Origin of the sequence: Erwinia sp. 9145, assembly GCF_000745075.1 — a bacterium.
Taxonomy (GTDB): domain Bacteria; phylum Pseudomonadota; class Gammaproteobacteria; order Enterobacterales; family Enterobacteriaceae; genus Erwinia; species Erwinia oleae.
Map to the genome: position 1 here is coordinate 1602786 of NZ_JQNE01000001.1, position 57671 is coordinate 1660456.

General features: G+C 54.4%; 51 protein-coding genes and 5 pseudogenes (1 of these 56 only partly in view). 28 read left to right on the forward strand and 28 right to left on the reverse strand.

All coding sequences use genetic code 11. The features are described 5' to 3' along the window. Window positions 1-89: 89 nt before the first annotated feature. Both FA91_RS21340 and FA91_RS20450 read right to left on the reverse strand, forming a co-directional pair. Window positions 90-284 carry a hypothetical protein gene (locus tag FA91_RS21340; protein WP_231566757.1) on the reverse strand — a complete coding sequence of 65 codons (195 nt, stop codon included), beginning with the start codon at window positions 282-284 and terminating at the stop codon, window positions 90-92. 229 nt (window positions 285-513) lie between these two features. After that, window positions 514-669, reverse strand: a complete 156-nt coding sequence (locus FA91_RS20450) for a hypothetical protein (RefSeq protein WP_231566799.1) — start codon at window positions 667-669, stop codon at window positions 514-516. Between the two features lie 27 nt (window positions 670-696). On the opposite strand from FA91_RS20450, the pseudogene FA91_RS07885 reads away from it, so the two are divergent. Next, window positions 697-955: pseudogene (locus tag FA91_RS07885) on the forward strand (IS91 family transposase); the annotation flags it as partial. 154 nt (window positions 956-1109) lie between these two features. On the opposite strand, the gene FA91_RS07890 reads toward FA91_RS07885, so the two are convergent. Then, window positions 1110-1715: a TetR/AcrR family transcriptional regulator gene (locus tag FA91_RS07890; protein ID WP_034914299.1), complete on the reverse strand. Its 606-nt coding sequence runs from the start codon at window positions 1713-1715 to the stop codon at window positions 1110-1112. A 144-nt stretch (window positions 1716-1859) separates the two neighbouring features. On the opposite strand from FA91_RS07890, the gene FA91_RS07895 reads away from it, so the two are divergent. Further along, entirely contained in the window at window positions 1860-2267 is a 408-nt protein-coding gene (locus FA91_RS07895) for a RidA family protein (protein WP_034914301.1), read from the forward strand. A gap of 278 nt (window positions 2268-2545) precedes the next feature. Here the strand turns inward: FA91_RS07895 and FA91_RS20775 are convergent, their stop codons facing one another. The 6 genes and pseudogenes from FA91_RS20775 to FA91_RS20470 form a co-directional block, all read right to left on the reverse strand. Further along, complete coding sequence (locus tag FA91_RS20775; protein ID WP_051937097.1) at window positions 2546-3196, reverse strand: hypothetical protein; 651 nt, start codon at window positions 3194-3196, stop codon at window positions 2546-2548. 533 nt (window positions 3197-3729) lie between these two features. Continuing rightward, window positions 3730-3936: pseudogene (locus FA91_RS20460) on the reverse strand (resolvase); the annotation flags it as partial. 91 nt (window positions 3937-4027) lie between these two features. Further along, the gene (locus FA91_RS07910) at window positions 4028-5005 is read right to left on the reverse strand and encodes a glycoside hydrolase family 6 protein (protein ID WP_231566758.1); all 978 of its coding nucleotides are present in this window, start codon (window positions 5003-5005) and stop codon (window positions 4028-4030) included. Between the two features lie 303 nt (window positions 5006-5308). Beyond that, a complete protein-coding gene (locus tag FA91_RS07915; RefSeq protein WP_156103063.1) occupies window positions 5309-5881 on the reverse strand; it encodes a hypothetical protein in 573 nt (190 codons plus the stop codon). A 335-nt stretch (window positions 5882-6216) separates the two neighbouring features. Then, a pseudogene (locus tag FA91_RS21345) lies at window positions 6217-6318 on the reverse strand (hypothetical protein); the annotation flags it as partial. Continuing rightward, window positions 6309-6434, reverse strand: a pseudogene (locus tag FA91_RS20470) (transposase); the annotation flags it as partial. The pseudogenes FA91_RS21345 and FA91_RS20470, both read right to left, overlap by 10 nt. A 485-nt stretch (window positions 6435-6919) precedes the next feature. Here FA91_RS20470 and FA91_RS21350 point away from each other — a divergent pair. Then, window positions 6920-9160, forward strand: a complete 2241-nt coding sequence (locus tag FA91_RS21350) for an immunoglobulin domain-containing protein (RefSeq protein ID WP_051937098.1) — start codon at window positions 6920-6922, stop codon at window positions 9158-9160. Between the two features lie 487 nt (window positions 9161-9647). Here FA91_RS21350 and FA91_RS07935 read toward each other — a convergent pair whose 3' ends face one another. Further along, a complete protein-coding gene (locus FA91_RS07935) occupies window positions 9648-10673 on the reverse strand; it encodes an NAD(P)-dependent alcohol dehydrogenase (protein WP_034914312.1) in 1026 nt (341 codons plus the stop codon). A gap of 106 nt (window positions 10674-10779) precedes the next feature. Between FA91_RS07935 and FA91_RS07940 the strand changes: the two genes are divergently transcribed. The 4 genes from FA91_RS07940 to FA91_RS07955 all read left to right on the forward strand — a co-directional run bounded on the left by FA91_RS07940 (window position 10780) and on the right by FA91_RS07955 (window position 18124). Further along, a complete protein-coding gene (locus FA91_RS07940) occupies window positions 10780-11694 on the forward strand; it encodes a LysR family transcriptional regulator (protein WP_034914315.1) in 915 nt (304 codons plus the stop codon). A gap of 593 nt (window positions 11695-12287) precedes the next feature. Continuing rightward, on the forward strand, window positions 12288-14597 hold the full coding sequence (locus FA91_RS07945; RefSeq protein ID WP_034914317.1) for a TerB N-terminal domain-containing protein: 2310 nt from the start codon (window positions 12288-12290) through the stop codon (window positions 14595-14597). Between the two features lie 3 nt (window positions 14598-14600). Next, window positions 14601-15917 carry an ATP-binding protein gene (locus FA91_RS07950; RefSeq protein WP_034914320.1) on the forward strand — a complete coding sequence of 439 codons (1317 nt, stop codon included), beginning with the start codon at window positions 14601-14603 and terminating at the stop codon, window positions 15915-15917. Then, window positions 15914-18124: a DEAD/DEAH box helicase gene (locus tag FA91_RS07955; protein WP_034914323.1), complete on the forward strand. Its 2211-nt coding sequence runs from the start codon at window positions 15914-15916 to the stop codon at window positions 18122-18124. Before FA91_RS07950 ends, FA91_RS07955 begins: the two co-directional genes overlap by 4 nt. Before the next feature lie 354 nt (window positions 18125-18478). Here the strand turns inward: FA91_RS07955 and FA91_RS07965 are convergent. Continuing rightward, a pseudogene (locus FA91_RS07965) lies at window positions 18479-19653 on the reverse strand (tyrosine-type recombinase/integrase). A gap of 195 nt (window positions 19654-19848) precedes the next feature. Next, complete coding sequence (gene ychF, locus FA91_RS07970; protein ID WP_034914326.1) at window positions 19849-20940, reverse strand: redox-regulated ATPase YchF; 1092 nt, start codon at window positions 20938-20940, stop codon at window positions 19849-19851. A 327-nt stretch (window positions 20941-21267) separates the two neighbouring features. On the opposite strand from ychF, the gene FA91_RS07975 reads away from it, so the two are divergent. Continuing rightward, window positions 21268-22749 carry a SulP family inorganic anion transporter gene (locus FA91_RS07975; protein ID WP_034914328.1) on the forward strand — a complete coding sequence of 494 codons (1482 nt, stop codon included), beginning with the start codon at window positions 21268-21270 and terminating at the stop codon, window positions 22747-22749. A 132-nt stretch (window positions 22750-22881) separates the two neighbouring features. After that, entirely contained in the window at window positions 22882-23427 is a 546-nt protein-coding gene (locus FA91_RS07980) for an EAL domain-containing protein (RefSeq protein ID WP_156103064.1), read from the forward strand. Window positions 23428-23435: 8 nt separating this feature from the next. Here the strand turns inward: FA91_RS07980 and pth are convergent, their stop codons facing one another. Further along, window positions 23436-24020, reverse strand: a complete 585-nt coding sequence (gene pth / locus FA91_RS07985) for an aminoacyl-tRNA hydrolase (protein ID WP_034914330.1) — start codon at window positions 24018-24020, stop codon at window positions 23436-23438. A 276-nt stretch (window positions 24021-24296) separates the two neighbouring features. Between pth and ychH the strand changes: the two genes are divergently transcribed. Continuing rightward, entirely contained in the window at window positions 24297-24572 is a 276-nt protein-coding gene (gene ychH, locus FA91_RS07990) for a stress-induced protein YchH (protein ID WP_034919116.1), read from the forward strand. Window positions 24573-24626: 54 nt separating this feature from the next. Here the strand turns inward: ychH and prs are convergent, their stop codons facing one another. The 3 genes from prs to lolB all read right to left on the reverse strand — a co-directional run bounded on the left by prs (window position 24627) and on the right by lolB (window position 27207). After that, window positions 24627-25574, reverse strand: a complete 948-nt coding sequence (gene prs / locus FA91_RS07995; protein ID WP_124232585.1) for a ribose-phosphate diphosphokinase — start codon at window positions 25572-25574, stop codon at window positions 24627-24629. A 131-nt stretch (window positions 25575-25705) separates the two neighbouring features. After that, a complete protein-coding gene (gene ispE, locus FA91_RS08000) occupies window positions 25706-26587 on the reverse strand; it encodes a 4-(cytidine 5'-diphospho)-2-C-methyl-D-erythritol kinase (RefSeq protein ID WP_034914333.1) in 882 nt (293 codons plus the stop codon). Then, a complete protein-coding gene (gene lolB / locus FA91_RS08005; protein ID WP_034914335.1) occupies window positions 26584-27207 on the reverse strand; it encodes a lipoprotein insertase outer membrane protein LolB in 624 nt (207 codons plus the stop codon). Before lolB ends, ispE begins: the two co-directional genes overlap by 4 nt. Before the next feature lie 227 nt (window positions 27208-27434). Here lolB and hemA point away from each other — a divergent pair, with 227 nt between their 5' ends. From hemA to kdsA, 6 genes are read left to right on the forward strand one after another with little or no spacing between them, the layout of a single operon-like run. Then, window positions 27435-28691 carry a glutamyl-tRNA reductase gene (hemA, locus tag FA91_RS08010; RefSeq protein ID WP_034914338.1) on the forward strand — a complete coding sequence of 419 codons (1257 nt, stop codon included), beginning with the start codon at window positions 27435-27437 and terminating at the stop codon, window positions 28689-28691. A 32-nt stretch (window positions 28692-28723) separates the two neighbouring features. Next, the gene (gene prfA, locus FA91_RS08015) at window positions 28724-29806 is read left to right on the forward strand and encodes a peptide chain release factor 1 (protein WP_034914341.1); all 1083 of its coding nucleotides are present in this window, start codon (window positions 28724-28726) and stop codon (window positions 29804-29806) included. Continuing rightward, window positions 29806-30648 carry a peptide chain release factor N(5)-glutamine methyltransferase gene (gene prmC, locus FA91_RS08020; RefSeq protein ID WP_034914342.1) on the forward strand — a complete coding sequence of 281 codons (843 nt, stop codon included), beginning with the start codon at window positions 29806-29808 and terminating at the stop codon, window positions 30646-30648. The genes prfA and prmC overlap by 1 nt, the downstream gene beginning before the upstream one ends. A 2-nt stretch (window positions 30649-30650) precedes the next feature. After that, window positions 30651-31049, forward strand: a complete 399-nt coding sequence (locus tag FA91_RS08025; RefSeq protein WP_034914344.1) for a SirB2 family protein — start codon at window positions 30651-30653, stop codon at window positions 31047-31049. Further along, window positions 31046-31855, forward strand: coding sequence for an invasion regulator SirB1 (gene sirB1 / locus FA91_RS08030; protein ID WP_034914347.1), 810 nt, complete (start codon window positions 31046-31048; stop codon window positions 31853-31855). Before FA91_RS08025 ends, sirB1 begins: the two co-directional genes overlap by 4 nt. Before the next feature lie 49 nt (window positions 31856-31904). Continuing rightward, window positions 31905-32759 carry a 3-deoxy-8-phosphooctulonate synthase gene (gene kdsA / locus FA91_RS08035; RefSeq protein WP_034914350.1) on the forward strand — a complete coding sequence of 285 codons (855 nt, stop codon included), beginning with the start codon at window positions 31905-31907 and terminating at the stop codon, window positions 32757-32759. Window positions 32760-32819: 60 nt separating this feature from the next. On the opposite strand, the gene chaA is transcribed toward kdsA, so the two are convergent. Further along, window positions 32820-33908 carry a sodium-potassium/proton antiporter ChaA gene (gene chaA / locus FA91_RS08040; RefSeq protein ID WP_034914353.1) on the reverse strand — a complete coding sequence of 363 codons (1089 nt, stop codon included), beginning with the start codon at window positions 33906-33908 and terminating at the stop codon, window positions 32820-32822. Window positions 33909-34290: 382 nt separating this feature from the next. Here chaA and chaB point away from each other — a divergent pair, with 382 nt between their 5' ends. Both chaB and FA91_RS08050 read left to right on the forward strand, forming a co-directional pair. Further along, on the forward strand, window positions 34291-34518 hold the full coding sequence (chaB, locus tag FA91_RS08045) for a putative cation transport regulator ChaB (RefSeq protein WP_034914354.1): 228 nt from the start codon (window positions 34291-34293) through the stop codon (window positions 34516-34518). Window positions 34519-34791: 273 nt separating this feature from the next. Beyond that, window positions 34792-35469: a gamma-glutamylcyclotransferase gene (locus tag FA91_RS08050; protein ID WP_034914357.1), complete on the forward strand. Its 678-nt coding sequence runs from the start codon at window positions 34792-34794 to the stop codon at window positions 35467-35469. A gap of 14 nt (window positions 35470-35483) precedes the next feature. On the opposite strand, the gene FA91_RS08055 is transcribed toward FA91_RS08050, so the two are convergent. The 9 genes from FA91_RS08055 to FA91_RS08095 form a co-directional block, all read right to left on the reverse strand. Continuing rightward, the gene (locus FA91_RS08055) at window positions 35484-36905 is read right to left on the reverse strand and encodes a serine/threonine-protein kinase (protein ID WP_034914359.1); all 1422 of its coding nucleotides are present in this window, start codon (window positions 36903-36905) and stop codon (window positions 35484-35486) included. A gap of 24 nt (window positions 36906-36929) precedes the next feature. Continuing rightward, window positions 36930-37880, reverse strand: a complete 951-nt coding sequence (locus FA91_RS08060) for a hypothetical protein (RefSeq protein ID WP_034914362.1) — start codon at window positions 37878-37880, stop codon at window positions 36930-36932. A 14-nt stretch (window positions 37881-37894) separates the two neighbouring features. After that, entirely contained in the window at window positions 37895-38671 is a 777-nt protein-coding gene (locus FA91_RS08065; protein WP_034914364.1) for a PP2C family serine/threonine-protein phosphatase, read from the reverse strand. Then, the gene (tagH, locus tag FA91_RS08070; protein ID WP_034914366.1) at window positions 38668-39819 is read right to left on the reverse strand and encodes a type VI secretion system-associated FHA domain protein TagH; all 1152 of its coding nucleotides are present in this window, start codon (window positions 39817-39819) and stop codon (window positions 38668-38670) included. The genes FA91_RS08065 and tagH overlap by 4 nt, the downstream gene beginning before the upstream one ends. A gap of 44 nt (window positions 39820-39863) precedes the next feature. Continuing rightward, entirely contained in the window at window positions 39864-40562 is a 699-nt protein-coding gene (gene tagF, locus FA91_RS08075) for a type VI secretion system-associated protein TagF (protein ID WP_034914369.1), read from the reverse strand. A gap of 47 nt (window positions 40563-40609) precedes the next feature. Then, a complete protein-coding gene (gene tssM / locus FA91_RS08080) occupies window positions 40610-42673 on the reverse strand; it encodes a type VI secretion system membrane subunit TssM (RefSeq protein ID WP_051937103.1) in 2064 nt (687 codons plus the stop codon). Next, window positions 42673-43893 (reverse strand): type IVB secretion system protein IcmH/DotU, encoded by a 1221-nt coding sequence (gene icmH, locus FA91_RS08085; protein ID WP_034914370.1) that lies wholly within the window; start codon window positions 43891-43893, stop codon window positions 42673-42675. The genes tssM and icmH overlap by 1 nt, the downstream gene beginning before the upstream one ends. A 102-nt stretch (window positions 43894-43995) precedes the next feature. After that, on the reverse strand, window positions 43996-44487 hold the full coding sequence (locus FA91_RS08090; RefSeq protein ID WP_156103065.1) for an SH3 domain-containing protein: 492 nt from the start codon (window positions 44485-44487) through the stop codon (window positions 43996-43998). Window positions 44488-44879: 392 nt separating this feature from the next. Further along, window positions 44880-45674 carry a DeoR/GlpR family DNA-binding transcription regulator gene (locus FA91_RS08095; protein WP_034914373.1) on the reverse strand — a complete coding sequence of 265 codons (795 nt, stop codon included), beginning with the start codon at window positions 45672-45674 and terminating at the stop codon, window positions 44880-44882. A gap of 358 nt (window positions 45675-46032) precedes the next feature. On the opposite strand from FA91_RS08095, the gene FA91_RS08100 reads away from it, so the two are divergent. The 9 genes from FA91_RS08100 to FA91_RS08140 are packed head-to-tail and all read left to right on the forward strand — an operon-like array spanning window position 46033 to window position 55179. Continuing rightward, complete coding sequence (locus FA91_RS08100; RefSeq protein ID WP_034919120.1) at window positions 46033-46842, forward strand: transketolase; 810 nt, start codon at window positions 46033-46035, stop codon at window positions 46840-46842. Then, the gene (locus FA91_RS08105; RefSeq protein ID WP_034914375.1) at window positions 46839-47756 is read left to right on the forward strand and encodes a transketolase C-terminal domain-containing protein; all 918 of its coding nucleotides are present in this window, start codon (window positions 46839-46841) and stop codon (window positions 47754-47756) included. The genes FA91_RS08100 and FA91_RS08105 overlap by 4 nt, the downstream gene beginning before the upstream one ends. Window positions 47757-47766: 10 nt before the next feature. Continuing rightward, window positions 47767-48564 (forward strand): GolD/DthD family dehydrogenase, encoded by a 798-nt coding sequence (locus FA91_RS08110; protein ID WP_034914378.1) that lies wholly within the window; start codon window positions 47767-47769, stop codon window positions 48562-48564. Window positions 48565-48610: 46 nt separating this feature from the next. Then, a complete protein-coding gene (locus tag FA91_RS08115; RefSeq protein ID WP_034914380.1) occupies window positions 48611-49546 on the forward strand; it encodes a D-ribose ABC transporter substrate-binding protein in 936 nt (311 codons plus the stop codon). Between the two features lie 44 nt (window positions 49547-49590). Beyond that, a complete protein-coding gene (locus FA91_RS08120; protein ID WP_034914381.1) occupies window positions 49591-50202 on the forward strand; it encodes a DUF2291 domain-containing protein in 612 nt (203 codons plus the stop codon). Window positions 50203-50214: 12 nt separating this feature from the next. Continuing rightward, entirely contained in the window at window positions 50215-51762 is a 1548-nt protein-coding gene (locus FA91_RS08125; RefSeq protein ID WP_231566759.1) for a sugar ABC transporter ATP-binding protein, read from the forward strand. 35 nt (window positions 51763-51797) lie between these two features. Beyond that, window positions 51798-52865 carry an ABC transporter permease gene (locus FA91_RS08130; protein WP_034914384.1) on the forward strand — a complete coding sequence of 356 codons (1068 nt, stop codon included), beginning with the start codon at window positions 51798-51800 and terminating at the stop codon, window positions 52863-52865. Next, complete coding sequence (locus tag FA91_RS08135; RefSeq protein ID WP_034914386.1) at window positions 52858-54360, forward strand: FGGY-family carbohydrate kinase; 1503 nt, start codon at window positions 52858-52860, stop codon at window positions 54358-54360. Before FA91_RS08130 ends, FA91_RS08135 begins: the two co-directional genes overlap by 8 nt. A gap of 21 nt (window positions 54361-54381) precedes the next feature. Then, the gene (locus FA91_RS08140) at window positions 54382-55179 is read left to right on the forward strand and encodes a glucose 1-dehydrogenase (protein WP_034914388.1); all 798 of its coding nucleotides are present in this window, start codon (window positions 54382-54384) and stop codon (window positions 55177-55179) included. Here the strand turns inward: FA91_RS08140 and FA91_RS08145 are convergent. Beyond that, window positions 55176-55718: a YbhB/YbcL family Raf kinase inhibitor-like protein gene (locus FA91_RS08145; protein WP_034914390.1), complete on the reverse strand. Its 543-nt coding sequence runs from the start codon at window positions 55716-55718 to the stop codon at window positions 55176-55178. The genes FA91_RS08140 and FA91_RS08145 overlap by 4 nt on opposite strands. A 213-nt stretch (window positions 55719-55931) precedes the next feature. On the opposite strand from FA91_RS08145, the gene FA91_RS08150 reads away from it, so the two are divergent. Then, a complete protein-coding gene (locus tag FA91_RS08150; RefSeq protein ID WP_051937105.1) occupies window positions 55932-57335 on the forward strand; it encodes a YchO/YchP family invasin in 1404 nt (467 codons plus the stop codon). Between the two features lie 97 nt (window positions 57336-57432). Here the strand turns inward: FA91_RS08150 and FA91_RS08155 are convergent, their stop codons facing one another. Continuing rightward, a protein-coding gene (locus FA91_RS08155) for a porin (RefSeq protein WP_034914394.1) crosses the window boundary here: on the reverse strand, window positions 57433-57671 show its 3' end. 841 nt of this gene lie beyond the right edge of the window; only the last 239 of its 1080 coding nucleotides appear in the window; the start codon falls outside the window, past its right edge; it ends in the stop codon at window positions 57433-57435.

Consider the following 57671-nt stretch of genomic DNA (forward strand, 5'->3'; position numbering starts at 1 on the left):
AGTGCGGATTTGCGGAAATTTACGCGCCAGCCATTTCACCAGTGAGATGCCATCCAGCCCTGAAACCGGGCTCTGTGAGCGGCGGGTATTCAGGGCAAAACCGAAAAAAGAATATTCACCGTGTTATGAGAGAGCAGGTTAACCAGCCCGGCAGGCGAATCCGTATCGCCAATAACGTTTAACGTCTCTCCGTTAATCGCACTGGCGGACAGGGTATTAATTATAGAGAAAATGCCGCGACGGATAAGTGTGTGTTCGTCAGCAATCAGGATATTAACAGACACAGAATTGCCCCCGGATAGTAAAGAAAGCGTTCATCTGATGGGGAGAAATATACGGGGCGCCGTCAGACGTTTCTATCATACCAGTCAGAAAAACGGCTTTTACCATGTACTCATACGTCTGAGCTTTTCTGTAAACCATCAGGCGAACCATTAATTCCGCTTTAAGCAGCAATAATGAGCGACGTTATCTGACCATCAGGGCCGTCATACTGTTTATTACAGGCTCAGTTCAAAAAGCTGTGTCTTCGCCAGTAAAAAGTAGAGTTGAGAATCGTTTTTTTACGTTGAGTTTATACATGGCGCTTTTTTTCTGCATGCTGATTATTTTAGAACTGACTTTAGTTCTTTTCGCAATCTCGCTGCCAGAAAGTCCCTGACCTGGCATGTTAAAAATATCCGCTTCACGCGGGGTCAATACTGGATTTCTGGCGAGCCGGGTGTACGGAGAAAAGCTGCCGGTGGTCTACAGTGCACTGGGGATGAATAAACCGGAACCGGTGCCAGAGGTATGCTATGTACAGATGAGTAAGCAGCCCCTGCGACGTGACCCGTTTGAATGCGTGTTGTGTGGCAGTCGCATGGTGTACCGCCGTGCAGTGGTCGGTCTGAATGTGCAGGGACTGAAAACCCACGACCGGGAAATCATTCTGATGAGGTACATCCCGGCCTGATGCAGGGAAGATCTGCCTGCCGCCTGCTGGCCGCCTGAAAATGACCGAAAAAAGCCTGAGTTATCACCTGTTCGCAGAGCGCCGACTTACCCGATGGCATACAAATCAAAGAGTGACTAAATTTCAACCACTTCCTGCCGGGGCAGAAATGGTTTCAATTTCCTGTACGTGAACTATTCCGTAAGCCGCTTGCCAGTTGAGTGAACACCTCAATAATTTTTGGCAGCGCCCGCAGTGGATCGTCGCTCGCAGCAATCCAAAGTGCGGAATTCAGCGCGGTACTGTTTAACAGATGTGCAGCAGCATCCGCGTCAACCGATTTAAGTACGCCGCGCTCGATCAGCTTTATGACGGTCTGGCGGGTGGATTCGAGGCAACTATTCTGGCTGGGCCATTGTGCAGGATCCCCAAGGAAAGCCGGACCATCAAGCAGAACGATGCGTTTTACTTCTGTCTCCAGCGCCATCTTAATGTAGGCAATCCCTTCAGCCAGCAGCTTTTCCCAGTCGTCACCGGCAGTCGCGGCGGCGGCTTTGGCTCGTTGTGCCATTTCACCATCTACCTGAGCAACAACAGCGGCAAGCAGCCCCTTTTTATCACCAAAGTTGTGGTATAACGCCCCTCGTGTCAGCCCAACACTGGCGGTTAATTCATCCATTGATACGGCAGCAAAACCTCTTTCGGCAAAGGATTTCCGCGCTGCAATAATCAATTTGGCGCGGTTCTCTTCCATTGTTTCGGCGCGGCGTTTGGCGGCCATACGAACTCCTTTTTGACATACGTAACGGATGTTATTTGACATACGCGGCGTATGTGTGATTAATTCAACATACACCGCGTATATTAAATGAATTTTACATGACGCGCATCCCGCATCACACATTGACGTAAGAAAGGGCATTCCATGATCCAGCGTGAACCTATTTTTCCTGCTAACCGGCACGCTCTCTATGAAGAGCACGGTTATTCCGCCGCGATCCGTTCTGGCGATATGTTGTTCGTTTCCGGCCAGGTTGGCAGCCGCGCCGACGGTACGCCGGAACCGGATTTTGCCGCGCAGGTGCAACTTGCGTTCGATAACCTGGCAGCGACGCTTGCAGCAGCTGGTTGTACGTTTGACGACCTGATTGATGTCACCACCTTTCATACTGACCCGGAAAATCAGTTTCCGACGATTATGCAGGTGAAACAGTCAATTTTCCCGCAGCCCCCATACCCGAACTGGACAGCCGTTGGAGTTACCTGGCTTGCGGGATTCGATTTTGAAATTAAGGTCATAGCCCGCATTCCGGCATCAACTTCCGCAGATTGACAGACTGTAATGTTAGTGACGTCTTCCTCAACGGGATGAGGACGTCACCCTGAAAAGCGTTGTTTCAGAAGCGACATAACGCCCACTCCTGGCACAAAGCAGACATTATTGGATATCTCCAAAAACAGGTTCGTTCAAAAGAGGATTATGGGGCAGGGGCACTTGTCGCTACCTTGATGGTCAGGAAACTCAATCGACCCTTTTAGTGTTTCTTAACCATCAAGGTAGCCATTCGTCTTTAACTAACCAGGCAATTCTGCACAACGCCAGCTTGCCTGCTAAAAAAAATCATCCTCAGAGTCTGACTGCACCTGGTTCAATAGCCTTCTGGCTTGTGATTCAGAGACACTGGCTCTTCTGGCTCGTAAGGCTGCCCTGAATTCCCTGCTTCCCTGACCAGATTGAAAAGCTTTGGAACCCAGCACCGATGATGCTGGTATATCCTGTTCAGTAATGAGTGCTCCACTTCCGGCCCGACTGAACGGATCGGGGAAGACACCTGTAGCTTGCCGATTGTTAATTAATGTTCTGACCACCGCACGTCCTTGTCCCGCTGCACCTGCATATTGTCGGGCGACATTCCTCTGGACAGTCAGGTGATGTGCATTATTTGCCTGCTGTTCTGCGCCAGGCAGAATCTGATTGCGCCCACGGATCTGAATTAATCTGTCCATTGCACCGAACGTTTTTTGATCTAACAAAAAACCATAATTCTGGATGGAGGCCTTGCCAGCCGGACTGGTGCCGTGGAACATGCGAATATCATTATATGTCTGCTTTGCCAATGGTAAATTGGGGTTATCCCTCCGAATCGTTTCTCCTGCAAAGTCAGAAGAAAGAGGAAAATTGATCGCTTCCCCGGAATCCCATAAAAAGCCTATCTCAGGAATATTGAATTTTTGCTGTTCATTCCTTACAGCCCGAACCATCAGTGTTCCTGGATCGGCCTCAGGTCCAGGATACATGCGCTGTCTGTAGTTAGCCTGTTGTGACCCTTGCGTATCCCTGTGTTGTAGAGTGCCACTGATTATTGCGTTATATGCCGCCTGTGCGACAATTTTGTGATCGGAACTACTGTCTGACCTTGTGGCGATATTTATCAACCATGCGGTTGCTGCCTCACTGGTTTCTGCAAGGGGCAATACCGACGGATAGCTCCGACTGACTGAACCAGCCTGGCCGCCCCGCGAAGTTCGCGAACTGTTATGACCTGATCTTGAATGCCGTGAACCTGAAGAGCGAGAATTTGACGGGCCTGCGTCTTCAGAATCAGCATGGTACCCTGAAGAACGATGGGAACCGGAGCCACGTAAGGGATCCATAACTAACCTCATTTAATGGTGAACTTTAAATAATTGAGTGGAGGAGCATGTCAAAAAGTTCCTGGTTAAGTGATTGAATGCCTTAATCATAATGTAACCAGAATTACTTTCATCTGATTGTCGATACAGTGGCTGGAACCGCATATCGGAGAGGGGTTCCAGCCCGTCGGTTCCGCCGTTTCCCTGATACTGAGTTTCTTGACCTGCCGGCAGTACAGGACTTTCTGATGGCGCTCCTGATCGGCCTGCTTGCCACGGTGTTTCCCCTGCGCATGCACCCGTTCAATACCCTGTTTTTGCCGGTGGCGGCGGCTCAGCCAGTCCTTATGTGACATTGTGGCCATCAGATGCCCTGAAGCGTAAGCCGTGACAGGCGCGCAGGCCCAGGTCTTTGTCAGTGATTTTCATGATTGCCAGAGGAATTAACGGGCAGGCAAATCAGTTACCGTTAATCAGTTTGGTAGCCAGGCCCGGACTGAAAGTTCCTGCAGCAGGCCCACCGTGGCAATCAGCTGTCGGCGAAGATGCCCCATCAGAGTTGCCAGGAACTTTGACCCATGCAGCCATGATATTTGCAGTCAGCGCCTGAGTGACCGTGCCAATTTTACGGCCGGGTGGGTTACACCAGTCACCGGGATTAGCACCATTACCATTACGGCTGGTGTCAATCAGGAATGATTTGGTGAAACCGTAGCTGGATGACAGGAAAGAATTGATGTTGTTGCCATAAGTCGTATTCTGCGCCGTCGTATAAAAGTTGGACACGTTAAGAGCAAAGCCTTTTACCTTTTTTACTCCCGCCCTGTTGAGGTATTCACCCGCCTTTGCGGCGTTTAACCAGGCTGGATTACCTGCATCAATGTAGACCTGCGCAGCAGGTGCCTTAGTGCTGAAAGCAGTTGCAGCATAATTAAGAAGCGAGAAGCGTTCATCGCGCTTATCACTGGTCAGACAATCAGCATCTGCAATAGCATCGGGCTCAAGAATTACCACTGCGGCCCGGCTACCAATGCCAGCAATGAAATTATCAATCCACTTCTTGTATGCTGTTGCACTGGCCGCGCCACCTGAAGAAGCCCCACCACTACAATCTCTGCCAGGGATATTGTAAGCCACCAGTAATGGCGTCGCACTGGCGTTCTTTGCCGCTGTAGTATACGAGGTTATTTTGGAGGTCAGATCGTCAGTGCTCTGACTGGTTCCGGTAAACCATCGAGCCATCGGTTTATCAGCAATAGCGTTCTTAATAGTTGCGGTTCTTGAATCAGCGGCGTTATTTTTTACCCACGTTGCGGCGGTTGAATCGGGGTTGGTATAATAAACCGTAGCCGAAAAAGCATTTGAAGAAATGAGCGATGCTATTACTGAAAGAAAAATTTTATTTTTCATATTGAGCCTGTTAAGAGTTAAATTCATTATGATAAAGCCCCGCAAGGGGTAAAAATGTCCGGGAGAGCAGGGGAGCGGGTGCAGTCAGGCGATGCATAGCGCCTAAGGAAACAACGCCTCTGACACGGCATGCCCTTTCCTCTTTAAAAAGCTCAGCGGCTTAGCCAGGTACAAAAATGGCCCGACACCGGCCATTGAGTCGTCCGGTTTTAACTGCCATTTCCAGGGTAGCTCCACTGGTTGTTTCGTTTTTGCCAGTAGGGCGAGATACGGGGGGCCAGCTCCTGTATCTGCCCGTCAACTTGACGGAAGCCGGTTCCCTCATAAAAGTCATGCCCGCTCAACCACACGGCGTGATTCACCTGCGGCAGTGAAAAAAGGCACGATATACAACTGCTTTTGCCATTCAGCGTCAGGGTCATAGCGAGAGTGTGCCAGAATTGCAGCCTCATTTGCTGCAATAGCCGGTTTTGCTGTTGCAGGGGCCGCCCTGAAAGCCTGATTATCAGGATCTTCAAGGGACAGCAGGACATCTCCCTTAGCGTTTTTAATTGTCAGCGACGCCAGTGACTGTGGTGACGACAGACTCCGCTGTAAAGTCACGGACACAGCGCCGTAAGCAGGCCGGGACAGAAGGAAACTGCCCCCCGATTCGCTTGTATTTTCTTCTTCAGTGGCTTCTTTTCCGAGCAGGGCGTCCAGCACCAGCGTTAACCGTTGCTGATCTTCACCAGAAAGGTGACTACGATGGTGTTTAATCCATCCAGCTGAAATCTGTAAAGGCCGTTCAGGGGTAAGGTGATGGCTGACACAGAGAGAAGAAGATCCACTGCTCGCTTCAGGGACACATGAAATGTCGTAAGGTACTTGCGGGGGCAAAATCGCAGAAACAGATACATCCATCGTAAATTATCCTTCCATTAAAAAAGGACTTAGGTAGAAAAAATCAGCTTCAGGTTCCTTTTACACCAGACATTGGCCCGGCAAAAGCTTTGCGCACCCGTCTGAACGTTAGCGCCAAAGCCTGCCGCAAACTCAGTGAGCAGTTGAACCAGCCACTGAGTTTTGTCGTGTCATACTGAATCTGACCACCTGAACAGTGGTGTGGACTGCCCTGCGCAGATATTCCCGAAGATAGCGGTATCTCAGCGTGCTGTGCGAATGATGCTTATTATAATGACTGAATGCGATGGACCGGTTTACCACCGAGGTTTCACTGTCCGTTTTGGGCTGTAGATTCACTCTGTCAACGCAACACCCTTTTCAATAATCTCTTTTGGCGTTTTGAATCTTAATGTCTTTCCCGGTCTGCTGTTTAGCTGCTCTGCAACCTGATCCAAAGACTGTGGGTGGTAATACCGAGACGTGTTGCTACGCTGGAAACAGCATGACCGCGATCAATAACCTGTTTGACTGCTTCAATTTTAAACTCTTCGGGATAACATTTACCGCTCATGGGCACCTCTCTTTAAGCCATCTTAAATGACTCAGAGGTACCTGTTAAACCCGTGGCGATTCATTATGTTACTTAACATGAAGCCAAAAATATCGCCCGATAAAGCGCCCTGTCCACAAGAACGGTGACAATGTGTCTGGCAACATTCTTATCGTTTGCATCCAGCCCTTTCAGCAAAGAGGATTGGTTCTCCGGGCGGGGCAGAAAGACCAGCACTTCGTTCACCAGTCGCTGGTGATTAGCCCGCTCGCCTCGTTTCCCTGCCTTAACGTGTCCTTCACGATACTCCTCTCTTTTCTCAATCAATAAATATTAACTTATCTTAAGTTTATCTGTTGCGGGAGAAATTTTACCGTTACGGATTAATCCCAAATGTAATTGATTCAAAGGTAAAAAACGATATTGAAAATTCTCAGGTGAAAGCGTACAGTAAAAATACTGTATATAAATACAGTACTTAAAATTACCTGGAGGAGTAAAATATCATGGCTACTAATGAAACTATCTCTACCATCACGGAAATCGCCTCTTTTGCCGCACTGCGCGCACGTAAACCCGCAGCCGAGGGGGAGCGCGTTTTTCTCACCTCCTGGAACGCGCGGACAGCTTCCGATCGATCCGTCAGCTTTGGCAAAGGATGGTTTATCGGCAACCTGGTGGCGGGCGCTGATGACGGCGGTTTTATCGCCAGCAACGGCGGTGCATACCACTGGCGACGCGATACGGATATTGAGGCGCTGACCGTTCACGATTTCGGTGCAGTGCCGGGCGGCACCGTTGACTGTGCGCCGGCAGTTAAAGCGATGTATGAGTTTATGAACGGCACCTTTGCCCGTGGCGCAACCAGCAATCTTTCTAACAAAGTTGGCATCCGTTTCGGTGCGGGCACCTATCTGGTTAAGCCGCTCGACATGCGCCGTTACGGCAGCAAGATCCCTGCCAGTAATTCAGAACTGCCATATAATCCGAGCGGTTATTTTGCGGCGGGCGACTTTGTGCTTCGCGGCGTGACCACCAGTTTCGGCAAACAGATTGCGACGCGTATTGTTTCCGATAAATCGAATTCAGCCGTGCTGGCGCTGAACCATCGTTATTTTTCCGTTTATGGTATTGAGTGGGAAGGGCAGCAAACGGTCGAGCAGGATGAAACGACTAACCTGCTGATTGGCGCCACGCTGGGGGTATTCAACGATACCGCCTCCAACAAGCAGCCGTTTATTACCAACGAATGCGTGGGCGGCACCTTTGCTAACGTCTCGTATTTCAAGGCCAGCAACACCGGTGAGGCGGCGATTTACTATCTCGACAGCCTCGACAGTAAATTTAACCAGATTTACTGTAGCAAGGTGGCGGGCCCGGTCATAAAGGTTGGCTGGAGCAACCGGCCGGCCGGCGCCTGGGATCACTCCACGGCGATTGAGCTTTCTGAATTTAACTTCCAGTACTGCTATGCACCGGCAATCTGGATCCCACGTCACGGACAGGGACTGATCCGCAACGGCTGGATTGAGCACAGCGCGGTGCCGATGGATATCAACAACGGCCAGTGGCTGATTGAGGCGCTGAGCATTGAGTCATCCACTCATGACGCCGTGTTCTATAACTCGCGCATCATTATGTCGCAATGGTCAAACCCGACCGGCGTCAATTATGACCGCACCACCGCGCCGGACAGCGATAAGTGGGCCAGCTACCCGAAAAACCCGGACGGCAGCACGATCACCGCGAAGCTTTCCGCATATGAAATGGGCATGTCGCTGTTTCAAAATAGCGGCACTTATCTGGACCATCCGCTGCGCGCGCAGTGGCTGAGCGGTGTGCTGCGCGGCACCATCGACAGCAGCAAACTGTGGCTGAGTATCGGTTCGTTCCAGATGCCCCGAACCGGCACCCACTGGAAGATTGAGGTAGACTGCCGCAGCGGTTACGGCAGCCTGGGAGGGAGCGGACCGATGCCCGTAAATGGCGATCGCTCCGCAGGAACATTGCATATTCACGTTGCGCGCGGTGCCGGAACCGTTCCGGTCGTGACCTACTGGATGGAAGGCGCGCCGGGCATTACCGAGGTGAAGTATATTGCTCAGGATTACAACAATATCCTGCCGGGCTTGTGGATCAAACTTCCTGATACCATTGGGGAATATGCGGTGCACGTTCGTGGTACGGGCGAAACCCGCATGGACTCAGGGGCCTGGGCGATCTTTAAGCCGGATGGCCAGGTGCAGGCTGACGCGCCGAACGGCGTTGCCGCTGAAGCCCGCGCATCGATGCACAACGGTAAGGCCGGCTTTGGCGCTCAAAGTGATGTTGCGGCAATCAGTACCCGTTCGCAGCCCTCATCCACCGTACCGGTTGAGCAATCCAGGCCGCGTCAGTGGATGCGGGTAAATATCAACGGCGTTGAGTATGCGATGCCTTACTACGCGTTTACGCCGCAGATTACGACTCAGCCGGCTGCAACCGTTTCTGTTGCCGCAGGCGCTACGTTGAACCTGACTGTGGAAGCCAATGATGCCGCCAGCTATCAGTGGCAGAAATCCACTAACGGCACCAGCTGGAGCAATATTTCCGGCGCCACGAAGGCGACATACAGTAAGTCATCAGTCACCTCGGGCGATGCGGGACAGTATCGCTGCGTAATTAAAGGGCAGGTTGGGGCGGCGGACTCCTCCGTTACGACCAACCAGGTGACAACCAACACTTCAGTGGTCACTATAACGGCATGATGGCGGCTGACTAAAACAGATAACAGATAGAAGGGCATTATGTAAAAATCCACGCGTTTGCGCGGATTTTTTTGCGTCCGGCTGGTGCACTCACTCCCTTTTGAAATTAGCTTCTGTTCGCTTTTATTGGGCATCATCAGGCGCAATGGGATCCTGGTTGCATAACGTTAGATTCAATCCGTCAACGCAATACCCTTTTCAATAATCTCTTATATTTTCACCGCAGTGTCGCAGGGCCTGGCTGCTCTGTGAAAGTATGCATAACAAAAGTGCAGCAGGATGAAACGAGTATCATAAAACAGGTCATACCACCCAGCCTGACTCCCTTCCGAATGGTGACCGCTGGCTAGTGCTTTACCCCGAAATGTTGCGCCCAGGTTTTCCAGATGCCCAATACGTCGCGATATCTATCTTTCAGGTCATCCGCTATGAGCGAAAACGGACCTCCCCCGGTAAGCCTGGAGCATAAAAACCGTTACAGTTCTCCCTAACTATTGATTTCGATTACCACTTTACCAAAGGGGCCGCGATCCAGATGATCCAGAGCATTTGGCAGGTCGGAGAAAGCGTACACAGAGTCGATGACGGGTTTTATTCCGGTCTGATCAACAGCGCGAACCAGACGTGTAAGCGCCTGACGGCTACCGGTACCGATGCCATGAATCGTTACGTCTTTCAACATAAGGGGCATAGCCGGTGAGCTGATGTCGAAACCATCAAGCGCGCCTATCTGGCAGATATGCCCGCCAACCGCCGCGAGTTGGACGGATTTACCCAGATGTTCGCCGCCGATCACTTCAAGAACATGATCGGCGCCGTGGTTACCGGTAATCCGGTAAATGACTTCCATCCAGTCTTCCCGGTTTCGATCCACGTAGTAGTCGGCTCCCAGTGCTTTCGCCCGTGCGGCATTGCTGGCTCTACCGGATACGATTACCTGAGCGCCATGCGCTTTCGCAATTTGCAGGCCAAAAAGCGCAACCCCGCCAGTGCTGGGGATAAGCACGGTATCGCCAGCCTTAACACCAGCGCGCTCGACCAGTGCGAACCAGGCAGTCAAGCCAGCGCAGGGTAACGTTGCAGCCTGAGCGGGTTCCAGCGTGACTGGTGCCGTTACCAGCCAGTCTTCAGGCATTACGACATATTCTGAAAGAACGCCGGGGTAATAGCCACCAAGCGTTCTGTAGGCAGGATTTCGCGCGTTGCCAGGACGTAGACCGTCTTTCCAGTCAGGCGTAAAAGTTGAAATAACCCGATCACCTTTGTTGAACAGGGTCACGGCGTCGCCATGTCCGACGACTTTACCGGCCAGGTCGGAACCGGGCGTAAAGGGGAACTTAAGCGGCAGGCCGCGCCCACTCTCAATGACCATTTTGTCCCGATAATTTAGGGCGACTGCTTCCACTTTCACCAGGACCTGCCGGGGACCCGGGGCCGGGATATCGACATTTCTCAGTTCAAGGTTTTCCCGCCCAATGGCGTCTGTTTCCCAACGCCACATTTGTCTTTTCATATTAAAGTCCCCGGTAGTTTATGTTTTTACCGTGGTAGTCTCCGGCTTCTGATTATAATTAACAATACGCTATAATCAGCACAAGCAGTTGTGCCTGGGAGATATAATGAAAGGCAGCGAATTTAGCGAGCTGAAAGCGTTTATTTGTGTCGCGGAAGAACGCAGCTTCAGGCGAGCAGCGAAGCTTCTGAGAATGTCACCATCTGCCCTGAGCCACACGATTCGCACTCTGGAAGAGCGTTTAGGTGTCAGGCTACTCAACAGGACAACCCGAAGCGTGGCAACGACAGAAGCAGGACAAATGCTACTGGATCGCCTCGTGCCTGCGGTAAAGGAGATTTCTTCGGCAGTCAGGGACGCTGGCGCTTCTCAGGCAGAGCCGCGGGGGCGAATCCGGATTAATCTTCCGCGTATTGCCGCCCGTCTCCTGATTACGCCTTTACTTCCTTTATTACGGGATAAATACCCCCGATTGTCTCTTGATGTGACCATTGATGACACCGTCACCGACATCGTTGGTGAGGGGTTTGATGTCGGGATTAGATCGGGAGAGCTCGTGCAGCAGGATATGATCGCTGTGCGGTTGACCCCCGACCTGCGGATGGCTGTTGTGGGCTCACCGGATTATTTTTCGCGTTGTCCTAAACCACTGCATCTTGAGGATCTGCGGCAGCATCAATGTCTGACATATCGCTGGGACCATACCGGCGTGCTGCAACGTTGGGAATTCAGGGGGCCGGAAGGTGCAATTTTTGTCAATGTCGACAGCACTATCACCGCAAATGAAACTGATTTTTTGCTCGATGCGGCGCGAAAGGGCACAGGCCTGGCATATATCAGTGAGCAGCTCGCAAAACCCTATATTGAACGAGGTGAACTCATCCAGGTTCTCAATGAATGGTCTGCGGTCTTTTCAGGATTTCATCTGTATTATGTAAATAATCCTTATATGCCTGCTTCGCTGAGAGCTTTCATTGATTTGATCAAATCTGATATAGCCAAAACCTGTACTTACTGGTAGCGGTTGCTTAAAGTTATCCGGCGGTCTGGAAATTAAGTTTTAATAAAAAAGAATACACCGTTAATTTGTGTTTTCGTTCCATTAGCCTGTAAACGCTCTGACCTGCTCCCCGCACATCTGACCTGCTCCCCAATAATTAATGCTGTTAGGAATTAGCAATGTCCGCTCTTGGCACGGAACGAACAAGCGCAGGGATCTGGAGGTCCGCTGTGAGCGATAAACGGAAGTTCGAGACGGTATAGTCTCTAAAAGCTTCCCTGCCATAAAGTTGCCGACATTCTCAGCGAATAGGTAAGTATCATCGTACAGTGGTCAGATGTGCATCCTCAGTACATTTGCTCGCATGTTAACGTAGCACCAGTACAACATCATTTAGAGGAGAATAGCCTAACAGGTTTTAACACCTTAAAATTTCACTGCTGGTTAAACACATTATTCAATGATTTTGATCATTTAAATCAATGGGTTAATTTTGATTGTGATTTGCTTTTAACCCTCGCAATTTAGAAGTATTATTTTGAGATTAATCCACTTGCTCTGCTTTCATCACTGCTTATAAATATGCGTGAAGAATGATTTTAAGGTTATATATCATGGAGTTATTGAAGTTTTTGGCGGCGATCTTTGTCATTTACTTGTTGTTTTTTAGAAAGAAAAAACGTAAATCTCCAAAGTCTTATGCTTCAGGCCCCGTGAAAGCACCACCAAAAGAATGGATCTCTGACATCAAGAAAAAAGAGGCGGTTGTGCGAAATGATGATAGTGAAGACGATAACCTTTCAACCTTTACATTGAGCGGGGACCGGGGTGTTGAACTTCGGGTGACAACCAATCATTATCGAAACACCTCAAAGTCAGCAGGTGCATTAGCTCGATGGATACTTCCCGGTGAGATGATAACAGTAGCTGGTGTAGCAATTAGCGGTGGCCACATTTACTTGGGGCAACGTATGAAGCCCTCCGGTCAGGAGTCCGGCGGCTATTATGACGATGGAAGTGAGCCATCATTAATTGATGACACATGTAAGCTACAACCCACTTCGTATCTTTACGAAGACAGTTCATTAGGATACTGGCCCAGTTTTTCCTCTCTTTCCCCAGAAGCACGCGGTGCGTATGTCAGTTGGCTTGCCAGCGATAGGTCCGACCCATCGTGTCCTATAGGCTATGTTTTTATATACCTCTACGGTCTGGAAAGAAAAGCGCTTGTAGATTCCAGTGACCAAAAATTCCCTGATGCTGAGTTCCGCAACCTGTTTAATGAAGTCGCTCGGTTAAGATCTGTATTTATTGAGAACCGCTCCTTCCGTGGATATTCGACCCAATTACTCGAAGCCATGTCTATTCTGCGTCCGGACTTGGATTTAACCACTGCGCTCGATAGCGATTCTGGTTTCAGCAACGGCATGCAATTTAAGCTGGCTCTGGCCAGAACTGTACATGAGGGAGTTGCAGTGTCAGCTGAACTAGCGTTGAACTGGGTAATAAACCATACCGAGTATGCGCTGCGTACACCGGCTCGCCGCTGCGCCAAAGAGTTTGCTGCGCTTTTCAAACGGCGTTACACCCTCAAATATGGTGAAGGGATGGTCGTTAAGGCGAATAAAACTCGCTTACGTTTAGATTACACACCTGCAAGTCCTGGTTTGCGAGGCGTCCGACTTCCTGTTCCCGACCTGCCTGATCCAAGTGCATTGAAGGGGCCTGTCCAAAAAATTATGGCCCTCGCCGACATATGTACAGATGAACTTGATGCTTACAGTCGCTACCTTGGTAGGAAAGGTACGTCAGTCAATGATACTGCTGCAATTATGTTGCTCCCTTCAGAGATCGTTAATGAAAGCGCAGAAAAAATATTAAGCTCATTCAAACGCTGGGCTGATGAGGCGATCCTCGGAAAGGAGGGGCTAGTCTCAGTTGCTGACTTTTGGGCATATATGAATGCCAGTTGTCCCACTAAGATCAATAAAAAAGAGGCCGACTTGATGCAGGCTTTTGCTCTGAAGATGGGCTACAGTCTGGCACCTGACCCATATTATCACCATGTTAAGGTGGATGTTTATGGTGCACTTGTTCTATTCCCTGCCGCCGAAGGTGGACGATTCTCACCTTCAGCTGAATTTATTTCAGCAGTAATGACGCTCAGATTAGGGGCTATGGTCGCCTTGATTGACAATTCTCTTGATCAAGCCGAGCAGAAAGTGCTTGAGAATGCCATCAACAACAATACTGGCTTCACCGAGGATGAAAAGCGCTCTCTACGTGCGTATTTAACGTGGCAGCTTCATACCCCAGCCAATATGACGGGAATGAAAAGCAGGATTGAGTTGATGGGGGCTGCGGAAAAAGCTGCTGTGGGTAAAGTTATCGTTAGTGTTGCCTGTTCGGATGGAACAATAGCGCCTGCCGAAATCAAACAGCTTGAGAAGATTTATTCAAGTTTGGGTCTGGATCCCTCATCTGTCTCGAGCAATATCCATCAGCATTCTGCAACTGAACATGATTTCGTCTCGTCTGTACCAACTGCTCAGCCAACGGCAGGGTTCACACTGGATGCTAATGTACTTGCCCGCCACGAATCTGCCACGGATGATGTTCGTAAATTACTAAACACAATTTTCACCGAAGAAGAACCGGAAGAACCAGAAAGCGCTCCAGCCTCATTAACCGAGGCGGGGGGCCTTGACTCCGCACACAGCCAGCTTTATCGCAGTTTGCTGGAGAAAGAACAGTGGTCCCGGAAAGAGGCGACAGAATTGTGCGGAAATTTGAATTTGATGCTCGGCGGTGCGCTTGAGGTGATCAATGACTGGTCCTATGCGGTGGTTGATGCTCCGGTGCTGGACGATGCTGATGATGATATCTGGGTTGACCTGGAAATTGCCAAAGAATTAGAGGGATAGTGAATGTCTGTAACACGTATAAGAGTGAAAGAACGCGACGCTATTATTCAGTCACTTAAGTCAGGTGTAACGCCAAGGATAGGCATTCAGCATATCCAGGTTGGCCGCGTGAATGAGATCACCGCTCTCCATCAGGATATTGAGAGGATTGCTGACGGTGGTGCAAGCTTCAGACTTATAATCGGTGAGTATGGTTCCGGTAAAACGTTCTTTCTGAGTGTTGTGCGCTCAATTGCGCTAGAGAAGAAGCTGGTGTCAGTCAGTGCTGACCTTTCTCCTGACAGACGTATTCACTCATCGGGAGGTCAGGCTCGTAATCTCTACTCTGAGCTTATGAAAAACATGTCCACCAGAAACAAGCCGGATGGTAATGCGTTACTTAGCGTTGTTGAAAGGTTCGTTACAGAGGCAAGAAAGGAGGCTGACACAGACGGCTCCGAAGTTTCATCAGTTATTCATAAACGCCTGGCAGCTCTGTCAGATATGGTGGGTGGATATGACTTTGCGAAGGTCATTGATGCATTCTGGCGTGGGCACGAGCAGGATAATGAAACGCTAAAATCCAATGCCATTCGTTGGTTGCGGGGAGAGTACACCACTAAAACTGATGCCCGTAACGATCTCGACGTTCGGACTATTATCTCAGACGCATCATTCTATGATTCTTTGAAGCTGATGAGCCTTTTTGTCCGCCAGGCAGGCTATGCCGGTCTTTTGGTCAGCCTCGACGAAATGGTGAACCTTTTTAAGCTGAATAATACGCAAGCAAGAACAGCGAACTACGAACAGATTTTGCGGATCCTGAATGACTGCCTGCAAGGCTCAGCCGAGAACATTGGTTTTATCCTCGGGGGGACGCCAGAATTTCTTTTCGATCCGCGTAAAGGTCTTTACAGCTATGAGGCGCTCCAATCGCGTCTGGCGGAAAACCGGTTCGCGCAGAAAGCAGGAGTGATTGACTACTCGTCTCCCACTTTGCATCTTGCCAGCCTCACCCCTGAGGAACTGTATATTTTACTGAAAAATCTTCGGCATGTTTATGCTGGCGGAGATCCAGAGAATTATCTGGTACCAGATGAGGCACTGACTGGATTTCTGCATCATTGCAGTAAAACCATTGGAGACGCTTACTTCCGTACCCCTCGTAATACTATAAAAGGTTTCCTGGATATGCTGGCCGTGCTGGAACAAAACAGAACGATGAACTGGCAAACACTAATCGAGGGTGTGGCGATTGAAGAGGACAGACCTAGCGATATGGATGACGCCATTGTAGAGGAAAGCGATGACGACGACGGCCTGGCGAACTTCAAATTATGAGCAGTGCCTACGATAGTCTCGATCCCCGCGTCCGTAAGTGGGTTTACAAGCAGGGTTGGTCTACATTAAGGCCCTTGCAGGAGAGTTCTATCCCGGCAATTTTAGCCCGTGATCGAGACGTTCTAATCAGTGCAGGTACAGCAGCGGGTAAAACAGAGGCTTTCTTTCTTCCTGCCTGTTCGGCAGTTGCAGATCTCACTAATGGATTTGGCATCGTCTATATCAGCCCGTTGAAGGCATTGATTAACGATCAGTACCGTCGTCTTGAGAGCCTTGGAGATACATTGGAAATGCCAGTGACGCCCTGGCACGGGGATGTACCACAAAGCAAAAAGAAGAAGGTACGGACGAACCCGGCTGGCATTTTACTGATTACACCTGAGTCACTTGAATCTTTGCTCATAAACTCAATGAGCTGGCTCAAACAGGCGTTTTCTTCAGTCGCATACATTGTTATTGATGAGTTTCATGCTTTTATTGGCTCAGAGCGTGGCGTCCAGCTGCTTTCTCTGCTGAATAGAATTGACCATGTGCTAGAACGCCAGGTAAATCCAATTCCCCGCATTGCGTTGAGTGCCACACTGGGGGAGCTGGAGAAAGTGCCCGAACTGTTGCGCCCGGACAAACGACTACACTGCGTAACTGTCACAGATAGTAGTAGCACTGCCACACTTCAGGTACAGGTCAAAGGTTATCTGGAGCGAGCGCTCCAAAAAGGGGAAGAACTTCAGAGTTCAGCTGAACGTGACGTTTGCGCTGACATTTTTAGACTTTGCCGTGGAGATTCTCATTTGGTCTTTGCAAACAGTCGAAAGCGGACTGAAAGCATTGCGGCAACGCTGGGCGACATGTGTGAGGAACATATTGTTCCGAATGAATTCTTTCCTCACCATGGTTCCCTTGCCAAGGAATTACGTGAGGCGCTTGAAGCTCGTCTTCAGAAAGGAAATTTGCCCACAACAGCTGTTTGTACAATGACGCTCGAGTTGGGAATCGATATCGGCAAGGTTAAGTCGGTTATACAAGTTACGCCTCCGCATTCTGTTTCCAGTCTCCGTCAGCGTATGGGACGTTCTGGGCGACGCGACTCCTCATCAGTTCTAAGAATGCTAATTACAGAAAATGAGCTTACTGTGACTAGCAGTATCGTTGACCACCTACGGCTGCAGTTGGTCCAGTCGATGGCAATGATCAGATTGATGATCTCTAAACAATGGTTTGAACCAGCTGATGCCCGACAGATGCATTACTCCACGCTGTTACACCAGATTCTTGCTATTACCGCACAATGGGGCGGAGTTCGTGCCAATCAGCTCTGGTCACAACTATGCCAGACAGGGCCGTTCAGAAATGTAGATTTAAACGATTTCAAAAGCCTGCTTAAACATATGGGAACATGTGGCCTGCTCACTCAACTTGCTAGCGGCGAAATGGTTGTTGGGGCAGAGGGGGAGAAACTGACTAACCATTACACTTTTTATGCCGTGTTCAATACACCAGAAGAGTTCCGCATTGTCACCGGAAACAGAACCCTTGGAACAGTGCCTGTGGACTCCCCACTGCTACCAGACCAACATATCATCTTCGGTGGGCGGCGCTGGAAAGTGACAGAGATCGAGACAGAGAAAAAAGTTATCTATGTAGAGGCAACCAAAGGCGGTCAACCACCACAATTTAGTGGGGGGGGAATGTCTGTTCATGATGCCGTTCGTCAGGAAATGCTCGCTATCTATAGGGAAAGTGATTACCGCATAGCAATAGGTAGCAAGAGAGTAGATTATGCCGATACTGCCGCCAGAAGCCTATTTGCGGAAGGCTGTAGTAACTTTCAGCGTTATAACCTGCAAAATGAGTATTTTATTACGAGTGGGCAACACTGTTACATAATACCCTGGATGGGGGATAAAGTCGTGAATACGATTACAGCCTTGCTGATACGTTGTGGTTTTAAAGCAAATTCATTTGCTGGTGTTATAGAAATCGATAACTCCAGTGTAGCTTCCGTTCAGCACGCGCTCAAAGAAATGCTGTGGTCAGGCTTGCCATCTGCATTTGATCTTGCCACAGATGTTCCAGAAAAGTACTTAGATAAATATGACGAGTATTTACCAGAGTCTCTTCTTGCGAAAGGGTATGGTGCAAAGGCGTATGAAACAGAAGGTACGCGCGTCTGGTTGCAGAAACATCTTAGTAATCTGGATATGTAATCAGGGTATAAATAAGACATCTATACCCTGAATTTTTTATTTCCCAGTGGATTTACCAGGCTTTAGTCCCGGAGTGTTACCAGGAGTATCTTTATTATCACGTCGACGTTGATCCGGTTTTCCTGTCGATTTAGCAATTGGTTTTGGACCAGGTTTAAGACCCATGATAGTTATCCTTTAGAGGTGTAAGAGGGAAGCCCTCAACATTGATATATTGGATAATGTGAAATTTTTCAATGGGAGCGATCATCATTCCAATGATTAACTCGATATTGTGAACAGTGTCCGCTCCTGGCACAAAGTGGACCCTGAAGAATTTGTTCTATCCTCGTAGTTCACTAAGTGCAATAACTTCTACTCTGATCCTGCTACCCATTTGTCCAACATATCAGCCCATTCCTGCATCATCACTTTACGTTCATCAAGATAGGTCGCATGGTTATATGTGCGACGAACATTGTTGGTATCAGCATGTGCAAGTTGGGCCTCAATAGCATCAGGTCGATAGCCCATCTCGTTTAAACGTGTACTTCCTGTGGTTCTGGTTGCATGTGGGCTATAAGTACCGCTCCAGCCGAGGCTTTTAAGTAGTTGACGCAGAGAGTGTGATGTCATTGGACCTAGCGGATTATACCTTCCCGGAAAAAGGTGCTGCCGATGCCCGGTTAAACCCTGTAGTGTTCTGAGCATTTTGACGGCTTGGGAGGGGAGGGGGATAACATGTTCCCTACGAGCTTTCATGCGCGTCGCCGGAATGGGCCACAGGGCGTTATCAAGAGCGAATTCTGCCCATTCTGCTTCGGTGGCTTCGGCTGGTCGCGCCAATGTCCACCACATTAACCACATGCAATAGTTAACCTGATACGAGTCGCGACTGTTATCAAAACAGCTTAATAACTTCCCGATTTGCTTCGGGTTCAATGCCTGCTTGTGCTGCGTTTTGTTTGCCGGAATCGCCTTACGTACTGGCCAGACAGGATCGCTATCTGCTCTGAGTGTCGCTACCGCCAGCTCGAAAATCGATGAAATAGTCCGGCGGGCTTCAGCTGCAACGGTCGGTGCGCCGCGCTTAGCTGTTTCCTGAAGCATTTTAATAATATGATGCGGTGTGATTTGCCTGACAGGGAGTTTGCCGATGGCGGGGAAGACGACCCGTTCCAGCCTATCCAGTCGGCGCGTTTTGGTGATTTCTGCCCAGTCTTTCATTTGCAACCACTCTTTAGCGATAAGCTCAAAGGTGTTGGATGCGTTGTTAACCTTGCGGATCATATCTCACTGACGGGCCTGTGCTGGATTGACTCCTTCAGAGACGACTTTACTCGCCTGCATACATTTATCCCGCGCTTCGGCGAGTTTTACCGCTGGATATTAGCTTAACGCAAACATGCTGCATTTACCGTTGAGTTTAAACCGATAGCGCCATGCCTTTTTGCCATTGGGTTTCACTTCGAGGTAGAGCCATTGAAATCATTGAGTCGATAGCGTTTTTCTTTCGGTCTGGCAGTGCGGCATTGAGGATCGGTGAGCATAACGAGCTCTTGTTCATTTTTTATACCGTTATTGTACTCTGAAGATGAAAGAATGTTGTACTCATTTTTGACAGCGTTGTTACGAGATGAGCTAAAGCTTTATGAAATGAAAAAATCCACGCAACCGCGTGGATTTCATCGTTTTCTTCGATTCTCATGAGCTTCAGCGAAACCTCATGAGACAACAAAACTAATTCAGACGTTAAACAGGAAGTTCATCACGTCGCCATCTTTCACGATGTACTCTTTACCTTCTGAACGCATTTTACCTGCTTCTTTCGCACCCTGTTCGCCTCTGTAGGTGATGAAGTCATCAAAGGCGATGGTCTGTGCGCGGATGAAGCCTTTTTCAAAGTCGGTGTGGATCTTACCGGCGGCCTGCGGCGCGGTAGCGCCAACCGGGATCGTCCAGGCGCGCACTTCTTTCACGCCGGCGGTGAAGTAGGTTTGTAGGTTAAGCAGCGAGTAGCCCGCACGGATCACGCGGTTCAGGCCCGGCTCTTCAATGCCCAGTTCCGCCATAAACTCTTCGCGATCGGCGTCTTCCAGCTCGGCGATATCGGATTCCACCGCTGCGCACACCGCAACAACAACCGAGCCTTCGGCGTCGGCAATGGCCTGCACTTTGTCCAGATACGGGTTATTCTCAAAGCCGTCTTCGTTAACGTTGGCGATATACATGGTCGGCTTCAGGGTCAGGAAGCTCAGGTAGCGGATTGCCGCTTTTTCTTCCTCGCTCAGATCCAACGAGCGCAGCATACCGGCGTTGGCGAGATGCGGCAGGCACTTCTCCAGCGCGGCCTGCTCGGCCTTCGCGTCTTTGTCGCCGCCTTTAGCTTTTTTCTGTACGCGATGAAGCGCGCGTTCGCAGGTATCGAGGTCGGACAGCGCCAGCTCGGTATTAATAACTTCAATATCATCAGCGGGATCGACTTTATTGTTGACGTGGATGATGTTGTCGTTCTCGAAGCAGCGCACAACGTGACCAATCGCTTCCGTTTCACGGATGTTGGTCAGAAACTGGTTGCCGAGGCCTTCGCCTTTTGATGCGCCTTTGACCAGTCCGGCGATATCAACAAACTCCATCGTCGTGGGCAGGATGCGCTGTGGTTTAACGATCTCCGCCAGCTTATCAAGACGGGAATCGGGCATGGGTACTACGCCAGTGTTTGGCTCAATGGTGCAAAACGGGAAGTTAGCCGCCTCGATGCCCGCTTTGGTTAACGCATTGAACAAAGTAGATTTTCCGACGTTAGGCAGGCCAACGATACCGCATTTGAATCCCATGTTTGAATCACCTTAATTGCTTAATAACCAGAACAGCACTCGCTGCTCCGCTATGTCCGGTTGGTATATGTCGGCGCATTATACACGGAATTACCTGCGCGATGGACGCGATTTCTGCGCTGAAATGCAGGGCAGGGGTTGAGATCTCCCTCACGTTTCAGGATACTGACGGCCCGTTAATCGTACAGAGAACGCGCGTGATGTGTCGCTTCCGGCTTACGCCACCCTGAGTCAGTCCCATCATGCAGCCATCCCGCTGTTCGCATCGCTTTCTGAGCGGGTTCCCCCGCGTGACATTTCTCTGCATTTTCTGAATCTGGAAACATTATGTTCAATCTGAGCAAACTCAGCGCGGTTGGCGTCAAAAATGACGTGCTGGCTGGTGCCGTTGTTTCCGTGGCGCTGATCCCCGAAGCGACCGCGTTTTCTTTACTCGCCGGGCTCTCTCCCACCATTGGCCTGCACACCGCCTTCATTTTAGGTGTGATCACGGCGCTGTTTGGCGGCAAGCCAGGCATGATATCGGGCGCGGCCGGATCGATCGTAGTGGTGCTGGTCAGCCTGATCCAAACACACGGTTACCAATATGTACTGCTGGCCACCATTCTGGCTGGCGTGATCCAGTTAGCTATCGGGCTGTTTCGCCTGGGCAAATTTATTCGTCTGGTGCCACAGCCCGCCATTTACGGCTTTGTTAATGGCCTGGCGATCGTGATTGCGCTGGCGCAAATTCCGATGATAAAAAATCAGGGGCCGATGATGTACGCGCTGGTAGCGCTGGCGATGCTGATCGTCTGGCTGTTCCCGAAACTCACCCGCGTGATCCCCGGCTCGCTGGCCGCGTTAATTGCCATCAGCGCCATTGCGATTGGCTTTGACCTGGATACCCGCCGCGTGGGCGACCTGGCGGATATCGCCGGTACGCTGCCGGTCTTCCACCTGCCTGACGCACCACTTAGCTGGACTACGTTGAAAATAGTGTTGCCGTATGCGGTGATCATTGCGCTGGTCGGCCTGATTGAGTCACTGCTGACGCTGGCGGTGCTGGACGAAATGGGCAGCAAAAAAGGCAACGGCAACAAGGAGTGTGTGGCGCAGGGCATAGGAAATACGCTGTGCGGATTTTTTGGCAGCTTTGCCGGCTGTGCGATGATTGGACAATCGATCATCAATTTCACCTCCGGCGGGCGAGGACGCCTCTCCAACCTGGTGGGCGCACTACTGCTGATCCTGTTTGTCATCAGCCTGTCCGGATACATTGCGCTGCTGCCGGTTGCGGCGCTGGCCGGGATCATGTTTGTCGTCTGCATCAACACCTTTGAATGGAGTTCACTGCGCCGTTTAAAGCGGATGCCGCGCGCCGATGCGCTGATTATGATTGCGGTTACCGTGGTGACGATTTATACCGATCTGGCGATGGCGGTGATTTTTGGAGTAATTGTTTCCGCACTGGTCTTTGCCTGGCAGCATGCGCGCATCACCATCGTCGCGCAGAAAGAAGAGGCGAGCGTGAAATATTACCGGCTGGAAGGCCCGCTGTTTTTTGGCTCTGCGGCCAGTTTTAACGAACTTTTCCACCCGGAGCAGGATCCTGACAGCGTGGTCATCGATTTTGCGCGCACGCGCGTAATGGACTCCAGCGGCGTTGAGGCTATTGATAAACTCACCGCCCGTTATCTCGCGGCGGGCCGCAGCGTCAGGCTGCGCCATCTCAGCGAAGATTGCATCAGCCTGCTGAAACAGGCGGGGCCATTTTGCAGTCACGAACTGGACGATCCGGATTATAAAGTTGCTGCCGACGGTGGTTGAGCTATAAAGCTACGCGTGGCCCTGCCGATATAGATAAAAATCGTCGTATTGATGAGCGTGTCATAAAAAAGCGCGAAGATCTGTACGACGATTTTTAGCACTGGCAGGATGCTCACACTGTGGTTTGAAGGCATGAAACATAATTTTAATTGCACTCCCTTACATACCTTAAGCGGCAACGTTATTGCGCTTGATTTGACCAGCCGGAATCCGATACATCGCAATCCAGAGGCGCAGCTTCTGAGCCAACTGGAGATCCTTGCCAACTATGCAGATCCTTTCTGCCGCCAGGATTTGCTTTGCTGCCTGTCCATTGACTTTGGGATGGCGGCTGCCGTACTCGAATCGCCCCGAATACAGCTGGCGCTCAGTGAACTGCCGTTTGTCCGGCTTAAGCTGTCCGAAAACTTTCCTAACCTGCATGACGGCCTCGCAAATCCGCTGCTGCGGGCCCTTGCCGCGCAGATCAATACGCTATGGCTGGGAGATTTAGGCGCAGGCGGCGCAAACCTCCACGCGCTTCAATCAAAAATGTTTCAAGCGGTGAAGCTCGATCGCGATTTCTATTTGAAAAACGTGAATAAACCGACGTTCAGCGTGTTAATCGCCCATATTCATCGCTATACGCAATGCGTGATCGTCAATGGCGCAGAGAGCACTCTTCAGACAGAGCGTTAGTACAGGGATCAGGCTTTGTAAGCGTGCAGGCGATTCATCGCCTTCAGTTTATCTTCTTTCAGCCACAGTTCGGTGCAGCGAACGGCTTCGTCGATCGCGCTGTCGATCAGCGTCTGCTCGGCTGTCTGCGGCTTACCGAGTACAAAACCGGTGACCTTGTTGCGATCGCCCGGATGGCCGATGCCAATACGCAGGCGATGGAAATCAAGGCTGTTACCGAGTTTACTGATGATGTCTTTCAACCCGTTATGGCCGCCATGGCCGCCGCCCTGTTTAAACTTTGCCACGCCGGGCGGCAGATCCAGCTCGTCATGAGCCACCAGAATCTCTTCCGGCGCGATACGGTAAAACGTCGCCATAGCGGCAACCGCTTTGCCGCTCAGATTCATAAACGTGGTGGGCACCAGCAGCCGCACGTCAGCGCCGCTAAGGTTAAGGCGGGCAGTGTAGCCGTAGAATTTACTCTCTTCTTTCAGTGACTGGTTATGGCGCTCAGCCAGCAGATCCACATACCAGGCACCCGCGTTATGGCGCGTCGCGGCGTATTCAGCGCCGGGATTGGCCAGACCCACAATCAGTTTAATGCTGCTCACTCAGTTATTTCCTGCTCGGTGCGATAAAGAGAGGGACAGTTTACGTTGCGACGTCGAAGAACTCAAAAGGCGGGCGCAATAATACGACACATTGTGCAATAGTTCATCAGAGTGATATATCGCTTTCGATATAAATCAGGCTGTTAGGCGTAAAGTTTTGTCAGAGAATCCTTTCCAAATGTGATCGGTAGCGCACCACGAACATCATTCATTGCATAAACTTATAGCGTTGATGCATGGGATTGTGCATTTCAAAAGCTTCTGGAGGTGAATATGATGACACGTAAAAACGCGAATCTGGCCGGTAATGCGCTGATGATCCTCGGGCTGGTGATCATGGTTGGCAGCGTGGGTAGCGCGATTTTAAACCAGCTTCCCCAGCTTCAGATGCCGCAGCTGATGGTTAATGGCGCGGTATTTGGCATTTTCGTTGGCGCACTGCTGTGGCTGGTGGGAGCGCGTATCAGCGGGCGGGAGAAGGTGTGCGATCGTTACTACTGGTTGCGCCACTATGGCGACAAACGCTGTCGGCGCTCTCATGAGGGCCAGTGATAACCGGTGTTAACTGACTAAAATAAAGGGACGGCCAGGCCGTCCCTCAGTGTATCAGTGCTCAAACATAGCTGAAATAGACTCTTCGTTGCTGATGCGACGAATAGCTTCAGCCAGCATGCCCGACAGCGTCAGCGTGCGCACGTTGGGAAGCGCTTTGATCTCTTCCGGTAACGGAATGGTATCGCAGACAACCACTTCATCGATGACCGAATGACGCAGATTTTCCACAGCGTTACCTGAGAAAATCGGATGCGTTGCGTAAGCAAAAACGCGTTTGGCGCCGCGCTCTTTCAGCGCTTCTGCCGCTTTACACAGCGTACCGCCAGTATCGATCATATCGTCGACCAGCACGCAGTCGCGTCCGGCGACGTCACCAATAATGTGCATGACCTGCGAAACGTTAGCGCGAGGACGACGCTTATCAATAATCGCCATGTCGGTATCGTTAAGCAGCTTGGCGATAGCGCGAGCGCGAACCACGCCGCCGATATCTGGCGAAACCACAATCGGATTTTCAAGGCCGATCTGGAGCATATCTTCCAGCAAAATCGGGCTGCCGAAGACGTTATCTACCGGGACATCAAAGAAACCCTGAATCTGTTCAGCGTGCAGATCCACCGTCAGAACGCGGTCGACGCCGACGCTTGACAGAAAGTCTGCCACCACTTTAGCGGTAATCGGGACGCGCGCGGAGCGAACGCGGCGATCCTGACGGGCATAGCCAAAGTAGGGGATAACGGCGGTAATACGACCGGCGGAGGCGCGACGCAGGGCATCAACCATCACCACCAGTTCCATCAGGTTATCGTTGGTGGGAGCACAGGTGGACTGGATGATGAAAATATCGCCACCGCGTACATTTTCGTTAATTTGTACGCTTACTTCACCATCGCTGAACCGACCGACGGCGGCGTCGCCGAGGCTGGTGTAAAGGCGGTTGGCAATACGTTGTGCTAGTTCCGGTGTGGCGTTACCAGCAAAAAGCTTCATGTCAGGCACGAGAAGAACCTCAGGCTTTGCGTCCAGAGAATGAACATCATTGTTAGCGGCACTGGGCGATATACCGCAACAACGGTTTCATACGGGTGTAGTAATGAGCGACGTGCGGCGTCAGGATCGGGGCGACGACGTCACGCAAACTCTAAATGCTCTGATAAGCGACAGTACAGCGGCGAAACGTTAACGCCTCGCGCAACAAAGCCCTGCCACTTTTTCGGAGCCAGCTCAAACACCTGGCGGGCCGCGCACTCGGTGTCAAATTCAGCAAACACGCAAGCGCCCGTTCCGGTCAAGCGCGACGGCGCGTATTCTAGCAGCCAGGAAACGAGCTCTTCAACCTCGCGAAAACGTTTTCTTACCACTGGCTCACAATCATTACGGTATTCGGCCTGAAGAAGCTGGCTGAGTTCCCGTACTGGCGTATCGCGGATCAGACCGGGATCATTAAACACTATTGGCGTGGAAACTGATACGCCAGGATGCATCACCAGATACCATTTTTCCTGCGGCTCCGCGGGGGTGAGATCTTCGCCAATACCCTGGGCGAAGGCGGCATGACCACGAACGAATACCGGCACGTCGGCGCCCAGCGTCAGCGCCATGGCCGCCAGCTCGTCCGTGCTGAAACCTGTCTGCCACAGCGCATTCATCGCCACCAGCACCGTTGCGGCATCCGACGAGCCGCCGCCCAGCCCGCCGCCCATCGGTAAACGTTTTTCCAGCGCGATCGTGACACCAGCACGCGATGTCAGCCGGTCGCGGGCGATAGCTTCGCTTTTCAGCAACGCTGCCGCACGCACCACCAGATTCGCGTCGTCGGGCACGCCGTCAACGGGCGTCGACAGGGTAATGCTGCCGCGCTGGTCTGGTTTAAGCGTGACTTCATCGCCATAATCCAGAAACTGAAACAGCGTCTGAAGCTGGTGATAGCCGTCGGGACGACGGCCGGTGATGTAAAGAAACAGATTCAGCTTGGCGGGCGCGGGCCAGCGGGTCGGTGCCTGGTCGATCATTGCAGCGTCCAGCTGTCCATTTTCAGCTTGATGCGCTGATTGCCTTCGCGCAGTTCAAGGTTCGACGGCAGGGCGGGAGACTGCTTGCTGTCGTAGCTCTGGAAATTCACCGCCCACTGCTGACCCTCGCGGCTGTAGTTCACCTGTCGCAACTGATACTTATCATCGAGCGAATAGTCCGTTGCATCGCCCGGCAGGCCCATAATCCACTGGCGCAGGTTGTTGAGCGGGATATCCATGCCGGTAAGCTGAGAAATCATCTTCTCGGCATCGTTACTGACGTAGCGCTTGCCTTTGTTATCAACAATCTGCACCACGCTGCCCTGCGCATCAAGCTGTAGCTCGGTGCTGCCAAGCGGGTTGGTCAACAGCAAACGGTAACGATCCGGCGCCGTTTGCTGCCAGTTGAAGCGAGCGTAAACCTTCTGGCTATCGGAAAGATAGGCAAAAGCGCCGCGCGTCTGAAAGCGGGTGATTTTTTCAACGGACTGCTGATGCTGCTGCCATTGTGGCGCAGTTACGCTCTGGCCCGGCCCCTGAGGTTTATTGACGGTACAGGCTGCCAGCAACACGCTGGCAAGCGGGAGAAACCGCATCAGGCGGCGATTCTGCATAAACATTGGGGGTCAGCTCCTCAGACTCAATTCGGGCGTTCTTGCCCGGTGTAACCGCCCACGCTAACCAGCCCGCGAGACGGCGTCAATAATGAAATTGTCTTATTTGCGCCACATGCGCCTTATCATGTTGTGGCAAACGGTGAAGCATCGCTTTTCTTGATCCCGCGCATCTTGTAGAATGCGCCTCACAATAACCCTGACAATAGTGGGATAACCCAGAACTCACCACCATGACGCTGCTGGCTCTCGGAATTAATCACAAAACGGCCCCCATCGCGCTGCGCGAACGCGTTACGTTCTCGCCGGACTCGCTGGATCAGGCCCTGAACAGCCTGCTGGCGCAGCCGCTGGTGCAGGGCGGCGTTGTGCTGTCTACCTGTAACCGAACCGAATTATACCTCAGCGTCGAGCAGCAGGAAGATCTGCGTGAGCAACTGGTGGCCTGGCTTTGTAATTATCACGGCCTGGGCGCGGAAGAAGTGCGCAACAGTCTGTACTGGCATCAGGACAATGAGGCGGTCAGTCACCTGATGCGCGTCGCCAGCGGTCTGGATTCGCTGGTGCTGGGCGAGCCGCAAATTCTGGGACAGGTGAAAAAAGCCTACGCGGATTCGCTGCGCGGCCATGCGCAGTCGAGCGAACTGGAACGGATGTTCCAGAAGTCGTTCTCCGTGGCAAAACGCGTGCGGACGGAAACCGAGATCGGCGCCAGCGCGGTCTCTGTGGCTTTTGCCGCCTGTACGCTGGCGCGACAAATTTTTGAATCTCTTTCCACCGTCAACGTCCTGCTGGTTGGCGCGGGCGAAACCATCGAACTGGCCGCTCGCCATCTGCGTCAACACAATGTCAAAAAGCTGATCATCGCTAACCGCACGCGGGAACGCGCGCAGGCGCTGGCCGATGAGGTTGACGCTGAGGTGATCACGCTGGCGGAGATCGATTCCCGTCTCGCGGAAGCCGACATTATTATCAGCTCGACCGCCAGCACGCTGCCGATTATCGGCAAAGGCATGGTGGAGCGCGCGCTTAAGCAGCGCCGAAATCAACCGATGCTGCTGGTGGATATTGCCGTTCCGCGCGATGTGGAACCGGAAGTGGGCAAGCTCGCTAACGCCTATCTCTACAGCGTTGACGATCTCCAGGCGATCATCGAAAAAAACCTCGCGCAGCGTAAAGCCGCCGCGGTGGAAGCCGAAACTATCGTCATGCAGGAGAGCAGCGAATTTATGTCCTGGCTGCGTGCGCAGGCCGCCGTAGAGACCATTCGCGACTACCGTGCGCAGGCCGATCAGGTTCGCGGTGAACTGGAAGCCCGGGCGCTGGCTGCCCTGACGCAGGGTGGCGATCCGCAGAAAATCCTCTCTGAACTGGCTCACAAGCTGACCAATCGACTGATCCACGCCCCGACAAAATCTCTTCAGCAGGCGGCCCGCGACGGCGATGCCGAACGCCTGCAAATTTTACGCGACAGCCTCGGGCTGGATTAGCGTTTTTTCCTTTTTTGAATACGGGTACATCAATGAAGTCTTCTATTGTTGCCAAACTGGAAGCCCTGCAAGAGCGCCATGAAGAAGTGGAAGCCATGCTGGGCGATGCGGGCGTGATTGCCGATCAGGATCGCTTTCGCGCTTTGTCGCGCGAATATACTCAACTGACCGATGTCAGCCAGTGCTTTCGCCGTTGGCAGCAGACGCAGGATGATATTGCCGCCGCCGAAGAGATGATGGCGGATGCGGAAATGCGCGATCTGGCGCAGGAAGAGATGAAAGAGGCGCAGGCGCTCAGCGCGAAGCTTGAGCAGGAGCTTCAGGTGCTGCTGCTGCCGAAAGATCCTGACGATGAACGCAACTGTTATGTTGAAGTTCGCGCCGGCACGGGCGGCGACGAGGCGGCGATTTTTGCCGGCGATCTGTTCCGCATGTACAGCCGCTACGCCGAGGCGCGACGCTGGAAAATTGAAGTGATGAGCGCCAATGAGGGCGAGCACGGCGGATACAAAGAAATTATCGCCAAGGTGGTGGGCGAGGGCGCCTACGGCCGGCTGAAGTTCGAATCCGGCGGACATCGCGTACAGCGCGTGCCGGAAACCGAGTCGCAGGGGCGCATTCATACTTCCGCCTGTACCGTGGCGATCCTGCCTGAACTGCCGGAAGCAGAACTGCCGGACATCAACCCGTCCGACCTGAAAATTGACACCTTCCGCTCTTCCGGCGCGGGCGGACAGCACGTTAACACCACCGACTCCGCCATTCGTATTACCCACCTGCCGACCGGCATCGTGGTCGAGTGTCAGGACGAACGCTCGCAGCATAAAAACAAAGCCAAAGCGCTCTCGGTACTGGGCGCGCGCATTCGTGCGGCGGAGTCCGCCAGGCGGCAGCAGGAAGAGGCATCAACGCGGCGCAATCTGCTGGGCAGCGGCGACCGCTCCGATCGTAACCGCACCTACAACTATCCGCAGGGCCGCATCACCGACCATCGCATCAACCTGACGCTTTACCGTCTGGATGAAGCCATGCAGGGCAAGCTGGATATGCTGATTGAGCCGGTTGTGCAGGAGTATCAGGCGGATCAGCTGGCTGCGCTCGCCGGGCAGGATTAATGGAGATTCGCCAGTGGCTGCGCGCCGCCGTTGCTGAGCTTGCACAGAGCGAAAGCCCGAAGCGCGACGCGGAAATCCTGCTGGGCTTTGTCACGGGAAAATCGCGCAGCGCAATCATCGCTTTTGACGACGCCGTAATTAGCGCACCGCACCTGGCGCAGCTTGACACGCTGCTGACGCGCCGCGCACGCGGCGAACCCATCGCTTACCTTACCGGCGAGCGTGAGTTCTGGTCTCTTCCTTTGCGCGTTTCGCCTGAAACGCTTATTCCCCGACCTGATACCGAGCGGCTGGTGGAGCTTGCGCTGGCCACGCTGCCGAACGTTGCCGCAAGCGTGCTGGATCTTGGCACCGGCACCGGCGCCGTTGCGCTGGCTATCGCCAGTGAACGTTCGGATTGTCGCGTCACCGGGGTGGATCGCATTGCTGGCGCGGTGGCGCTGGCGGAAGAGAACGCCCGGCGGCTGGGGCTGAACAATGCCACTTTCCTTTGCAGCAACTGGTTCGCGGCGCTGGAGGGCCAGCGCTTTACGCTTATCGTCAGTAATCCGCCCTATATCGACCGCGACGATCGCCACCTGTGCGAAGGCGATGTGCGCTTTGAACCGCGCAGCGCGCTGGTTGCCGATGAACAGGGCCTGGCGGATATCCGGTTTATTGCCACGCAGGCAGACAAATACCTTTTGTCGGGCGGCTGGTTGATGTTTGAGCATGGCTGGCAGCAGGGCGAGCAGGTGCGCGATATTATGAAAAAAAATAACTTTGTGCAGGTCGCAACCTTTACCGACTATGGCGGTAACGATCGCGTCACCTGCGCACAAAAAACGTTCAGTAAGGAATAACGATGGCCGCATGGTACAGCTCTGTTAAACACCTTCACCTCCTGACCGTGACGCTCACCGCCGTGATGTTTGTGCTGCGGTTTTACTGGCTCCAGCGCGGTTCGGCCATGTTACAGCGCCGCTGGGTGCGCATTGTGCCGCATATCAACGATACGCTGCTGCTGCTTTCAGGTATCCTGTTAGTGGTAATCACGCATTTTTATCCATTCACCCCGCAAGGTGTATGGCTGACGGAGAAGCTGTTTGGCGTTATTATTTACATCGCGCTCGGCTTCGTGGTTTTAGGACGACGTCCGCGAGCGCAAAAAGTGCGCTGGATTGCGTTTATTGTGGCAGTGGCCGTGCTGGTGCTGATTTATAAACTGGCCACAACAAAAGTGCCACTGTTGGGGATTGTATGACGTTAATAGCAAATGTTGATCTGACAGCGATGCCGCTGTGCGAGGCGGTGATCGCAGCCACTAAGGCTATCCGTCCCGATTTTCCTGCTGACGACGTGAAAAAAGAGTTGGCAGCGCTGGTAGACGAGGCCCGTTCATCGATACCGTCGCAGCTTGAGCAGGATCTGCAACTGGAGCAGCTCATTGAGCTGTTCTGGCGCAAATGGGGATTTGGCGGCGCCAATGGCGTTTACCGTCTGTCGGACACGCTGTGGCTGGATAACGTGCTCAGAACGCGTGAGGGCACTGCCGTTTCGCTGGGAATTATTTTTCTGCACATCGCTGAGGCGCTGTCGCTGCCGCTGATGCCGGTCATTTTCCCAACCCAACTCATCCTTCGCGCCGACTGGCTTGACGAAGAGATGTGGCTGATTAATCCCTTTGACGGTGAAACGTTGAGTGAGCACACGCTTGAGGTGTGGTTGAAAGGGAATATCGGACCCGTTGCCGAACTGTATGACGATGACCTTCAGGAGGCCGAGCCGCACCTGGTTCTGAGCAAGATGCTCGATACGCTCAAGTCGGCGCTGATGGATGAGAAACAGATGGAGCTTGCGCTTCAGGTAAGCCAGGTGCTGGTGCAGATGGCGCCGGAAGATCCTTATGAAATCCGCGATCGAGGGCTGATTTTTGCCCAGCTCGACTGTGAGCACGTCGCGCTGACCGACCTGACCTATTTTGTCGAGCAGTGCCCTGAAGATCCGGTCAGTGAAATGATTAAACTTCAGATTCACTCCATTGAACAAAAGCATATCACGCTGCACTAATCTGCCACCGGCGTGACGGTTTACTTTTTCTGCATACTAAGGCGATAGCATGAAACAAAAAGTAGTGAACATTGGCGATATCAGGGTAGCGAACGACCTGCCGTTTGTCCTGTTCGGCGGCATGAACGTGCTGGAATCACGCGATCTGGCGATGCGCATTTGCGAACATTACGTCACCGTAACGCAAAAACTTGGTATCCCTTATGTGTTCAAAGCCTCTTTCGATAAGGCTAACCGCTCATCCATTCACTCCTATCGCGGGCCAGGTCTGGAAGAGGGCATGAAGATTTTCCAGGAGCTGAAGCAGACGTTTGGGGTAAAGGTGATCACCGACGTTCACGAAGCCAGCCAGGCGCAGCCGGTGGCCGATGTGGTGGATGTCATCCAGCTGCCGGCGTTTCTGGCCCGCCAGACCGATCTGGTTGAGGCAATGGCGAAAACCGGCGCGGTGATAAACGTGAAAAAACCTCAGTTTGTCAGTCCCGGACAGATGGGCAACATTGTTGAGAAATTCGCGGAAGGCGGCAACGACAAAGTGATCCTGTGCGATCGCGGCGCCAATTTTGGCTACGACAATCTGGTTGTGGACATGCTCGGCTTCAACGTGATGAAGCAGGCATCCAACGGCAGCCCGGTTATTTTTGACGTTACCCATGCCTTGCAGTGCCGCGATCCGTTTGGCGCAGCCTCCGGTGGACGCCGTGGTCAGGTCACCGAACTGGCCCGCTCGGGCATGGCGGTTGGCCTGGCGGGGCTGTTTATCGAGGCGCACCCGGACCCGGCAAATGCCAAATGCGACGGGCCTTCCGCGCTGCCGCTGGACAAGCTCGAGCCGTTCCTGAAGCAGATGAAAGCTATTGATGACCTGGTGAAAAACTTCCCTGAGCTGGACACCAGCAACTAATCAATAAAAAAACGGCGGGTTAACCACCCCGCCGTTTTCCTTTCTGCACGATACCCTTCGCTACAGCATAATTGTCATCAGATAACCGATAAACAGCGCCAGATGCGCTGCGCCATTCAGCACGTTGGTTCTGCCCGTTGAGAAGGAGATCTGACACAGCAACAGCGCGGCGAGCATCACCACCATCTGCGGCGGCTCAAGACCAAAAATGAGCTGCTGACCGGTGAGGGTGGCGATAATGGTAACGGCAGGCACGGTCAGCGAGATGGTGGCCAGCACCGAGCCAAAAAAGAGGTTCATTGCGCGCTGGACCTGATTGGCGAGCACCGCCTTAATAGCGCCCAGCCCTTCAGGGGAGAGAATGAGCAGCGCCACCAGGAAGCCGGTAAACTGCGCGGGCGCATTCAGCTCGGTCAGCAGCGATTCCAGCGTCACAGCGTTCATTTTTGTCACGGCAATCACCGCAATCAGATGCACCAGCAGCCAGAGGGTGTGCCGAAGGCTGGAGTGCGCAGAGGGTTTGCCATGATGCGGATCGTCGCCATCGTCTTCATGCTCATAGACAAACAGGCTCTGATGGGTTTTGGTTTGGATCAGCAGGAAAACGCCATACATCGCCGCCGAAATGGCGGAAATCAGCAGCGCCTGCATGGTGGTGAAGTTGCCGCCTGGCAATGCATTAGGGAAAATAAGCACCAGCACGCCCAGGGGAAATATCGCGATCAGATATTGCTTAACGCCCGCCAGGTTGACGTACTGCGTGGCAAACTTCTGGCCGCCCATCAGCAATGCCGCGCCCACCAGACCGCAGGTCACAATCATGATAATGGAGTACAGCGTGTCGCGCATCAGCGCGGGTGCGGCGTCGCCCGTTGCCATCAGCGCTGAAATCAGGCTGACTTCAAGAATGACAACCGAAAGACTTAAAATCAGAGAACCGTAAGGCTCGCCTAAACGATGGGCCAGCACGTCCGCATGACGCACCACGCTGAATGCGCTGCTCAGGATCGCCACCAGCGCCAGCAGGTTAATGCTGATGATGACCGGAAAAGAGCCGGAAGCGCCCCAGAACCACAGAATAGCCAGTGCGGCAAGGGGCAAAAAGAGAGAATACTCGGTGTGGCGCGTTTTGCCACCTTCATGCGTCATGGCGTATTTCCTTCTGTAGGGTCATCAGGTTGAGCGAAGCGATATTTACGTCCTGTAATAAAAGATAACAGTCGAATCGAATAAGGCATCTTACGGAAAGTCGTAAACAAATTCATTCATTTTTACGTAATTTTACGGCTTGGTTATTTTTCTTCTTCGAAAAGTGTTTAAATCACTTATTGTTATTTATATTATTGATTTTTAAGTTATTTATTAATATTTATTCATAATAAATACTGCTTTTATCAACTTTAAAATCCCTGAGAACGTGGTGAAATCAGCGTTATCACGATTTTTTTCACTGGAGTCCGGGTAAGGGATCGTTGGCGAACCAGGCATTTTTGCACCATGCTTTTATAATGTCATTAATCCGGAGGTCACTATGCCGTACCGTTCCCGTTCATCCTTACCTGATAGCGTCACTAACGTCCTTCCCGCTCACGCGCAGGATATTTATAAAGAAGCGTTTAACAGCGCCTGGGATGAGTATAAAGAGAAGAAAGACCGCCGCGGCGATGAGTCACGAGAAGAAGTCGCCCACAAAGTTGCCTGGTCAGCGGTAAAAAGTAAATACCAGAAGGGCGACGACGACAAATGGCACCAAAAATAACGGATTAATGGGGCGCGTGGTGCGCCCTGTCAGAGCATTTCTATACCCGCATTGTGCGTTTACCTGCTTCTGCCCCCACACTCCCTGAAGTTTTCTCCAACGCTGCCGATGATCAATTAAGTAAAATTTTTACTTTTGTGACGCGTATCAAACTTGATTGACGGCCCGCGATCGCATAGGGTCGTTATTAATAACGAAGCGATAAATGTAATGCATTGATTACAGGGATGGGGAGTTTTGTCAGGGAACGCAGTGGGTAACGGGGGAAGGTCTATGTTGACACGAGATTTCTTATTAAAGGCGGACTGTAAAACGGCATTCGGCGCTATTGAGGAATCGTTGCTGTGGACCTGTGAACAACGCGCGGCTTCGCTGGCCGCAACGCTTGCCTGTCGTCCCGATAACAGTCCTGTATGGGTTTTTGGCTACGGTTCCCTGATGTGGAATCCCGTTTTTGAATCAGAAGAGGTGGCGGAAGGCACGCTGGATGGCTGGCACCGCGCATTTTGTCTGCGGCTGACAGCCGGACGCGGCACCGCGACCCGGCCGGGAAGAATGCTGGCGCTGAAAGAGGGCGGTAAAACCACCGGGCTGGCTTTCCGCCTTCCGGAAGCGCAGCTGTATGAAGAGCTGGAGCTTTTGTGGAAGCGGGAGATGGTCACCGGCTGCTACCTGCCGACGTGGTGCGATCTGGCGCTGGCCGATGGTCGAACAGTAACGGCGATGGTATTTGTGATGGACCCGCGTCATCCGCTCTATGAAGCCGATTCCTGCCCGAATACCATTGCGCCGCTGATTGCCCAGGCGAGTGGGCCGCTCGGCACCAATGCACATTATCTGTTTGCGCTGGAGCAGGCATTGCAGAAACGTGGACTGTATGACGACTGCCTGACCGATCTGGTGCAGCGCGTACGCGATCTTCAGCAGTGTCATAACGGCATGGTGGGATAACCTCCCACTTTATATTACAGTCCCGGATTAATCAGCCAGGTGCCGGGTTTGTTGATCTCCAGCTGCTGGCTGTAAATATCATTACCGGATTGCACCGCAATCTTGTAACTTCCCGCCGCCAGGTTCAGTGACGCATAGCCGCTGTTATTCGGTTTGACGTCCACCGGCGTGCCGTTGAGCAGCACCGTTTCTTCGTTAGTCAGTTTGAGATAAACCGTGGCCATCATGGGCGCAGTGTTGGTGGCGGGAGCCACCTCCGCCTGGCCGGAAGCGGCAGCGGGCGCCGTATCGGCAGACTGCGGCGCGTCCCGCTGGTTCAGTATCACCACCAGGCCAATAATGGCCAGCACGGCGATGCCGCTCAACAGCGCTAAAGGCATCGACAGCCTGCGCGCGCGGCGCGGCGTGACGAGTTCAGCGGTGCCCGCAGCGGGATTAACCGCCAGCGCAACCGGCTCATCAGGTTCGGGCGCGGGTTCCGGCACCTCTTCCCTGTGCAGCATGGCTGTGGTGCCAACCACCAGTTCCTCCACCGTTGAAACCGGCAGATCGATAAGGGCGGCGAGTTCATCAATGGACTGTGGACGATCGTGCGGCTTCATCATCAGCGACCGATCGATAGCGTTAAGTAGCGACAGCGAAAAGCCTTCCGGCCGAAGCTGGGTCAGCGGCTGATAGCGATCTTCGATACAGCGCACCACGCTCACCGGCGGCGGGCTGCCGGTGACCAGCGTATGCAGTACGGCACCCAGCGCATAGATGTCCGTCCACGGCCCCTGCTCGCTGTCACTCTCTTCGCTGTACTGCTCGATGGGCGCATAGCCGGGCTTGAGCATGATTTCCGTTTGATCGGAAAGGTTGCCAATCTCTTTGCGTGCCGAGCCGAAATCCAGCAGCACCGGTAGCTGGTTCTCCTGAATCTGGATGTTGTCCAGCGAAATGTCCCGGTGCAGGTAGCCAGCCTGATGAATGGTGCCAATCGCGCCGAACAGCGGCGGCAGCAGCTGGCGGATCCAGGCGTCGTCAATCGGCTGCGCGCTGTTCTGTTGCCACTCTTTAAGCGTCATTCCGCTGTAATAGAGCGTACCCATGTACGCCGTGCCGTTCTCTTCCCAAAAACGCAGGACGTGCAGCAGACCAGGATGCGTGAAACGGGCCAGCAGGCGCGCCTCTTTAATAAAGCTGTTTTTGCCTGCGGAGAAGAGCCGCTGGTGACGTTCGCTTCGCAGCGTGATCGACATATCCTCCGCCCGCGAGGCCAGCGACACGGGAAGATATTCCTTGATGGCGATGGTGCGTTCGAGAAGGTGATCCCATGCGCGATAGACGATGCCAAAACCGCCACCGCCAATGACTTCTTTTATCTCAAATTCGTTAAAGCGATAGCCTGCCGGAAGGGTATTGGGCAGATTTTTTGCGTTGTCATTTGCCGACATAATAACCACTCTCTGTATGCAGGGCTAGTTAACGGTGCGCCAGGCGCCAATTGCCGGATCGGCCAAATCTTCATGAAGATCGTCTACCAGCAGCACGGTAATTTTTATTTGTGGGCTGACCACCGCAGACCAGGCATTTCTCAGTGCTTCAATGCGGCTTTTTAGCGCGTCGGCGTTGGCGGCTTCGCTGCGGCTCATTTTCACCAGTAGCGTACCGTCAAAAGACCACACGTGCAGGGACGCGTTGAAGGGCAACACCAGCCAGCTCTCTTTGGCATCCGCTTTGGTCACCACAAGACGCTGATTATTCGCGGTGACGATCTCCAGCGCACCGGCTACCTGCTTAATATTGCGCAGTGGGTAGCCTTCGTAAAATTGTACCGCGACCGGCTGCGCTTTACCGTTCGTTGAGAGCGTCAATTCGGTGCTGCCTTCCAGCCAGCCTTCGGTAGAACAGCTCAGGCCTTTGCCTTCCGGAATAAACAGCGACTGACCGTTTTTGTCCCACCAGGTGCGGAAATGGCAACCGCCCGGCAGGTCGAAATGCTGCAAAGGATCGCTGTTGGCCGGTTGAGAGAGGTCGAGAGGGGCCGCGTTGCTTTCCGTGGCGGCTGCCGTTGAGTCAGCAATAACAATCGGACGCCAGCGCTGCTCTTTGGCGGCGGTGCCCGTAGCCAGCACCGTTCCCTGGTCGTTGGTCATCTGCCAGGGAAGCTCCACCAGCTTACCGCACTGATTCAGCAGCAAATTACCCACGCGAGGCAGGAAAGAGACCAGCACGCTGGACTCTTTACTCTTGCCGGACACAATGCGCAGATGAATATTTTCCTGACACCAATCCTGAGGCGCTTTACTGCTGACGCCGTCAATGAACACTTCCAGCGCCAGGCTGGGAGAGTAAACCACGCGATAATCTTCCGCCTGAACGGCAGAAGCAAACATCATGAGTGCAGTGGCGGGCAACCAGTATTTCATAAGGTTCCTTGGCGTTAATCCCGCGGCGGCAAAAAGCGAGCCGAATCCGCTGTGGATTGAAACAGAGTGGTCTCCTGTGGCGAGCCTACCCAAACCGCCACAGCACTTAAATTATCTTTTTTATCGCTACGATCGATCGCGTCCTGCATCAGCGCCAGCCACTCCTGCGGCGAGTTGACCATGCGCAGCGCCTGCTCCATCTCCTGCTCGCTGAGGCTGGACCAGAAGCCGTCGGTACAGACCAGAAAAGCGTCGCCGTCTTCCAGGTGAACCACCTCGCTGTAGCTGACGGACTGGCTTCCTTCCGCGCCGAGAGCAGTATAAAGTAAATTACTGTTAATTCCGGTATTTTCATATCCCGCATCGCGCATCTGCTGCGCAAGACTGTGGTCGCGGGTGACGGCATGAATAAACCCGCGGCGGAAGTGATAAACGCGGCTGTCGCCAGCGTGGGCCCACCATGAGCGCTGTTCGTGGCGGTCAATAAACAGCGCCGCCAGCGTGGTGCTCATGCGCTTCAAATTCAGATTATTCCTCTGCATGTCACGGATGGCATTTTCCGCCACGGCAATCCATTTTGCCGTTTCACCAGGTTCAATGGGCCTGTCGTCGTGCAGTTCGGCGAGCAGCGCATCGCGGGCAAGCTGGGCGGCCATGTCGCCGCCGGCATCGCCCGCCACGCCGTCACACACCAGAAAACAGGCGCTGGCGTTGCCCAGCAGAGTACCGGTTCTGTCCTGGTTACTTTCGCGCGCGCCAATTTGCGACGTTGAAGCAAAATTTATATTCATTCTTCATCCGGCCTGATTTGTGAGTCTTTGTACTGATGAACTTCCATATCGTAAGCCTTCAAAAAGGCCTCGCCGAAAAGCGTATGAAAATCGTCTTCAATTTCACCAGAGGTCTGCTGATAATGGCGCAAAAAATAGTCCCACAGCGCGGCCTTTTTACCCGTGCTGAACGCAAAACGCGGCAGAATTCCGTCACGCTTTGCGTTGTCTTCCAGGCGCTGCGGGTTAAAAGATTGCAGCATGGCGGCGATAATGGCGCGAATACCGGCGATCATGCCTAACTGGTGCGCCTGCAAATCGACCATCGCATCCCTGACAGCCTGTTCGGCAGGCATAAAACCAGGCATCTGGCTTTGATAGATCTGCATCAGCACCGTCTTGCCTGACGGTAAGATTTTGAAGGGATTATTGGCCTCGTTCAGAATCATCGTCATTTCGGCTTTCACGCCGCGCTTCAGTATGGAGCGTGAAGAGAGCAGCGCGACGGTACCCTGTGAAAACAGGCTCAGCATGCGTCCGGTCATGCGCATTTGCTCTTCAGTCAGCGCGACGCCGCCATGTTCAAGGCCCATCCCCTCCACCAGCGCCGCAATAAGACGGTGTTCATTTCCCTGTACCGCGACGTTATTCACGGCGGACGCCTCAGAGGCGACAGGATCGATGCCCAGCCTGGCTTCATTTTGCCTGGCGGCACGCGCCTGCTGTTGCTCCACGCTTGCGCTCTCCATCGGCTGCACCAGGATTGGCGCCTCCTCGGTGAGGATGCCTAACGGATCGTTCAGGCCCGGATCAAAAAGGGCCAGCGGATCGAGCGTCTCTTCAGGCGCGGCTTGTGCAACGAGTGGATCGCTTACCGCAATGCGATACTCGCCAATACCGAGCACGTCGCCATGACGTAATATCGTCTGGTTGCCGCGTGTCAGCGCAACCCCGTTATGGATAACGGCGCTGACGCTGCCCTGGTTGGTGAGTCGGCATTCGCCGTTACCGGCAATATGCACCACGGCCTGCAACCGGGAAATCGCCCGATCTTCATCGGGCAGGACAAGGTTATTGTCAACGCTGCGGCCAATGGTGCCGCCGGGAGCGACAAATTCACAGACGGTATCAGGTGCTTCGGTTTTGCTTTCAACAATGGTAAATCGCATGCGCTTTTCCTGAAGCCAGGGCCTGAAATTCAGGCCGAAAAACTCTATTCAAACATGGGCGGATAGAGTCCGTGACGACCCGACTGCGAGACGGCAGCGGGATCGAACAACTGGGAAAATAAATGGGCAGTTAAATTGCCGCTGTGCTTATGGCTGGCCAGCGGATAGCCATCACTCTGATTTGTCCACCAGTAGCTGGTGTACTGGGTGGGATCGAAGCGGACGGCGACCTCGCGCCACGCCAGCGTGCAGGGCAGATCCTGATAGCCGATGACATCCATGATGTCTGACTGCCCGGTATCCGGCAGCGCCAGCGGCGTGAGCGCCTTCAGCGCGCTGTCAAGCTCTTCCGCCGTACAGGTAAGCTGAGTGGCCTGGCAGAGCACGTCGCCGAGTTGGCGAAACCACTCTCCTGATACGGCCAGCTGAGCGGGATGCCAGTGGCTTACCGGCACGCTCTGTAGGGCAATCAACGGCCAGGCGCGGCCCACGCGATCCCGTGAAGGCAGCATGCAGCCGATCTGCACACGCTGAACGCCAAGCGTCGCCGGTAGCGCAAAGTTCCACACCGGTGCACGGCTGAACTCAACGCTGATGCCGTCGCTGTGATGATGCCAGTGGGTCAGGCCCAACTGAAACCAGTTAAACCAGCTGGCGACAATATTTTCTGACAGCCGACGCTGCAAAAAATCACCCGTCCCTGGCAACTTGCCATACCATCCCAGGTCATTTTTCTCTGCCATCGTGATGACCTTATCGGTGAGTAAATGATATGAGTGCCCTGAAATTATTATCGCTGAGAGGCAGGTTGCTGGCCCGCATTCGTAGACAGCTTTTTCACCACCAGCCCATTGTCCCGTGCAAAAGGCGAGGTCTGAATCTGACGATCCAACAACTGGCTCAGATGCCAGTCGAGCTGCTGAAGCTGGCTGGTTGTTACGCTGGCGGGCAGGGAACGCTGGAGATTTTGCATCACCCAACCACGTAAAAATTCGCCGTCATAGCTCCGCGGCTGGTAAAGCATTTGATAGGCGCGTAAGGCGTTACGACTGAATTCACTGTCGCTGCCGTTATCATTTCGTAGCGTAGCAGTGATGGTTTGCGCCACGCGCGGTAATAACAACGATTTCAACGCGTTCTGATAAAAACTCCAGGCAGCGCCACCTATCTGTTCGCCCCGATACAGTCCCGCTCGCATGGTGATCGGCGGCGCGTCAAGCGTGAAGCCGTTACTCTGCGGCAGCGCCACCAGGCTATTCAGAAAGGGTAGCAGATCCAGGATGTTTCCGGTGTTATTACGCGTCAACAGGCGCGCCTGCTGCTCAACGGGCGGCAGTCTGGTCGCCACCTGTTGCAGATAGCGCTGATTTTTAAAATAGCTCGTCGTCCACAGCCCTGCTGCGGTAAGCAGCGTGATGCCGAGGATGCCATAGCCTGTCCAGTGAATCAGCCGGTTGCGGTGTTCCCACGAGCGGTCGCTGCCCGCCAGGTTGCGCTCGGCGAAAATCATATCGCTCAGCAGGGTACGAATAAAATAGCTGTGGCCTCTGTTCGCCGGAATAGGGGCATTGCGGTGAACGCTGTCCCAGCTGGCAATGGTGTGGTTTGCCTGCTGCGGCAGCTGGAGCTTACGCGTCAGATCTCCCATGATACGATCAAACGGCAGGCCTTCCTGAGTGCCGCTGGTGAAGAACAGGCCGCGAGGCGCCCAGGGCATTTCACCGTTTTCCGGTGAGAAAACAATGTCGAGATACTCCGCCAGCAGCGGGCGAAGCGACGCAAACTCCTGCGGGAAAAGGAAGCAGTCCGCGCGCAGGCTCAAATCGCTCTCTCTGGTCATTCGCTCCGGCAGGTCATCCATCAGGCTGGACGACAGCGCGCGGAACTGCTGCTCAAACAGCGCGTGGAGATCCTGTCCGCTCTGTAATTTGTTGTGCCACGGAAAGCTGAAACCCCAAATTTTGTCGCGCTGAGCTTTATCCAGCGACCCGAAATAGCTCATAAAGCCTTTCAGCAGATCGGTTTTGGTCACCATCACATAGACGGGAAAATGGATACCGGTTTGCTGATGCAGTTCCGCCATGCGCTGGCGCAGGGAACCCGCCTGCGCAATGCGCACCTCGGCGGAGTCGCTAAGCAGGTCGGCTACGCTTATCGTCATTATCACGCCGTTAATGGGCTGACGGGTGCGATAGCGCTTCAGCAGATTAATAAACATGTGCCACTCGCCGGCATCGCGTGCGCGCTGGCTCTCCTGAAGCGTGTAGCGTCCCGCCGTATCCAACAGTACCGCCTCATCGGTAAACCACCAGTCGCAATGGCGCGTCCCGCCGATGCCGCGCAGCGCAGTTTTCCCCAGCGTTTCGCTCAGGGGAAACTCCAGCCCTGAGTTGATCAGCGCCGTGGTTTTCCCGGCGCCGGGCGCGCCCACAATCATGTACCAGGGCAGCTGATAGAGATACTGTGCCGTAAATCGCTGCAACCATCCGTTTCTCTTTCTGCCGCGCGCAGGGAAATGGCGTTTTTTCAGCATCATCGCCGCATCGGTAAAGCGGGAGGTCAGCAGATCTTCCGTTGCGGCCTGCTCGGCGTGGTCAACGCCGCTGGTTTGCAGGTTAGTAAGCAGTTTGCTGTTGAACCAGGCGCGGTAAAGCTGCGGGATAAGCTGGAAACAGATCCACACAAAGTAGCAAATGCCAATGGCGATCTGTCGGTTGAGCCTGCTTTCAAGCCAGTGAACGCCCTCAAGTGAAAACAGCGGCCCCAGAACCCAGACCAGTGCCGACAGGGCAGTAACGCCCACAAATCCCCACAGAAGGCGATTGAAAAACAGATTATAAAAAGTGGAGGGCATCAGGATTTCCCCGCGTGACTGTCATCGATTACCGGGGCCGGTGACAGAATGATTTCTACCCGGCGGTTCTGCGCCCGGTTCTCTGCACTGTCGTCAGGCAGCAGGGGATTGCTGTCGCCGCGTCCTTCGCTTCTGAACAGATGGCCCGGCATCGCCATCTGCTCGCGCATTTGCAGCGTGACCGCACGGGCCCGCGCCAGTGAATACTCAAAATTCGAGGCAAAGTTATTGTCAGGCACCGGCTGATTATCGGTATAGACGCTGACCTGAATCGTCCCTTTGCTGTCATCCATCGCGGCGGCAACGCGGTTAATAATCGTCTTGCCCTGCGGCGACAGATCGCTTCTGTTGCTGGCATAGAGGGCATCAGCCTGAATGATCACCTTGCTGCCGTTTGTGCCGTCAGCCACGTCAAGCTGACGCGAAGCGATGAGATCGCCTAGCCGACGACGCAGGTCGAGCAGCGCCTGGCTGGCGTTGGTTCGGACGGCGATTTCAGTTTTCGGCAGCGGCATCTGCCAGATAGCGCGCAGCAGCGGTTCGGTGGCATTACCCAACCGCCAGTTCAGACCGGAATAGAGAAGAGCGGCAACGAATGCCGTCACCGCAAAGCAGGCCCAGAGAGGAGCAGGCGGACGCCAGAGGGTATTTTGCAGCGTGTCATGAAGCGGTTCCACTGCCGTTTCGCGCAGAGGCGCGCCGCGCGTTTCAGCAATGAGCCGAGTGAGTCGATTCCGCAGCGCGTCGCGCTGAATACGGCCCTGCTCCATTCCACGATAGCGGCCTTCATAGCCGAGCAGAAGGCAGTAATGAATAATTTCAAGCAGCCAGAGATGCTGATCTGGCGTTTGCGAAACGCGCGACAGGAGCTGAAACACTTTTTCGCCGCCCCAGCTTTCATTATGAAAGGTGACCAGCAGGCCATTTCCTGACCAGATGCCGCGCGTTCCCCACGGCGTTTGCGCGGCGGCTTCATCCAGCACGCTACACAGGCAGTAGCGCGCGCCGATGATCGTATCAAACGGCAGACCGGCCTGCTTGCAGCGCGCTTCAAACTGGCGCATCTCGTCGACAAGCTGCTGGCGCAGCCCGGCAGGGTCGTCATGCGTCGCGGCCAGGCGGATCTGCACAATGGCATTCAGCAAAGGCGCGGCGGCAGTCAGTAGCGGGTTGTCATGGCTGACGGAGCGAGGCGCGTCAGCGGCGTTTTCCAGCGTCATCAGGCTATTTTGAGTTCCGCTTCAGTGCAGTAGTGATACTGCTATGTCCATACCGTTGGCGAAGCATGCCCGCCATCCCGGAACGGGAAGGGCGGGAAAACGCTACTCCAAAATCCAGGTTGCGGTGTCGCTGTTACGGCAGGCTTTACTTTTATCGCCCACGTCAACGCACACTTTTTTAACGCTTTTGCGCGGACGAGGGCGATCGTTGCGCACCGTCGCGTCATAGAGGTCTTCTTTTACGCCTGCCTTGAAGGGCACATAGCCGATGAGTTCCTGCTGATCCGTTTCGGCCACGGCCAGCCAGTGGTTTTCCACTTCACCCAACACGGTAAAGGGCTTACCGTTCTCCAGATAACGGACAACGTTGCCGCTGAAATCCGGACGGGTCATCACCGACGCATTGTAGAGCGCACGATAGGTTTCATTTACAGGAGAGAAAGCCTGTGGCGCCTGAACCGCATGACGATGCGTAAGCGTAACGCCATCGACTTCACTGGTCACGACGGTATCATCAGTCACCGGCGGCGGCGGTGCCTTACATCCGGCCAGAGTCAACACGGCCAGCAGGGTTAACGCGATGCTCGTTTTCACATTGATCCTCGTGAATTTCATCAGTGAGTCTTATTGTCCAAGGCGAAACCCTGATATTTTGCCGCCGCCCGGCAGAGTAACAGGGCGGCGACATTAAAATTATTCAGGTTTACAAAAAGATAAAACCATAGCTAGTTTACATTACGTATTTGAGATTGGGAACCATTGCAGGCAGACGGATTCCATGTTAATAGCCCGCATACAGGCGCTTTAAGACCCTTCAGGGCAACGCGTGCGACGATTTGATTAAGAAGCATAATCTATTAGCGGTTTCGTTAACAGGAAATGGAGACAGCGCGCGGATCAGAGAACGAAAAACCAGATAAAAACTGTAATAAAATTCATGAGTAACGCAGCGAAAATAATTTTATTTTGCCGCGTTGACTCGCGGTTCACCCACCGGCAACCAGCACATTGACGCCCAGGGCTTCAAACGCGGCCACCGACTCCGGTGTGATGCCATTATCGGTGATGAGATAGTGAATATTGCTCCAGTCGCACGGCAGCGCGAACATGGACACTTTATCTATTTTGCTGGAATCCGCCACCACATATACCGTTCGCGCTGACCTGATCATCGCGCTTTTCACTTTAATATCGGTTTCGCTTGGAAAGCTCAGCCCCAGGCGGGGCGAGATACAGGCGGTGGCGAGGAACAGCTTCTCCGCCAGTACGTTTTCAAAAAAGCTGGCCGCCTTTTCTCCGGAGGTGGAAAGTGTGGGGAATTTAAACGTGCCGCCGGTCAGCAAAATGTTGATGCCGGGCTCGCCGCCAAGCATCAGTGCGATATTGACCGCAGTAGTGACAACCGACAATTTGCGAATGTGGCCGATCTGTTGCGCAATAGCGGTAGTGGTGGTGCCTGAATCGAAAATCACCGTGTCGCCATTTTCGATATGCTGTGCAGCCAGCCTGCCGATAGCCTGCTTCTCATCAAGGTGAGTTTGCCGTTCAAGCAGTAATGCGCCGGTATTCTGTTTGCCGGTAGCCAGCGTTGCGCCGCCGTGATAACGCTGAACATACCCCTCTTTTTGCAGATTCCGCAGGTCGGTTCTGATCGTTGCTTCCGTCAGACCAAATGCTTCGGTGAGCATCTTAACGGTGACGGTGCCGTCCTCACGAATCATCTCCAGAATCTTTTCCCGACGCTGTTGCATATCCGCAAACTGCTCATTTTTGTTTTTCAACAGAAATACTCCCTCTGCCCGGCTGCGGCCGGGAACGTCGCACGCCCACTTTCTGAGACAAATATTACTCTGCGGCGTGCCGGAAAGCGAATTGAAACGAAAATGGCCTTTACTTTCGAATGAAAATTAAAGCTGTTCACAACAGGCGTTCTCAGGACTTAATCTGGCGATAATTCAATCAATTATAAAGAGTATTATTTTTTATCTACTAATTTCAGCAGGTTGAACAAATACGATCTCTTTTGTTCGAAATTTGATCTCCCCCACAAATAAGTAGAAAACGATAGCGTATATTTTTATTCGAAAATGAAATGCAGTTTACTACCCGCTCGACGGCTCTTCAGACAAAGAGGTAATGATGGACTCTCAGACAATCAGACAGACGGCGCGGCAGGCACGGCGCTACGTGCTGCAAATGAATCATCGGGCAGGTAAAGGCCATACGGGCGCAGATCTGTCTGAAGTGGATATTATTTGTACGCTGTTTATGGCAGTGATGGACCGGCAGGCCGCGCGACCGGATCAGGATCGCTTCATCCTGTCGAAAGGTCACGGCGCAGGCGGGCTTTACTGTAGCGCGGCGGCGATGGGGCTGATCGCTCCGGAAGTGCTCGATCAGTTTATGGGCGACGACACGCTGCTGGCAGGGCATCCGATTCGACAGAAGCTGCCGGAACTGGTGGAGATCAACTCCGGCGGATTGGGGCATGGACTGCCGATCGGCGTTGGGCTGGCGCTGGGAAACAAGCTTTCCGGACTGGGCCATCGGCGGGCGTTTGTGCTGTTGGGCGACGGTGAACTGGCAGAAGGGTCCAACTGGGAAGCGGCCATGTCGGCGAGCAAGTTTCGTCTTGATAATCTCATCGCCATCGTCGATCGGAATCGTCTGCAACTGGCGGGCAAAACTGAAGAGATCATGCCGCTTGAGCCGCTGGCCGACAAATGGCTGGCGTTTGGCTTTGAGGTGATTGAGTGCGACGGCCACAATCCCGACGCCATTCTTGCCGCCGTGAACCGGCCTTCTGCGGGCAAACCGCGGGTGATCCTTGCCAACACCGAAAAAGGGCACGGCATCTCATTTATGGCCAATGTGCCGGCCTGGCACCACGGGGTGCCCGACGATGAACAGCTGGCGATTGGGCTGGCAGAGCTGGAGGAAGAGCAATGAAAGATTTACGCGACGCCGTTATCGCCACGCTGCTGGAGGCGCAGCAGAATGGCGCAAATCTCAGCGTGATGGTGGCGGATTCCACTTCCACGTCAAAAATCGCGCCCTTTGAAAAAGCCTTTCCGGATCGGGTAATTAACGTCGGCATTGCCGAGCAGAACATGGTCGGTATGGCCGCTGGCGTGGCGCTCAGCGGGCGCACCGTGTTCACCGCCAATGCGGCACCGTTTCTTTTTGCCCGCTCAAATGAGCAGGTTAAAAATGACATCTGCTATACCGAAACCAACGTCAAAATGCTCGGGCTTAACGCCGGCTTCGCCTACGGGCCGCTGGGCGCAACGCATCACTGCACCAACGACATTGCTAACGCCCGCACCTTTGGCAACCTGCAAATTTTCGCCCCGGCGGACGCCGTCCAGGCCAGCGCCATCACGCGCTACGCCATTCAGCACAACGGCCCGGTCTATATCCGCATGGACAGCGACAAACTGCCGGTGCTGCACGATGACAGCTGGCAGTTTGTACCGGGCAAGCCGGAAGTGTTACAGACGGGAGAAGAGACGATTGTGTTCTGCCTGGGCACGCTGGCGCACGAGGCACTGGCGGCAGAGGAGCAGGGCATCACTATTGTCTCGCTGCCGTCGCTCTGGCCGCTGGACGAAACGGCAGTGGTCAAACTGATTGCCGCGCACCGCCAGGTCATCGTGATGGAAGAGCATTCGCTGAGCGGCGGCCTCAGCAGCATCATTGGCGAACTGCTGCACAAACACGGTCTGCGTCAGCGTTTTATCCCGCTGGGCATTCCGGCGTATGAATTTACCCACAGCAGCAGTCGCGAAACGCTTCGCGGTCAGTTCCGCATTGATGCGGCAGGCCTGCGCGTCACGCTGCGCGGCATCGCCGCCGCCGCATAAGGAGCCCGAAATGAGTCAAGAATACGATGTCAGTCTGCGTTACGGCGTGGACAGCGGACAGGATCTGAGCGGCAAGGTTGCGGTGGTGACCGGCGGGCTGGGCGGCATCGCCATGGCCAGCAACGACATGCTGCTGGCGAAAGGCGCGCGGCTGGCGCTGCTCTATCCCGCTTTTGAGCAAGGGAAGGCTGATGAAGCGGCAACGCGTTTTGATGCGGAGCGCGTGCAGTTTGTTCAGTGCGATGTCACCGATCCGAACTCGGTGGAACAGGCGATTGCCGCCGTTGAGCACCGCTACGGGCAGATCGACATTCTGATCAACTGTGCTGGCTATGTGATGCTACAACCGGTGCTGGAAACGGATATTGACGAGTGGCATAAGCAGATCGCCGTCAACCTGACCGGGCCGTTTCTCTGTTCGCAGGCGGCGGCCAGACGGATGGTCAGCGCCGGGCGCGGCGGCAAGATCATCAACATCGCCTCCCAGGCGGCCTCAATTGCCATTGATAACCACGTTGCCTACACCTCCGCCAAGGCCGGTCTGCTGGGCATGACAAAGGTGATGGCGAAGGAGTTTGCGCCGCACAAAATCAACGTGAATACGCTCTCGCCCACGGTGGTGCTGACGCCAATGGGCGAAAAAGCCTGGCGCGGTGAAAAAGGCGAAGCGATGAAGCAGCTGATCCCGCTGGGACGCTTTGCTTATACCGATGAAATTGCCGCCGCCGTACTGTTCTTTTGCAGCAATGGCAGCGACATGATCACCGGTGCCGACCTGATGATCGACGGCGGTTTCACTATCTGGTAACCCGAACACCCTGTACCCACACAATAACAACAGTGAGAGAACCTCTATGAAAACGCGTTTAACGCTATCAGCCGTTGCTGCGGTCTGTGCCCTCTCGCACGCCGCTATCGCCGCTGAAAAGGGCACCATTATGATCCTCGTTAACTCGCTGGATAACCCGTATTACGCTTCCGAAGCGAAAGGGGCCAGCGTCAAGGCGCAGGAGCTGGGCTACAAAACCACCGTCCTTTCTCACGGCGAGGACGTCAAAAAACAGAGCGAACTGATCGACGCGGCTATTGGTAAAAAGGTGCAGGGCATCGTGCTTGATAACGCCGACTCCTCCGCCAGCGTCGCCGCCATTGAAAAAGCCAAAGACGCGGGCATCCCGGTGGTGCTGATCAACCGGGAAATCCCGGTTGATGACGTGGCGCTTGAGCAGATCACCCACAACAACTTCCAGGCCGGCTCGGACGTTGCCAACGTCTTCGTGGAAAAGATGGGCGAGAAGGGCAAATATGCCGAGCTGACCTGTAACCTGGCGGATAACAACTGCGTGACCCGTTCCAAATCCTTCCATCAGGTACTGGATCAGTATCCGGATATGCAGAGCGTGGCGAAGCAGGACGCCAAAGGCACGCTGATTGATGGCAAACGCATCATGGACAGCATTTTACAGGCGCACCCGGATGTGAAAGGGGTGATCTGCGGTAATGGCCCGGTCGCGCTGGGCGCGATTGCGGCGCTGAAGGCGGCGGGACGGAGCGATGTGACGGTTGTCGGGATTGACGGCAGCAACGACGAGCGCGATGCGGTGAAAGCCGGCACGCTGAAGGCCACGGTGATGCTTCAGGCGCAGGCGATTGCGGCGCAGGGCGTGACCGATCTCGATAACTTTATTCAGAAGGGCGCTAAGCCGCAGAAGCAGCGCGTAATGTTCCGCGGCATTCTGATTGACCAGGAAAACGCCGGCAAGGTACAGGATTTCAACTTCAAATCGTAATCGGGCCGAGCAGCGCCCCTGCCGGGGCGCAAAGGAGAAAACCTATGTCCATGCGAGTCTGGCTGGCAATGGCCGCGCTGCTGCTCGGCGGCTGTCGCATCGTTTCACAGCAGGAGTTAGCCGACCTGAAAAACCCGCCCAATCCCAACATGGCCAATATCAACGCCACCTGGTCGCAAAAAATTGTGCCGCAGGTGCAGCAGGAGGCCAGGCCGCTGGGCGAGCTGATGAAGAACCTCGCCGATGCGAAGGATTTCGACAGCGCCTGCCAGCAGTACGGTCACCGCAGCCAGGCTGAAAACCCCTGCGTCTTCGCGGTAAAGATCAGCGGCAGCGTCACGGCGGTGAATGCCACCTCGCGCAGCGGCAAAATGACCGTGCAGGATCAAAGCGGCCAGCGCGTGGTGGTGCAGACCGGGCCGATTATACGCGGCACGGCGCTGCGCGACGTTTACAAAGGCGCGAGCTATCAGGACTTTAACGATCAGGTGCTGTTTGGCGATTACGGCAAGGCGATCAACACCCTGGCGGCCAGTGACATGAAAAAACTTCAGCCGAAATCGGGCGATAACGTGGAAGTGGATGGCGTGTTCAGCAGTTGGGACGTGCCGAAGAGCGTACCGGATATCACGCCCGCGCGCGTGGTGCGTCAGTAAGGAGTGAAAACAGTGCAGAGCGAAGCTGAACACCTGACGCCGGTCGCCGACGGTCATGAAGTGATTATTGAAACCCGCAACGTCTCGCGCATCTATCCGGGCGTTATCGCGCTGGACAGCGTCAGCTATCGCGTCTGGCGTAACCAGGTCAACGTGCTGATTGGTGAAAACGGCGCGGGCAAGTCCACCATGATGAAGATGCTGGCGGGTGTGGAAACACCGTCCTCGGGCCAGATCCTGCTGGACGGCAAGCCGGTGACGCTGACCTCCACCCAGCAGGCGGAAAAGCACGGCATCAGCATTATTTTCCAGGAGCTGAATCTCTTTCCGAACATGAATGTGATGGACAACATTTTCATCGGTAACGAGTTTTTCCAGCACGGGGTGATTAACGAAAAATATCAGTATCAGTTAGCGAAGGCGCTGCTTGAGCGGCTGGAACTGGATGTCGATCCGCTGGCGCCGCTTGGCGAACTGGGTATTGGTCATCAGCAACTGGTTGAGATTGCGCGGGCGCTGTCAAAGGACACCCGCGTGCTGATTATGGACGAGCCGACCTCAGCGCTCAGTCAGTCGGAGGTGAAGGTGCTGTTCACTATTATCGGCGCGCTGAAGCGGCGCGGCGTCACCATTATCTATATCTCTCACCGGCTGGAGGAGCTGATGGAAATTGGCGATTGCATCACCATTTTTCGCGACGGGCGACGCATCGCCGAGCGGGAAGTGCGCGACGCCAGCGTACCCTGGATTATTGAGCAGATGGTGGGCGATAAGAAAAAACACTTTGACTATCAGCCTGCCGAACAGCGCGAAACCGTCCTTCAGGTCAACGGGCTGACCGCGCTGGCGCAGAACGGCGGCTACACGCTCAACGATGTCAGCTTTGCGCTGCGCAAGGGCGAAGTGATTGGCGTTTACGGCCTGCTGGGGGCCGGCCGAACCGAACTGTTCAAAGGGATCATTGGCCTGATGCACTGCGAGCGCGGCAGCGTGCTGATGAACGGCGAAAACCTTGAACGCTGCGGCTTCCAGCGTCGCCTGAAAAAGGGCATTGCGCTGGTGCCGGAGGATCGCAAAGGCGAAGGGATGGTGGAGATGATGTCCATTAAAAGCAATATGATGCTCAGCGACCTCAGCCTGAAGGGCTTTCGCCGGGCGCTGGCGCGGCTGAATCCGCAAAAGGAGACCGCGCGCGTGGACGAGATGATCGCCCGGCTGGCGATCAAGGTCAGCGATGCCGAACTGCCGGTGACCTCGCTGAGCGGCGGCAACCAGCAGAAGGTGGTGCTGGGAAAAGCGCTGATGACCGCGCCTGAGGTGGTGCTGCTTGATGAACCGACCCGCGGCATTGACGTGGGCGCAAAAACCGATGTTTACCACCTGATTGGTTCAATGGCGCAGGCAGGGCTGGCGGTGATGTTCTCCTCATCGGAACTGGACGAGGTGATGTCGCTGGCCGATCGCATTCTGGTGATGGCCGACGGAAAAATCACCGCCGACCTGACCCGCGCAGAAGCCACGCGCGAAAAGCTGATCGCCGCATCCACGCCACACGACTAATCGCGCCAGCCACCGGCGGGCAGTGAGGAAAAAACATGAATCAGAAATACCTGCTCTATATGTATCTGCTCAAGGCGCGCACCTTTATTGCGCTGCTCATCGTGATCGGCTTTTTCAGCGTCATGGTGCCGAACTTCCTGACGCCATCAAACCTGCTGATCATGACGCAGCATGTTGCCATTACCGGCCTGCTGGCCATCGGTATGACGCTGGTGATCCTTACCGGCGGGATCGACCTCTCGGTGGGGGCGGTGGCGGGCATCTGCGGCATGGTGGCGGGTGCACTACTCACCAACGGCCTGCCCATCTGGGGTGAGCAACTGCTCTTTCTGAACGTGCCGGAAGTGATCCTGGTGGTGACGCTGTGTGGCGTGGTGATTGGCCTGATCAATGGCGTGGTGATCACGCGTCTCGGCGTGGCGCCCTTTATCTGCACGCTGGGCATGATGTACGTCGCGCGCGGCGCGGCGCTGCTGTTCAACGACGGTGGCACCTATGCCAACCTGGTGGGCTTCGCGCCGCTCGGCAACACCGGTTTCGCTTTTCTCGGCGCCGGGAAGCTGCTGGGCGTCTATCTCCCTATCTGGCTGATGGTCGGCTTTCTGCTGCTCGGCCTCTATATCACCCGTAAAACGCCGCTGGGACGCTATATCTACGCCAGCGGCGGTAATGAATCCGCCGCGCGACTGGCGGGCGTACCGATTGTGAAAGTGAAAATGTTTGTCTACGCCTTCTCCGGCCTCTGCGCCGGGCTGGTCGGGCTGGTGGTGGCCTCGCAGTTGCAAACCGCGCACCCGATGACCGGCAACATGTTTGAAATGGACGCCATCGGCGCGACCGTGCTCGGCGGCACGGCGCTGGCGGGCGGACGCGGACGGGTCTCCGGCTCGATTATCGGCGCCTTTGTGATTGTGTTCCTCGCCGATGGCATGGTGATGATGGGCGTCAGCGACTTCTGGCAGATGGTCATCAAAGGGGTGGTTATTGTTACCGCCGTGGTGATCGACCAGTTCCAGCAGCGTCTGCAAAGCAAAGTGGTGCTGATGCGTCGCCACGAAAAAAAGCAGGCTGCCACACCGTTGTCTGAGGTCAGTCATGGCTAGAGATCTGATTATTGCTCTGGACGAGGGCACCAGCAATGTGAAGGCGGTGGCGATTGACGCGCGCGGTGCGGTGCTGACAAAAGCCTCGCGGCCGCTGTCGGTTTCCACGCCGCAGCCGGGCTGGGTGGAACAGGAAGGTATGACGCTGTTGAACATGTCGCTGACCGTGCTGCGCGAGGTGATTCAGAGCGTCGGTGAAAACCGCGTTGCCTGCCTTGCCATCAGTAACCAGCGCGAAACGGCGATCGGCTGGTACCGCGCCAGCGGCGCGCCGCTCGGCCCGGCGCTGAGCTGGCAGTGCGCCCGTTCGGCTGCGCTGTGCGAACAGCTTCGACACGATCGACAGGAAGCGCGGATTCGCGCCATTACCGGGCTGCCTGTAGCACCGCTGTTTTCCGCGTCGAAAATGCGCTGGCTGCTGGACAGCCTGGCTGAGGGTCATGCGCGTGCGGCCAGCGGCGAAATCTGTCTGAGCACCATTGACGCCTGGCTGCTGTGGCACTTTACCGGCGGCAAACAGTTTCGCTGCGATACCTCTAACGCCTCCCGCACCCAGCTCCTGAACCTGCAAACCGGCGACTGGGACGACGAGATGCTGGCGTTGTTTGGTCTGCCGCGCGCCGCGCTGCCGCAAATCCTGCCGTCCGCCGGGCTGTTTGGCGTTACCTCAGGGCTGAGCGGCATTCCCGACGGCCTGCCGATCATGGCGATGATCGGCGATTCCCACGCGGCGCTGTACGGCCACGGGCTGGGCCTGCCCGGCGCGGTAAAAACCACCTATGGCACCGGCTCATCGGTGATGGCGCCGCTGCTGACGCCCGACACCTCATTGACGCAGCTTGCCACCACCGTCGCCTGGCGCGACGGCGAGCGCATCACCTGGGGGCTGGAGGGCAACATTCCGCACACCGGCGACGGCGTTGCCTGGATGGCGCAGGCGACCGGACTGACCGACGGGAAAGGACAGGTGCTGAGCCGCGCCCTGCACGAGCTGCCCGCCAGCGTGGAGTCAACGCTCGGCACCTATTTTGTTCCCGCACTGACCGGCTTAGGCGCGCCCTGGTGGGACGATCGCGCGCGCGGCGTTATTTGTGGATTGAGCCGGGGCGTGACGCCTGCGCACCTGATCCGCGCGGCACTGGAGGCGATTGCCTATCAAATCGCCGATGTGATTGAGGCGATGCGTCAGCATCCTGATTTTCATCTTGACCGGCTGATGGTGGACGGCGGCCCGACGCAAAACGCCTGGCTGATGCAGTTTCAGGCCGACCTGCTTGGGTGCCCGGTCGCCCGCAGCGCCACGCCGGAGCTCTCCGCGCTGGGCGCTGGCCTGCTGGCTCGCCGTGCGCTTGAACACCTGACCGACAATCAACTGAGGCTGCTGCTCCCTGAGCACGACAGCTGGCTTCCTGACGCAGAGCGTCATCATCAACTGCAACAGACCTGGCAGGGCTGGCGTGACGCTGTCACGCGTACGCGCTGGCAGCCCGTCTGATCATTAAATAAGGAGAGAGTGATGGAGCGCAATTTTAGGGGGAAAACCGTGGTGATCACCGGCGCCTGTCGCGGGATCGGCGCGGGTATCGCCGCACGGTTCGCCCGCGACGGTGCAAACCTGGTGATGGTGTCCAATGCGGCGCGCGTTCATGCGACCGCAGAGCAGCTGCGCGGCGACTATGGCGGCGAAATCCTTTCGCTGGAGGCAGATGTGACGGATGAATCGCAGGTACAGGATCTCTACCGGCAGAGTGCAGAACGCTTTGGCAGCGTTGACGTCTCTGTGCAAAATGCAGGGGTGATCACCATTGATACGTTTGAACGGATGCCGAAAGCCGATTTTGAGAAAATCCTGGCGGTTAACACCACCGGCGTCTGGCTCTGCTGCCGGGAAGCGGCGAAGTATATGGTTAAGCAGCGCGCTGGCAGCCTGATTAATACCTCTTCCGGTCAGGGGCGGCAGGGATTTATCTATACGCCGCACTACGCCGCCAGCAAAATGGGCGTGATCGGCATCACACAGAGCCTGGCGCACGAGCTGGCGCCGTGGAACATCACCGTCAACGCGTTTTGCCCCGGTATCATTGAAAGCGAAATGTGGGATTATAACGACCGCGTCTGGGGCGAGATGCTCAGCAGCGAAGGGAAACAGTACGGCAAGGGCGAACTGATGGCGGAATGGGTTCAGGGCATTCCGCTGAAGCGCGCAGGGCAGCCGCAGGACGTGGCGGGACTGGTGGCCTTTTTAGCGTCCGATGATGCACGCTACATCACCGGACAGACCATGAACGTCGACGGCGGTCTGATTATGTCTTAATCGTTACCGAATCGTCCCACCAGGCCCGCCGCGCCCAGCGCATGGCCCTTAAGCTTGCCGATCAGCTCTTCACGCGTCAGCCCCTGCGGCAGAGCATCTGGCGCCAGGTCGGTAGCGATCAGCGTAAAGATATAGTGATGCGCTCCGCTGCCAGACGGCGGGCAGGGGCCATAATAGTGAAGCGTGCCGGGGGTATTTTTACCGCCGGTATAGTCTTTGCCCTTCGTCAGTTCTCCCCGGGCGAACATACTGCGTTGGGCCGGGATGTTATAAGCCACCATATGGTTAACCCCAATGCCTTTGGCGCCGACCGTATCCACCAACGTCAGCGCGTAGCTTTTGGTGCCGGCAGGCGGATTGCTCCAGCTCAGCGCGGGCGAAATCCCCTCGCCGGTACAGGCGGGTTTACCCTCTGCATTCCCCGCAAACTTCTTATCCAGCAGTGCGTTATCGCTGAAGTCGGGCGAGCTGAGCGTAAATACCTCCGCCGCGCTGGCGGTCATCGTGCAGAACATCAGGCCGAGCGCTACTCTTTTCATGTCATAACTCCCTGATAAAAGTCTCGTGCAAAGTCTGGTTGATATTTCGCCACTTTACCAGTGTGCTATCGCTTCGTTTTCCTGCTTACCCGCCCGGGGCGGGCCGTTACCTTTCCTGACAAAAACTGTGTTAAGGTGGTTATTCAGCAAATTTGTGAGCTATCCGACACTTTGGTTTAAAAATCGTCTTGATTTACAGCAATTAATGAGGTTATGAGCAAACTCAATCCACTGCGTTTTTCGCTTTACGCGTCGTTGGTGACGCTCCTCACGTTTACTGCCGTCCGCGCGGAGACCGTATCGGACGCGCCTTTCAGCGATCCCGATCGTTTTTCACAGCTTCCCGATCTGGGGAGCGCCAGTGCAGCAGACGCCGCGCTGGCCAAACGCATCGCCGAAGCGATGAAGAGCATCGGTCAGGCCAGCATGGACAGCAGTGACGATACGTCGCTGAGCACTCAGGCAGGCCAGTGGGCGTTTAACCATTTTCGCGATGAAGCCGCCCGACGCGTTGAAAACGAAGGAAAGAGCATGCTTTCTCCGTACGGACGCGCCGATCTGTCGCTAAAGGTGGATGAAGACGGCAGCTTCAACGGCACCTCCGCACAGCTTATTACGCCGTGGCAGGACAACTACCAGTATCTTACTTTCAGCCAGCTTGGGGTTGAGCAGAGCGATTACGGCCTGGTCGGCAATGCGGGGCTGGGGCAACGCTGGCTGGCGGGTGACTGGCGGTTGGGCTATAACGCCTTTGTCGATCAGCTTTTTGAGTCCGATCTCCGTCGCGGCTCCCTGGGTGCAGAGGCGTGGGGCGATTTCCTCCGGCTTTCCGCCAACTATTATCAGCCGCTGTCAGGCTGGCGCGAGCGCAGCGCCGTCTCTGAAATGAGAATGGCGCGCGGTTACGACATCACCACGCAGGGCTATCTGCCGTTTTATCGGCAACTGGGCGTCTCGCTCAGCTATGAACAGTACCTTGGCGATAACGTGGACCTGTTTAACAGCGGCACCACCGGCAGCAATCCCTCCGCCGTTAAGGTTGGCGTGAGCTATACGCCGGTGCCGCTTTTTACGCTTACTGCGTCACATAAAACGGCAGATACCGGCGAATCTCAGGATCAGTTCGGCCTGAAAATGAACTATCAGATCGGCGTGGCGCTGAGCAAGCAGCTTTCTGCCGATAACGTGGCGGCGGCGCGTTCGCTCAGTGGCAGCCGCTACGATGCGGTTGCGCGCAACAATACGCCGGTCATGGAGTTTCGCCAGCGCAAAACGCTGACGGTATTTCTTGCCACGCCGCCGTGGCAGGTGCAGCCAGGCGAGACGCTGCCGCTGAAATTGCAGATCCGCAATGCGAATCCGATCAAAGGGGTAAGCTGGCAGGGCGATACGCAGCAGCTCAGCCTGACGCCGCCGGCAAACAACGCCGATCCGCAGGGCTGGAGCATTATTATCCCGTCATGGGACAGTTCACCCGGGGCCAGCAACGAATACCATCTTTCGGTGACGCTTGAAGACAGCAAACAGCAGCGCGTCACGTCCAACTGGATCACCCTGAAGCTGGTGGCGCCGGTAACGCTGCAAAGCACGGACGCTCTGGATTTGATGGCACCATAAACGAGTGCCGAAAAAAACAGGGGCAGATGCCCCTGTCCGGAGGGAAGCGCTTTCAACTTCTGAAAGCGATCGGTACAACATCCATGCGGCAAAGCGGTCAGAACTGGTAAACCATCCCCACGCCGGTAATGTCGTCAGTAGAGAGGCCCAGCTTGTTGTCGTCTTCAAGCAGGTTGATGCGGTAATCCGCATAGAGCGACATATTGCTGTTCAGGTAGTACTTTGCTCCCACGCTGGCGTACTTGATGATATCGGCATCGCCAATTTGCTCAATGTCTTTACCGCGCGAGGCGACATAGGCCAGAGAGGGGCGGAAGCCGTTCAGGAACTGGTACT

Coding starts and splice junctions, on each gene's coding strand:
- FA91_RS07910 (WP_231566758.1), bottom strand. CDS start 5,005: ATGAATTTAACTCTTAACAGGCTCAATATGAAAAATAAAATTTTTCTT.
- ychF (WP_034914326.1), bottom strand. CDS start 20,940: ATGGGATTCAAATGCGGTATCGTTGGCCTGCCTAACGTCGGAAAATCT.
- tagF (WP_034914369.1), bottom strand. CDS start 40,562: ATGGCAGAGAAAAATGACCTGGGATGGTATGGCAAGTTGCCAGGGACG.
- FA91_RS07975 (WP_034914328.1), top strand. CDS start 21,268: ATGTTCAATCTGAGCAAACTCAGCGCGGTTGGCGTCAAAAATGACGTG.
- sirB1 (WP_034914347.1), top strand. CDS start 31,046: ATGACGTTAATAGCAAATGTTGATCTGACAGCGATGCCGCTGTGCGAG.
- kdsA (WP_034914350.1), top strand. CDS start 31,905: ATGAAACAAAAAGTAGTGAACATTGGCGATATCAGGGTAGCGAACGAC.
- FA91_RS20775 (WP_051937097.1), bottom strand. CDS start 3,196: ATGGTTCGGGCTGTAAGGAATGAACAGCAAAAATTCAATATTCCTGAG.
- chaA (WP_034914353.1), bottom strand. CDS start 33,908: ATGACGCATGAAGGTGGCAAAACGCGCCACACCGAGTATTCTCTCTTT.
- FA91_RS07980 (WP_156103064.1), top strand. CDS start 22,882: ATGAAACATAATTTTAATTGCACTCCCTTACATACCTTAAGCGGCAAC.
- FA91_RS07890 (WP_034914299.1), bottom strand. CDS start 1,715: ATGGCCGCCAAACGCCGCGCCGAAACAATGGAAGAGAACCGCGCCAAA.
- FA91_RS08025 (WP_034914344.1), top strand. CDS start 30,651: ATGGCCGCATGGTACAGCTCTGTTAAACACCTTCACCTCCTGACCGTG.
- tagH (WP_034914366.1), bottom strand. CDS start 39,819: ATGCGATTTACCATTGTTGAAAGCAAAACCGAAGCACCTGATACCGTC.
- FA91_RS08100 (WP_034919120.1), top strand. CDS start 46,033: ATGGACTCTCAGACAATCAGACAGACGGCGCGGCAGGCACGGCGCTAC.
- FA91_RS07895 (WP_034914301.1), top strand. CDS start 1,860: ATGATCCAGCGTGAACCTATTTTTCCTGCTAACCGGCACGCTCTCTAT.
- FA91_RS08055 (WP_034914359.1), bottom strand. CDS start 36,905: ATGTCGGCAAATGACAACGCAAAAAATCTGCCCAATACCCTTCCGGCA.
- FA91_RS07935 (WP_034914312.1), bottom strand. CDS start 10,673: ATGAAAAGACAAATGTGGCGTTGGGAAACAGACGCCATTGGGCGGGAA.
- FA91_RS08150 (WP_051937105.1), top strand. CDS start 55,932: ATGAGCAAACTCAATCCACTGCGTTTTTCGCTTTACGCGTCGTTGGTG.
- lolB (WP_034914335.1), bottom strand. CDS start 27,207: ATGTTTATGCAGAATCGCCGCCTGATGCGGTTTCTCCCGCTTGCCAGC.
- FA91_RS08065 (WP_034914364.1), bottom strand. CDS start 38,671: ATGAATATAAATTTTGCTTCAACGTCGCAAATTGGCGCGCGCGAAAGT.
- FA91_RS08115 (WP_034914380.1), top strand. CDS start 48,611: ATGAAAACGCGTTTAACGCTATCAGCCGTTGCTGCGGTCTGTGCCCTC.
- FA91_RS07950 (WP_034914320.1), top strand. CDS start 14,601: ATGTCTGTAACACGTATAAGAGTGAAAGAACGCGACGCTATTATTCAG.
- prfA (WP_034914341.1), top strand. CDS start 28,724: ATGAAGTCTTCTATTGTTGCCAAACTGGAAGCCCTGCAAGAGCGCCAT.
- FA91_RS07955 (WP_034914323.1), top strand. CDS start 15,914: ATGAGCAGTGCCTACGATAGTCTCGATCCCCGCGTCCGTAAGTGGGTT.
- FA91_RS08060 (WP_034914362.1), bottom strand. CDS start 37,880: ATGAAATACTGGTTGCCCGCCACTGCACTCATGATGTTTGCTTCTGCC.
- FA91_RS20450 (WP_231566799.1), bottom strand. CDS start 669: ATGCCAGGTCAGGGACTTTCTGGCAGCGAGATTGCGAAAAGAACTAAA.
- prmC (WP_034914342.1), top strand. CDS start 29,806: ATGGAGATTCGCCAGTGGCTGCGCGCCGCCGTTGCTGAGCTTGCACAG.
- FA91_RS08110 (WP_034914378.1), top strand. CDS start 47,767: ATGAGTCAAGAATACGATGTCAGTCTGCGTTACGGCGTGGACAGCGGA.
- chaB (WP_034914354.1), top strand. CDS start 34,291: ATGCCGTACCGTTCCCGTTCATCCTTACCTGATAGCGTCACTAACGTC.
- hemA (WP_034914338.1), top strand. CDS start 27,435: ATGACGCTGCTGGCTCTCGGAATTAATCACAAAACGGCCCCCATCGCG.
- tssM (WP_051937103.1), bottom strand. CDS start 42,673: ATGCCCTCCACTTTTTATAATCTGTTTTTCAATCGCCTTCTGTGGGGA.
- FA91_RS08120 (WP_034914381.1), top strand. CDS start 49,591: ATGTCCATGCGAGTCTGGCTGGCAATGGCCGCGCTGCTGCTCGGCGGC.
- FA91_RS07945 (WP_034914317.1), top strand. CDS start 12,288: ATGGAGTTATTGAAGTTTTTGGCGGCGATCTTTGTCATTTACTTGTTG.
- FA91_RS08140 (WP_034914388.1), top strand. CDS start 54,382: ATGGAGCGCAATTTTAGGGGGAAAACCGTGGTGATCACCGGCGCCTGT.
- ispE (WP_034914333.1), bottom strand. CDS start 26,587: ATGATCGACCAGGCACCGACCCGCTGGCCCGCGCCCGCCAAGCTGAAT.
- FA91_RS07940 (WP_034914315.1), top strand. CDS start 10,780: ATGAAAGGCAGCGAATTTAGCGAGCTGAAAGCGTTTATTTGTGTCGCG.
- FA91_RS07915 (WP_156103063.1), bottom strand. CDS start 5,881: ATGGATGTATCTGTTTCTGCGATTTTGCCCCCGCAAGTACCTTACGAC.
- icmH (WP_034914370.1), bottom strand. CDS start 43,893: ATGACGCTGGAAAACGCCGCTGACGCGCCTCGCTCCGTCAGCCATGAC.
- FA91_RS08145 (WP_034914390.1), bottom strand. CDS start 55,718: ATGAAAAGAGTAGCGCTCGGCCTGATGTTCTGCACGATGACCGCCAGC.
- FA91_RS08135 (WP_034914386.1), top strand. CDS start 52,858: ATGGCTAGAGATCTGATTATTGCTCTGGACGAGGGCACCAGCAATGTG.
- FA91_RS08130 (WP_034914384.1), top strand. CDS start 51,798: ATGAATCAGAAATACCTGCTCTATATGTATCTGCTCAAGGCGCGCACC.
- FA91_RS08050 (WP_034914357.1), top strand. CDS start 34,792: ATGTTGACACGAGATTTCTTATTAAAGGCGGACTGTAAAACGGCATTC.
- ychH (WP_034919116.1), top strand. CDS start 24,297: ATGACACGTAAAAACGCGAATCTGGCCGGTAATGCGCTGATGATCCTC.
- FA91_RS21350 (WP_051937098.1), top strand. CDS start 6,920: ATGGCTACTAATGAAACTATCTCTACCATCACGGAAATCGCCTCTTTT.
- FA91_RS08105 (WP_034914375.1), top strand. CDS start 46,839: ATGAAAGATTTACGCGACGCCGTTATCGCCACGCTGCTGGAGGCGCAG.